The sequence below is a fragment of the Streptomyces angustmyceticus genome (assembly GCF_040701845.1).
In the GTDB taxonomy this organism is placed as follows: domain Bacteria; phylum Actinomycetota; class Actinomycetes; order Streptomycetales; family Streptomycetaceae; genus Streptomyces; species Streptomyces angustmyceticus_A.
In genome coordinates this window covers 1-56,384 of the sequence record NZ_JBFBHQ010000011.1, presented here as the reverse complement: position 1 = coordinate 56,384, position 56,384 = coordinate 1, and the positions used below count along the sequence as shown (strand labels likewise).

50 protein-coding genes (1 of these 50 running past the window's edge) are annotated in these 56,384 nt (G+C 74.3%); 26 read left to right on the top strand and 24 right to left on the bottom strand.

Features of this window, described 5'->3' with window-relative positions:
• Window positions 1-192, bottom strand: the 5' portion of a protein-coding gene (locus AB0411_RS22950; RefSeq protein WP_437042992.1) for a HelD family protein. It extends 2,004 nt beyond the left edge of the window; 192 of the gene's 2,196 nt are visible here — the first part of the coding sequence; it begins with the start codon at window positions 190-192; its stop codon lies off the left edge, out of view.
• Window positions 193-561: 369 nt separating this feature from the next.
• Between AB0411_RS22950 and AB0411_RS22945 the strand changes: the two genes are divergently transcribed.
• Window positions 562-864, top strand: a complete 303-nt coding sequence (locus AB0411_RS22945; protein ID WP_366419154.1) for a hypothetical protein — start codon at window positions 562-564, stop codon at window positions 862-864.
• Between the two features lie 218 nt (window positions 865-1,082).
• Window positions 1,083-2,294: a glycosyltransferase 87 family protein gene (locus AB0411_RS22940; protein WP_437043081.1), complete on the top strand. Its 1,212-nt coding sequence runs from the start codon at window positions 1,083-1,085 to the stop codon at window positions 2,292-2,294.
• Window positions 2,295-2,420: 126 nt separating this feature from the next.
• On the opposite strand, the gene AB0411_RS22935 is transcribed toward AB0411_RS22940, so the two are convergent.
• Window positions 2,421-4,073, bottom strand: a complete 1,653-nt coding sequence (locus AB0411_RS22935; RefSeq protein ID WP_366419153.1) for a DNA repair helicase XPB — start codon at window positions 4,071-4,073, stop codon at window positions 2,421-2,423.
• Between the two features lie 178 nt (window positions 4,074-4,251).
• A complete protein-coding gene (locus AB0411_RS22930; protein ID WP_366419152.1) occupies window positions 4,252-6,762 on the bottom strand; it encodes a helicase C-terminal domain-containing protein in 2,511 nt (836 codons plus the stop codon).
• 200 nt (window positions 6,763-6,962) lie between these two features.
• On the opposite strand from AB0411_RS22930, the gene AB0411_RS22925 reads away from it, so the two are divergent.
• Both AB0411_RS22925 and AB0411_RS22920 read left to right on the top strand, forming a co-directional pair.
• Complete coding sequence (locus AB0411_RS22925) at window positions 6,963-8,129, top strand: hypothetical protein (protein ID WP_366419151.1); 1,167 nt, start codon at window positions 6,963-6,965, stop codon at window positions 8,127-8,129.
• 59 nt (window positions 8,130-8,188) lie between these two features.
• Window positions 8,189-8,836 carry an HAD family hydrolase gene (locus tag AB0411_RS22920; protein ID WP_366419150.1) on the top strand — a complete coding sequence of 216 codons (648 nt, stop codon included), beginning with the start codon at window positions 8,189-8,191 and terminating at the stop codon, window positions 8,834-8,836.
• On the opposite strand, the gene AB0411_RS22915 is transcribed toward AB0411_RS22920, so the two are convergent.
• Window positions 8,791-8,997 (bottom strand): hypothetical protein, encoded by a 207-nt coding sequence (locus AB0411_RS22915; protein WP_366419262.1) that lies wholly within the window; start codon window positions 8,995-8,997, stop codon window positions 8,791-8,793. The genes AB0411_RS22920 and AB0411_RS22915 overlap by 46 nt on opposite strands.
• A 291-nt stretch (window positions 8,998-9,288) precedes the next feature.
• Between AB0411_RS22915 and AB0411_RS22910 the strand changes: the two genes are divergently transcribed.
• Window positions 9,289-9,672 (top strand): cold-shock protein, encoded by a 384-nt coding sequence (locus tag AB0411_RS22910; protein ID WP_018089689.1) that lies wholly within the window; start codon window positions 9,289-9,291, stop codon window positions 9,670-9,672.
• Between the two features lie 37 nt (window positions 9,673-9,709).
• Here AB0411_RS22910 and AB0411_RS22905 read toward each other — a convergent pair whose 3' ends face one another.
• From AB0411_RS22905 to AB0411_RS22890, 4 genes are all read right to left on the bottom strand, one after another.
• Window positions 9,710-10,561 (bottom strand): 1,4-dihydroxy-6-naphthoate synthase, encoded by an 852-nt coding sequence (locus tag AB0411_RS22905; protein WP_366419149.1) that lies wholly within the window; start codon window positions 10,559-10,561, stop codon window positions 9,710-9,712.
• A complete protein-coding gene (locus AB0411_RS22900; protein WP_366419148.1) occupies window positions 10,558-11,358 on the bottom strand; it encodes a futalosine hydrolase in 801 nt (266 codons plus the stop codon). Before AB0411_RS22900 ends, AB0411_RS22905 begins: the two co-directional genes overlap by 4 nt.
• A gap of 23 nt (window positions 11,359-11,381) precedes the next feature.
• The gene (locus AB0411_RS22895) at window positions 11,382-11,885 is read right to left on the bottom strand and encodes a hypothetical protein (RefSeq protein WP_366419147.1); all 504 of its coding nucleotides are present in this window, start codon (window positions 11,883-11,885) and stop codon (window positions 11,382-11,384) included.
• A 70-nt stretch (window positions 11,886-11,955) separates the two neighbouring features.
• Complete coding sequence (locus AB0411_RS22890; RefSeq protein WP_366419261.1) at window positions 11,956-13,344, bottom strand: MFS transporter; 1,389 nt, start codon at window positions 13,342-13,344, stop codon at window positions 11,956-11,958.
• A gap of 430 nt (window positions 13,345-13,774) precedes the next feature.
• Between AB0411_RS22890 and AB0411_RS22885 the strand changes: the two genes are divergently transcribed.
• Window positions 13,775-14,680, top strand: a complete 906-nt coding sequence (locus AB0411_RS22885; protein WP_366419146.1) for a DUF3027 domain-containing protein — start codon at window positions 13,775-13,777, stop codon at window positions 14,678-14,680.
• 555 nt (window positions 14,681-15,235) lie between these two features.
• A complete protein-coding gene (locus AB0411_RS22880; protein ID WP_366419145.1) occupies window positions 15,236-18,508 on the top strand; it encodes a sacsin N-terminal ATP-binding-like domain-containing protein in 3,273 nt (1,090 codons plus the stop codon).
• 76 nt (window positions 18,509-18,584) lie between these two features.
• On the opposite strand, the gene AB0411_RS22875 is transcribed toward AB0411_RS22880, so the two are convergent.
• On the bottom strand, window positions 18,585-18,800 hold the full coding sequence (locus AB0411_RS22875) for a DUF397 domain-containing protein (protein WP_366419144.1): 216 nt from the start codon (window positions 18,798-18,800) through the stop codon (window positions 18,585-18,587).
• The gene (locus AB0411_RS22870; protein WP_366419143.1) at window positions 18,784-19,623 is read right to left on the bottom strand and encodes a helix-turn-helix domain-containing protein; all 840 of its coding nucleotides are present in this window, start codon (window positions 19,621-19,623) and stop codon (window positions 18,784-18,786) included. Before AB0411_RS22870 ends, AB0411_RS22875 begins: the two co-directional genes overlap by 17 nt.
• Window positions 19,624-19,786: 163 nt before the next feature.
• Between AB0411_RS22870 and AB0411_RS22865 the strand changes: the two genes are divergently transcribed.
• On the top strand, window positions 19,787-20,215 hold the full coding sequence (locus AB0411_RS22865; protein ID WP_366419142.1) for a hypothetical protein: 429 nt from the start codon (window positions 19,787-19,789) through the stop codon (window positions 20,213-20,215).
• Here AB0411_RS22865 and AB0411_RS22860 read toward each other — a convergent pair.
• The 4 genes from AB0411_RS22860 to AB0411_RS22845 form a co-directional block, all read right to left on the bottom strand.
• Window positions 20,193-20,378: a hypothetical protein gene (locus tag AB0411_RS22860; protein WP_366419141.1), complete on the bottom strand. Its 186-nt coding sequence runs from the start codon at window positions 20,376-20,378 to the stop codon at window positions 20,193-20,195. The two genes, AB0411_RS22865 and AB0411_RS22860, sit on opposite strands and share 23 nt — an antisense overlap.
• 82 nt (window positions 20,379-20,460) lie before the next feature.
• Entirely contained in the window at window positions 20,461-20,646 is a 186-nt protein-coding gene (locus tag AB0411_RS22855; RefSeq protein WP_366419140.1) for a hypothetical protein, read from the bottom strand.
• A 144-nt stretch (window positions 20,647-20,790) separates the two neighbouring features.
• Complete coding sequence (locus AB0411_RS22850) at window positions 20,791-23,205, bottom strand: cation-translocating P-type ATPase (protein ID WP_366419139.1); 2,415 nt, start codon at window positions 23,203-23,205, stop codon at window positions 20,791-20,793.
• 91 nt (window positions 23,206-23,296) lie between these two features.
• Window positions 23,297-23,569, bottom strand: a complete 273-nt coding sequence (locus AB0411_RS22845) for a DUF2530 domain-containing protein (protein WP_366419138.1) — start codon at window positions 23,567-23,569, stop codon at window positions 23,297-23,299.
• 315 nt (window positions 23,570-23,884) lie between these two features.
• Here AB0411_RS22845 and AB0411_RS22840 point away from each other — a divergent pair, with 315 nt between their 5' ends.
• Window positions 23,885-25,357, top strand: a complete 1,473-nt coding sequence (locus AB0411_RS22840) for an NCS2 family permease (RefSeq protein WP_366419137.1) — start codon at window positions 23,885-23,887, stop codon at window positions 25,355-25,357.
• Here the strand turns inward: AB0411_RS22840 and AB0411_RS22835 are convergent.
• Window positions 25,350-25,541 carry a ribbon-helix-helix protein, CopG family gene (locus tag AB0411_RS22835; protein ID WP_086721487.1) on the bottom strand — a complete coding sequence of 64 codons (192 nt, stop codon included), beginning with the start codon at window positions 25,539-25,541 and terminating at the stop codon, window positions 25,350-25,352. The genes AB0411_RS22840 and AB0411_RS22835 overlap by 8 nt on opposite strands.
• A gap of 130 nt (window positions 25,542-25,671) precedes the next feature.
• Between AB0411_RS22835 and AB0411_RS22830 the strand changes: the two genes are divergently transcribed.
• The 3 genes from AB0411_RS22830 to thpR all read left to right on the top strand — a co-directional run bounded on the left by AB0411_RS22830 (window position 25,672) and on the right by thpR (window position 28,308).
• The gene (locus AB0411_RS22830; protein ID WP_366419136.1) at window positions 25,672-26,136 is read left to right on the top strand and encodes a MarR family winged helix-turn-helix transcriptional regulator; all 465 of its coding nucleotides are present in this window, start codon (window positions 25,672-25,674) and stop codon (window positions 26,134-26,136) included.
• Window positions 26,137-26,166: 30 nt separating this feature from the next.
• Window positions 26,167-27,597, top strand: coding sequence for an MFS transporter (locus tag AB0411_RS22825; RefSeq protein WP_366419135.1), 1,431 nt, complete (start codon window positions 26,167-26,169; stop codon window positions 27,595-27,597).
• Window positions 27,598-27,738: 141 nt separating this feature from the next.
• Window positions 27,739-28,308: an RNA 2',3'-cyclic phosphodiesterase gene (gene thpR / locus AB0411_RS22820; protein ID WP_366419134.1), complete on the top strand. Its 570-nt coding sequence runs from the start codon at window positions 27,739-27,741 to the stop codon at window positions 28,306-28,308.
• A gap of 230 nt (window positions 28,309-28,538) precedes the next feature.
• On the opposite strand, the gene AB0411_RS22815 is transcribed toward thpR, so the two are convergent.
• Window positions 28,539-29,537: an aldo/keto reductase gene (locus AB0411_RS22815; RefSeq protein ID WP_366419133.1), complete on the bottom strand. Its 999-nt coding sequence runs from the start codon at window positions 29,535-29,537 to the stop codon at window positions 28,539-28,541.
• Between the two features lie 158 nt (window positions 29,538-29,695).
• Between AB0411_RS22815 and AB0411_RS22810 the strand changes: the two genes are divergently transcribed.
• Window positions 29,696-30,274 carry a TetR/AcrR family transcriptional regulator gene (locus tag AB0411_RS22810; protein ID WP_366419132.1) on the top strand — a complete coding sequence of 193 codons (579 nt, stop codon included), beginning with the start codon at window positions 29,696-29,698 and terminating at the stop codon, window positions 30,272-30,274.
• On the opposite strand, the gene AB0411_RS22805 is transcribed toward AB0411_RS22810, so the two are convergent.
• Entirely contained in the window at window positions 30,198-30,965 is a 768-nt protein-coding gene (locus tag AB0411_RS22805; RefSeq protein ID WP_366419260.1) for a GDSL-type esterase/lipase family protein, read from the bottom strand. The two genes, AB0411_RS22810 and AB0411_RS22805, sit on opposite strands and share 77 nt — an antisense overlap.
• Window positions 30,966-31,131: 166 nt before the next feature.
• Between AB0411_RS22805 and AB0411_RS22800 the strand changes: the two genes are divergently transcribed.
• The gene (locus AB0411_RS22800; protein ID WP_366419131.1) at window positions 31,132-32,127 is read left to right on the top strand and encodes a hypothetical protein; all 996 of its coding nucleotides are present in this window, start codon (window positions 31,132-31,134) and stop codon (window positions 32,125-32,127) included.
• Between the two features lie 55 nt (window positions 32,128-32,182).
• Here the strand turns inward: AB0411_RS22800 and AB0411_RS22795 are convergent, their stop codons facing one another.
• The 3 genes from AB0411_RS22795 to AB0411_RS22785 all read right to left on the bottom strand — a co-directional run bounded on the left by AB0411_RS22795 (window position 32,183) and on the right by AB0411_RS22785 (window position 35,009).
• Window positions 32,183-32,629: a PPOX class F420-dependent oxidoreductase gene (locus tag AB0411_RS22795; protein WP_366419130.1), complete on the bottom strand. Its 447-nt coding sequence runs from the start codon at window positions 32,627-32,629 to the stop codon at window positions 32,183-32,185.
• 139 nt (window positions 32,630-32,768) lie between these two features.
• Window positions 32,769-33,887 (bottom strand): phosphoserine transaminase, encoded by a 1,119-nt coding sequence (serC, locus tag AB0411_RS22790; RefSeq protein ID WP_366419129.1) that lies wholly within the window; start codon window positions 33,885-33,887, stop codon window positions 32,769-32,771.
• A gap of 96 nt (window positions 33,888-33,983) precedes the next feature.
• Window positions 33,984-35,009 (bottom strand): helix-turn-helix transcriptional regulator, encoded by a 1,026-nt coding sequence (locus AB0411_RS22785; RefSeq protein WP_366419128.1) that lies wholly within the window; start codon window positions 35,007-35,009, stop codon window positions 33,984-33,986.
• A gap of 54 nt (window positions 35,010-35,063) precedes the next feature.
• Between AB0411_RS22785 and AB0411_RS22780 the strand changes: the two genes are divergently transcribed.
• The 3 genes from AB0411_RS22780 to AB0411_RS22770 all read left to right on the top strand — a co-directional run bounded on the left by AB0411_RS22780 (window position 35,064) and on the right by AB0411_RS22770 (window position 41,091).
• Entirely contained in the window at window positions 35,064-36,596 is a 1,533-nt protein-coding gene (locus AB0411_RS22780) for an FAD-binding oxidoreductase (RefSeq protein ID WP_366419127.1), read from the top strand.
• 115 nt (window positions 36,597-36,711) lie between these two features.
• Window positions 36,712-39,657 (top strand): FAD-binding and (Fe-S)-binding domain-containing protein, encoded by a 2,946-nt coding sequence (locus tag AB0411_RS22775; protein ID WP_366419126.1) that lies wholly within the window; start codon window positions 36,712-36,714, stop codon window positions 39,655-39,657.
• A 405-nt stretch (window positions 39,658-40,062) separates the two neighbouring features.
• On the top strand, window positions 40,063-41,091 hold the full coding sequence (locus AB0411_RS22770; RefSeq protein ID WP_366419125.1) for a LysR family transcriptional regulator: 1,029 nt from the start codon (window positions 40,063-40,065) through the stop codon (window positions 41,089-41,091).
• Between the two features lie 234 nt (window positions 41,092-41,325).
• On the opposite strand, the gene AB0411_RS22765 is transcribed toward AB0411_RS22770, so the two are convergent.
• From AB0411_RS22765 to AB0411_RS22750, 4 genes are all read right to left on the bottom strand, one after another.
• Window positions 41,326-41,808 (bottom strand): nuclear transport factor 2 family protein, encoded by a 483-nt coding sequence (locus AB0411_RS22765; RefSeq protein WP_366419124.1) that lies wholly within the window; start codon window positions 41,806-41,808, stop codon window positions 41,326-41,328.
• A gap of 209 nt (window positions 41,809-42,017) precedes the next feature.
• Window positions 42,018-42,467 carry a hypothetical protein gene (locus AB0411_RS22760; RefSeq protein ID WP_366419123.1) on the bottom strand — a complete coding sequence of 150 codons (450 nt, stop codon included), beginning with the start codon at window positions 42,465-42,467 and terminating at the stop codon, window positions 42,018-42,020.
• A gap of 102 nt (window positions 42,468-42,569) precedes the next feature.
• The gene (locus AB0411_RS22755; RefSeq protein ID WP_366419122.1) at window positions 42,570-43,187 is read right to left on the bottom strand and encodes a GPP34 family phosphoprotein; all 618 of its coding nucleotides are present in this window, start codon (window positions 43,185-43,187) and stop codon (window positions 42,570-42,572) included.
• A gap of 188 nt (window positions 43,188-43,375) precedes the next feature.
• A complete protein-coding gene (locus AB0411_RS22750; RefSeq protein WP_366419121.1) occupies window positions 43,376-44,260 on the bottom strand; it encodes a LysR family transcriptional regulator in 885 nt (294 codons plus the stop codon).
• A gap of 180 nt (window positions 44,261-44,440) precedes the next feature.
• Between AB0411_RS22750 and AB0411_RS22745 the strand changes: the two genes are divergently transcribed.
• The 9 genes from AB0411_RS22745 to AB0411_RS22705 all read left to right on the top strand — a co-directional run bounded on the left by AB0411_RS22745 (window position 44,441) and on the right by AB0411_RS22705 (window position 56,144).
• Window positions 44,441-45,328 (top strand): EamA family transporter, encoded by an 888-nt coding sequence (locus AB0411_RS22745; RefSeq protein WP_366419259.1) that lies wholly within the window; start codon window positions 44,441-44,443, stop codon window positions 45,326-45,328.
• A gap of 362 nt (window positions 45,329-45,690) precedes the next feature.
• Entirely contained in the window at window positions 45,691-46,494 is an 804-nt protein-coding gene (locus AB0411_RS22740; protein WP_366419120.1) for a TIGR03084 family metal-binding protein, read from the top strand.
• Complete coding sequence (locus AB0411_RS22735) at window positions 46,491-48,257, top strand: acyclic terpene utilization AtuA family protein (RefSeq protein ID WP_366419119.1); 1,767 nt, start codon at window positions 46,491-46,493, stop codon at window positions 48,255-48,257. Before AB0411_RS22740 ends, AB0411_RS22735 begins: the two co-directional genes overlap by 4 nt.
• Window positions 48,254-49,852 (top strand): acyl-CoA carboxylase subunit beta, encoded by a 1,599-nt coding sequence (locus tag AB0411_RS22730; RefSeq protein WP_366419118.1) that lies wholly within the window; start codon window positions 48,254-48,256, stop codon window positions 49,850-49,852. The genes AB0411_RS22735 and AB0411_RS22730 overlap by 4 nt, the downstream gene beginning before the upstream one ends.
• A 7-nt stretch (window positions 49,853-49,859) precedes the next feature.
• Window positions 49,860-51,767, top strand: coding sequence for an acetyl/propionyl/methylcrotonyl-CoA carboxylase subunit alpha (locus tag AB0411_RS22725; protein ID WP_366419117.1), 1,908 nt, complete (start codon window positions 49,860-49,862; stop codon window positions 51,765-51,767).
• 133 nt (window positions 51,768-51,900) lie between these two features.
• Window positions 51,901-53,064: an acyl-CoA dehydrogenase family protein gene (locus tag AB0411_RS22720; RefSeq protein ID WP_366419116.1), complete on the top strand. Its 1,164-nt coding sequence runs from the start codon at window positions 51,901-51,903 to the stop codon at window positions 53,062-53,064.
• Between the two features lie 88 nt (window positions 53,065-53,152).
• Window positions 53,153-54,760 (top strand): 4-coumarate--CoA ligase family protein, encoded by a 1,608-nt coding sequence (locus tag AB0411_RS22715; RefSeq protein WP_366419115.1) that lies wholly within the window; start codon window positions 53,153-53,155, stop codon window positions 54,758-54,760.
• Window positions 54,757-55,527, top strand: a complete 771-nt coding sequence (locus tag AB0411_RS22710; RefSeq protein WP_366419114.1) for an enoyl-CoA hydratase family protein — start codon at window positions 54,757-54,759, stop codon at window positions 55,525-55,527. Before AB0411_RS22715 ends, AB0411_RS22710 begins: the two co-directional genes overlap by 4 nt.
• Complete coding sequence (locus AB0411_RS22705) at window positions 55,515-56,144, top strand: TetR/AcrR family transcriptional regulator (protein WP_366419113.1); 630 nt, start codon at window positions 55,515-55,517, stop codon at window positions 56,142-56,144. Before AB0411_RS22710 ends, AB0411_RS22705 begins: the two co-directional genes overlap by 13 nt.
• Window positions 56,145-56,384: the final 240 nt, after the last annotated feature.

Sequence of the window (56,384 nt, the reverse complement as noted above, 5' to 3'; positions counted from 1 at the left end):
GGCGTCCTCGCGCATGGCGCGCAGCGCGGCCCGGGAGGCGGCCAGGTGGGCCCTTTCGCGCTGGAGGGGGTCGGGGTCCTGCCGGAGGGCGTCGGGGTGTGTGTCGGGGGCGGCCAGGTGGTGGTCGGGCGAGGGCGAGGGGCTGTCGGCGCGCGGCGCCGTCGGTGAGGGGTGGGGGGCGTGCGAGGGCACGGCGTTGCCTCCGTGGCGGGTACTTCGGCGGGCGCGCCGGGGCGAGCGGGCGCGGCGGGCCGGTGTCGGTGCGCGGCGCGGGTCGTGCGCGGCGCGGGTCAGCGGCGTGAAGCGAAGGGCCGTCCGGTTTCCGACCGGCCGGCGGCACTCCTCGGCGGGAGGCAGGCAGACGCGCGATTGTAGTCAGCGGCCCGGAAGGGCGCCAACGGATTTCCGGCGGGGTTGCGGCGGTCGTTTTGGGGCGGACGATCCCGGAGAGCGCCGTAGCCCTCCCGTAGGGGGCGGAGTGGGTCTGGAGACTGACGCCGGGGTCCAGGGATGGACCTATGGACCGATGTGCTGCAATCGCGTGAATTTCATCATGGAGACATGAGCAGCGCAGCGATTCCCCCAGGTTCCGCACACCCGGTCTCCCTCCACCCGGCCAAGGGCGCCACGGCCCTCGGCACGGACCCCGCGCGCGAAGCGGCGCCCGTCCACGAGCACCGCTACGTCGTGGGCAACGCCCTCCGCGCGATCAAGGTCTTCGCCACGGCCGCCTTCAGCGTCGCCGTCATGGGCGAGTACGCGGACGACTCCACCGACGATTCCCCGGACGACAGGGGCGGCGGATCTCCGGACGACAGAGGCGGCGGAGGCCGGCGGCGGGCGTCCGGGGAGACGGACGCCTGATCCGGCGGGCGGCGGAGCGGAGCACATCTGTGCCGACTTCCGGATGACCGGAAACCGTTACGGCTCGTCGGCCGCGATCCATTAGCGTCGCCGCCAGAGGAGCACGCAGGGCGACGGGGAGGGGACGAGGGGTGTCTGCCGCCGAGGGGACGCGGACGGGGAGACGGAGCTGGGGGCAGGGCATCGCCCGCCCCCGGGGCTTGGTGATCGCGACGGCGCTGCTCGTGGCATCGCTTGCCGGACTGTGGCTGCTCTACCAGGTCATGCCGATGCCGATGTCCGACATAGCGGTCTACCGCGCCGAGGGCCAGGCGGCCAGGGACGGCGGTGATCTCTACGGTTTCACGGTCACCAAGTGGGCTCTTCCGGCCACCTATCCGCCCTTCGCGGCCGTGCTCTTCATACCGACCACCTGGCTCTCCCTCGGCAACCTCATGATCGTGGGCGCGCTCGTCAACGCGGCCCTGCTCGCACTGCTCATCCACCTCTCCTGCAAGGCCGCCGGACTGCGCAGGGCCGCCGGCTCGGCGCCCCTCGTCCTCGCCTGCACCGCGCTCGGCCTCTGGCTGGAGCCGGTCTTCCAGACCTTCGTGTTCGGGCAGGTCAATCTCGCGCTGACCTGTCTGGTCCTGTGGGACCTCTCCCGCCCGGACGGTGCCCGGCTCAAGGGGTTCGCCACCGGCATCGCGGCGGGCATCAAGCTCACGCCCGCGCTCTTCGGCCTCTATCTCCTCGTCACCGGGCGGGTGAAGGCGGCCTGCACCGTCCTCGGCGGTTTCCTGGCCTCGGCGCTGCTGGGCTGGCTGGTGCTGCCCGACGCCAGCGTCGAGTTCTGGACGCGGCGGATGTTCGAGACGGGCCGGGTCGGCACGGCCTGGATCGTCGACAACCAGTCGCTCCAGGGCCTGATCAGCCGTGTGCTGCACACCCCCGAGCCCGGCCTGCTGTGGGCGGTGCCCGCGCTGCTGACCGCGGCGGCCGGGCTCTGCGCGGCCCGCCGGGTGTACCTGCGGCGCGGTCTGGACGGCTGGGGCGTGCTGTGCACGGCCGTCACGGCGCTGCTGGTCTCGCCGATCAGCTGGTCCCACCACTGGGTCTGGTGCGTGCCGCTGCTGGCCGCGCTCGCCGCCCGCACCCGGCGCAGGCCGTGGCGCCGGGCGCTGCTGGCGGCCGTCACCCTCGCCTTCGCCGCCCGCACGATGTGGATCATCCCGCACACCGGCGACCTCGACCTGCACTTCGCGTGGTGGCAGCAGCCGTTCGCGGCCCCGTATCCGGTGCTCGGACTCGTCCTGCTGGCCGCCGTCGTCCGGTGGACGCGGCAGCCCGCCGCCGTCCCCGGCGCCCCCCTCGTGGCGGGCGTCCCGGGCGGCCGGCTTCCGGCACAGCGCGCCGGGGAGGAACTGCCCAGCGGCTCCCGCGCCCGCTGAGCACCGGGAGCCGCGACCCGGGGAGCCGCAGGCCGGGGGCCGGGAGCCGGGCGGGGCCCTGCCGTCCGCCCGGACTCCGGCGCAGACGTCCTCGTCCGCGCGGGTCCGCGCCGTCCGACCGTCCGCTCAGACGTCCTCGTCCGCCGCCAGCAGCTCGTCCGCGTCCACGATGCGGTACGCGTAGCCCTGCTCGGCCAGGAAGCGCTGGCGGTGGGCGGCGAAGTCCTGGTCGATGGTGTCGCGCGCGACGACCGAGTAGAACCGCGCCTCGTGCCCGTCCGCCTTGGGCCGCAGCACCCGGCCCAGCCGCTGGGCCTCCTCCTGGCGCGAGCCGAAGGTGCCGGACACCTGGATCGCGACCGTGGCCTCGGGAAGGTCGATGGAGAAGTTGGCGACCTTGGAGACGACCAGCACCGAGATCTCGCCCTGCCGGAAGGCGTCGAAGAGCTTCTCGCGCTGCGCGTTGGAGGTCTCGCCCTTGATCACCGGCGCGTCCAGGTGCTCGCCCAGCTCGTCCAGCTGGTCGATGTACTGCCCGATGACCAGCGTCTGCTGGCCCTGGTGGCGGCGGACCAGCGCCTCGGTCACGTTCTGCTTGCTGGCGGTGGTCGCACAGAAGCGGTACTTCTCGTCGGTCTCGGCCGTCGCGTACGCCAGCCGCTCCGAGTCGGTGAGGTTGACCCGGACCTCGACACAGTCCGCGGGGGCGATGTACCCCTGCGCCTCGATCTCCTTCCAGGGCGCGTCGAACCGCTTGGGCCCGATGAGGGAGAACACGTCCGATTCCCGGCCGTCCTCGCGCACCAGCGTCGCGGTCAGCCCCAGCCGGCGCCGCGCCTGGAGGTCGGCGGTGAACTTGAAGACCGGGGCGGGCAGCAGGTGCACCTCGTCGTAGACGATCAGGCCCCAGTCCCGGGAGTCGAACAGCTCCAGATGCGGGTAGACGCCCTTCCGCTTGGTCGTCAGCACCTGGTACGTGGCGATGGTGACCGGCCGGATCTCCTTCCTCGTCCCGCTGTACTCGCCGATCTCCTCCTCGGTGAGCGAGGTCCGCTTGACCAGCTCGTGCTTCCACTGCCGGGCCGAGACGGTGTTCGTCACCAGGATCAGCGTGGTGGCCTTGGCCTGCGCCATCGCGCCCGCCCCGACCAGCGTCTTGCCGGCGCCGCAGGGCAGCACGACCACGCCCGAGCCGCCGTGCCAGAAGCCCTCGACCGCCTGCTGCTGGTACGGCCGCAGCGCCCAGCCGTTCTCGTCCAGCTCGATCGGGTGCGCCTCGCCGTCGACATAGCCGGCCAGGTCCTCGGCCGGCCAGCCCAGCTTGAGCAGCGTCTGCTTGATCTGCCCGCGCTCCGAGGGGTGCACCACGACGGAATCCGGGTCCAGCCGGGCCCCGACCAGCGGCTGCACCTTCTTCGAGCGCAGGATCTCCTCCAGCACCGGGCGGTCGGTGCAGGTCAGCACCAGGCCGTGCGCGGGGTGCTTGACCAGGGTGAGGCGCCCGTAGCGGGACATGGTCTCGGCGATGTCGACGAGCAGCGCGTGCGGCACGGGGTACCGCGAGAACTGCACCAGCGCGTCGACGACCTGCTCGGCGTCGTGCCCGGCGGCCCGCGCGTTCCACAGCCCGAGCGGCGTCACCCGGTAGGTGTGGATGTGCTCCGGCGCCCGCTCCAGCTCGGCGAAGGGCGCGATGGCCCGCCGGCAGGCGTCCGCCTGGTCGTGGTCCACCTCCAGCAGCAGCGTCTTGTCGCTCTGGACGATGAGGGGTCCGTTCACACGCCTCGCCTTTCGCTTCCCGGCTGTCGGCCGCCGGCACCGGCCGCGGGCCCGGGCCGTCGATCACCGGCCCACGGCCTCGGCCGCACACACGGCCAAACGTCCAGTGTGCCGCATTGCCGCGGCGATCGGCAGTGACGGCCGTCGGGGCCCGGGCGGGGCCGCGCCCGCCCGTCGCTCAGACCGAGTCGTCCGCCAGCTCCGCCACCCCCGTGATCCGGTGCAGGGGGTAGGTACGGACCTCGTCGGAGGTGTGGTCGTAGGCCGTCACGAAGCCGCCCTCGACGCGGACCGGCGCGATGACCCGCTGGCTGGCGGCGCCGTCGGCGTTGACGTAGCCGATCCACAGCGCGGAGTGGGTCAGGACCGCGGCCTGCATGGTGGCCAGCGTCTCGGCGGAGGTGGTGCGGGGGAGGGCGCCGGGGGCCGGGGCGGGGGTGTGGACGGGCTTGCGTTCGGCGGTGGCGGCGAGGTCGCCGGCGCGGATGGCACGGACCGCCGCGGTGAGGAGGGTGGCGTCGGGGGACGGCGGGCCGTCGGGCACCGGGACGGGGGCGGTGCGCGGCGGGGTGCGGTGGGTGTCGGCGCGGGCGATCAGCACGTCACCGGCGGCGGACTCGGCGGCCGGGGCGTACCCCATCGCCCGCAGGCCGTCGAGGAGTTGGTCGGGGGAGGTCTGGGCGGCGAGCACGGTCGGGGCGAGCCGGCGCAGCCGGAGGGCGGTGGCGCGCCGGTCGGCGAGGATCTCGGAGAGCAGCGCGTCGTCGTCGCAGCGGACGTACGCGGCGGCCGCGCCGATCCGCAGCCGGCCGTGCTTCCGGGCCACATCGTCGACGAGGTAGGCGAGCGGCTGGGGGACCGGGGTGCGGGAGTGCGCGGTGAGGAACTCCTGCAGCTCGGCGGCGGAGCGGCCGGCGTCCAGGGCACGGCGCACGGAGGCGGGGGTGAAGCGGTAGACCGTCGCGCCGCCCTTGGACTCGATGTCGGCGAGCACGCCGAGCGCCTCGGCGAGCGGGCGCTCCAGCGGCCCGGGGGCCACCGCCGTCAGGTCCGCCTGGAGGAGGACGTGGTCGACGGGTTCGGGCAGGAGCGGGGCGAGGAGGGCAGCGGCGCGGTGCGCCGCGGCGCCGGAGTCGGCGGGGGAGGGGGGCGCGTCGGCTGCGGTGTCGAGCAGTGCGCGGCCGTGGGCGGAGAGTGCGCCGCGGCCGGTCACGCCGAGCAACTCGGCCTCGGCCAGGCTCCCTTGGGCGAGGCGTGAGCGGAGGTCGTCGGCGGGGACGGGGGCGGCGGGGGCGGCCGGGGTCCGGCCGGCGGCCGGTGCCGGGATCTGTCCCGCTGCCGCGTCGCCGCGCAGCGGACGCTCCCACCGCAGCCGGGCCAGGACCGCCGTCGCCGGTACGGAGGCGCCGGGCGGCAGGGAGGCGAGGAGGGCGAGGGCGCGGCGGCGGACCTCGGGGGCGGGGGAGCGGTCGAGGTGCGGGCCGAGGGCGGCCAGGGCGCGGCCCTTGGCGTCGGCGGTGCCCACGACGCCCGGCGTGCGGGTCGCGGCGAGCCAGCCGGCGACGAGCACGGCCCAGCGCTCGTGGTCGGGCAGCTGCAGCCACTCCTCGGCGGCCGGGGTGGCCCCGAACCGCTCGTCGGCCTCGCCGTCGGAGGCGATCAGCCCGGCTCCGTAGGAGAGTTCGAGCCAGAAGGCGGCGAGCTGCTCGGTGGTGTCCAGGGCGGTGGCGGTCCGCTTGAGGTCGCGGACGCTCATCCCGCCGGCGCGCAGCACGGCCGGCCCGCCCAGGTCCCACTCCTTGAGCAGCTCCTCGACGGTCGCCAGCGCGGTGAACGCCTGGCTCGCGGCCGCGTTGTCCACAAGCTGTGGATCGCGTTCCGTGACGGGCACGAGCGCGGGCGGGACCGGCTCGGGGGTGTGATGGGCGCGCCCGGCGCGCAGATGGAGCGCCGCTTCCCGCGGCAGCACCACATTGCGGGCGCCCGCCGGGATCAGCAGGCCCCGGTCCAGCAGCCACCGCAGATGTGGTGCCGGGCGGTCGGTGACCCCGCCGTACGGCGGGCCCCACAGCAGCTTGTCGAGGACGGCGACGGACTCGGCGGGCGCGGTGTCCAGCAGCGCCGCCATCCGCTCGCGGTCGGTGAAGAGCCCGGTGAGCGCGGCGACCGCGGTGACCGGGTCGTGGGTGGCGGGCAGCCCGGCCGCGGCGAGGATCTCCTGCAGCCGCCCCGGCGACATGCCGGCCGCGGCTTCGGTGACGGTCGGGCCCAGGCCGGTCGGCGACGGGTGCGCGGCGCTCGGGCCGAGCAGCTCGCGGGCCGTCCGCACCAGCCGCAGCCGGTCGTCCGGGCCCCACACCAGCGCTTGCGCCCGCAGCTCCGCCACCGCCCGGGGCAGCTCGGCGGCGACCGCCGGGTCCCCGGCGTCCCCGGCCATCAGCGCGGCCAGCGTGTCGTACGGGCACGGGTCGGGCGCCACCGCCAGCGCCTCCGCGGTCTGCAGCACGAACCGGTCGAGCCGCTCCACCGCGCGGATCACCGACGCCCGCGTCCCGGCCCGGGTGGCGAGCTGGGTGACGTCGCCCGGCACCGGATTGAGCAGGTCGGGCCGTGCCCGCAGCAGCCCGGCGAGCCCGCGGTCGGTGCGGGTCCTGAGCTCCTCGGCGAGGGTGCGGGGTGTACCGGTCATTCGTCCTACGTTAGCGGGACGGGGCAGGACCGGGGAGCGAGCGCGGGCACGCCTCGGCACAGCGCCGCATCGCCACGCCCGCGCCACCCCGCCGCGGCCCCCGGCACGCCACCCCCGCCCCGACCCCGCGGCCTCCGGCCCGCCGGCCGGTCGAGGCGGTACCGTCGGGGCAGCAACCAGCGGACGCCGCAGGGGATTTCGTGGGGATCGAGAGCGATCAGCTCGTCTATGACTATCTGAGCCGGGTGGGCGACCTGGCCCAGCAGCGGGGACTGCCCGCCGCCACCCGGATGCGGCTGGTCACCGGGCTCCGGGCGGAGATAGACGGTCAGCAAGCCGATTCGGTGTCGGGGGTGAAGCGGGTCCTGGCGCGGCTGGGGACGCCGGAGGCGGTGGTCGCGGCCGCGGGCAGCGCGGACGACCGGATGCCGGGCGCGTCCTGGGGCGGCCCGGCGGCGCGGGCGCCGGAGACCGGGAGCGCCCGGGGCGCCGGGCCCTCCGTACCGCTCGGCCCGGCCCCCGCGCAGCCGGCGCGGCCCGCGGAGCCCCGCCCGTGGACCGCCGCGCGCGACAGGCTCACCGGTATGGCCCGGCGCGGCATGGCGTCCGCGCAGGGCAAGGACACCTCCCACGGCACGGTGCCCGCCCCGCGCGACGCCGGGCCTGCCCCCGCGCCGTCCGCCGGCCTGCCGCCGCACCTGGCCGGCGCGGACGAGCTGGGCGACGGTGACGCGCCCGACTGGTGGCGGGTCGAGCCGGCGCCGTTCGGGCCGGGCGAGACCGTGCCCGGGTTCGTCGGCGGGATCGAGATCCCGGAGATATGGGACCGGCCGAAGAGCGACCCGCTGTCGCTGGAGAAGGACGGCGCCGAAGCGGACGGGGCGCAGGGCGCCGGCGAGGACGGCGCGGCCCCTGCCGGGCGCCCGCTGCCGCGGCTGGTGCGCCGGGTGCTCGGGCGGCGGCGCGGTGCCGCGGCCGGCGCGGCGCCCGCGGCCGACGCCGGGGAGGCCGTGGTCGTGCCGGCGCGGGCGCCGCTCAGCCCGGTGCTGACGCTGGCCGTCCTGCTGCTGGTGGCCGGGGCGGCGCTGGGGTCGTGGCTCGCGCTGGCGGGCGGCTGGGGCCTCGCCTACGTCTCCCGGCGGCTGAGCCGGACCGAGGCCAAGATCGCGGCGCTCGGCGTGCCGGGCACCGTCGTCGGCGGTCTGGTGGTCTGGCTGTGGGGCCGCTTCGACGGGCGCTGGGGCGAGCCGATCGCGCAGGGACGGCTGGGGCAGGAGATGCTCGACGGGCTGCCGGGGGTGGTGCGGGTGGCGGCGGTCGCCTCGGCGCTGTTCCTGGTGTGGCGGATGCGGCGGGTGCCGCGGTGAGGGGGCCGGGACAGGGGCCTCCTCCGGCCGGTCCCGCCGGCGCAGGCACAATGGCGGGCATGGCTGCGCACCCCCTCACGGTCGGCTTCGACCTCGACATGACCCTGATCGACTCCCGTCCGGGCATCAAGGCCGCGTACCAGGAGCTGTCGGCCAGGACCGGCACCTTCGTCGACGCCGACCTCGCGGTGAGCCGGCTGGGGCCCCCGCTGGAGGAGGAGGTCCGCCGCTGGTTCCCCGAGGAGCGGGTGGCGGAGATCGCCGACCTCTACCGCGCGCTCTATCCCGAGTACGCGATCGCCGCGTCGCCCGCCCTGCCCGGCGCCCGCGAGGCGCTGGACGCGGTGCACGCGGCGGGCGGCCGGGCGATCGTGGTGACGGCGAAGTACCAGCCCAGCGCCGAGCTGCACCTGGCACACCTCGGCCTCGACGCGGACGCCCTCGTCGGCTCGCTGTGGGCCGAGGCCAAGGCCGAGGCGCTGCGCGCGCACCAGGCGCGGGTCTACGTCGGCGATCACACCGGCGACGTCGTGGGGGCGCGCACCGCCGGCGCGCTGTCGGTCGCGGTCGCCACCGGCCCGTGCGACGCCACGGAGCTGCGCGAGGCCGGCGCCGACGTGGTGCTCGCCGGCCTGGCGGAGTTCCCGTCCTGGCTGGCGCGCTATGTGGCGGAGGGCGCCGACGGCGGCGACGGCGCCGCTGCCTGACGGCGCCCGGCGCGGGCGGAACGGATCACTCCGGTCGCCGCGACGAGGAAGCCGAGGCCCATCAGCATGCACAGCCAGTAGAAGACGGACGGCAGCGGTTCGGTCCCGAGGAACAGCGGCGCCACCGTGGCGAGAGTGGCCACTGCGCCAACTAGGAACATGATCGCGCCGATTCGGACCAGCAGATCCCCGGCCTGGGGCGTTTCGTCAGACACCTGACCAGGGTAAGTCGGGGCCAGAAGCACCGAGGATCCACCCGGCGGCGTCTTGTCACCGGCCTTGGGACCATTAGCCTTGGTGACGGCGGGTCCTGCGGCCCGCTGCACTGCTGTCCAGCCCCTCTCCCGCTCCCGCTTCCTACGGGCGGGGGATGCTCACCCCGCAGTATCCGCAGGAGACCCGGCCCCACATTTCAACGTTTCTTTCCAACGAGTACGAGGACGAGGACAGACGTGCCTACCGGCAAGGTCAAGTGGTTCAACAGTGAGAAGGGCTTCGGCTTCCTCTCCCGCGATGACGGCGGTGACGTCTTCGTGCACTCGTCGGTGCTCCCCGACGGCGTGGCCGCGCTCAAGCCTGGCCAGCGCGTCGAATTCGGCGTCGTCGCGGGCCAGCGCGGCGATCAGGCGCTGACCGTGACGCTCCTCGACCCCGCACCCTCGGTGGCCGCGGCGCAGCGCCGCAAGCCCGATGAACTCGCCTCCATCGTCCAGGATCTGACCACCCTCCTGGAGAACGTCACCCAGCAACTGGAGCGCGGCCGGTACCCCGACAAGGTCCACGGCGCGAAGATCGCCGGCATGCTGCGCGCCGTCGCCGACCAACTGGACGTCTGAGCAGACCGGCGCGCCGGCGGCCGCACCCGGCCGTCACTCACACGAAGCGCAACGCATCACGGCCGAGGGGCGGAACGAGCCCCTCGGCCGCGGCGCGGGTGAGCAGCCCGCGCACCGCGGCATAGCCGTCCTCGCCGAGGTCGGCGGTGAACTCGTTGACGTACAGCCCGATGTGCTGGTCGGCGACCTTCGGATCCATCTCCTGGGCGTGCTCCAGGACGTAGGGCCGGGAGGCCTCCGGGTCGTCCCAGGCCATCAGCACCGAGCTGCGGATCGCCGCCGCGAGATCGCGCAACGCCCGCTCGCCCAGCGACCGCTTGGCGATGATCGCGCCGAGCGGGATCGGCAGGCCGGTGGTGAGCTCCCAGTGCTCGCCCATGTCGGCCAGGCACACCAGCCCGTAGTTCTGGTAGGTGAAGCGCGCCTCGTGGATCACCAGGCCCGCGTCGACCTTGCCGTCGCGCACGGCCGGCATGATCTCGTGGAACGGCAGCACCACGATCTCCCCGACCCCGCCCGGCACCTCGGCCGCCGCCCACAGCCGGAACAGCAGATACGCGGTGGACCGCTCGCTGGGCACCGCGACCGTCCGGCCCGCCAGGTCCGCGGCCGCGCCCTGCTCCCGGGTCAGCACCAGCGGCCCGCAGCCACGCCCCAGTGCCCCGCCGCACGGCAGCAGCGCATAGTCCCGCAGCACCCACGGCAGCACCGCGTACGACACCTTCAGCACGTCGAACTCGCCGCGTTCGGCCATGCCGTTGGTGATGTCGATGTCGGCGAAGGTGACCGCCAGCTCCGGCGCGTCCGGGACACGGCCGTGCGCCAGCGCGTCGAAGACGAAGGTGTCGTTCGGGCACGGCGAGTACGCGATGTCCAGCGGCCGGGTCACGGAGTCCTCCTCAGGGACGTGGGGTCCCCCCGCGTGAGCGAAGCCGAGCGTGGGGGAGGCTCCGGAGCCGGTCCGGTGGCGGCCGTCAGGGCTCCGGGAAGCGTACGGAAGGCGCCGGTCAGGGCGGTGAGCGCGGCACCGATGCGCCACGCGCCGCGGTCGCGCGGGCCGACGGCGTTGGAGACCGCGCGGACCTCCAGCACCGGCACCCCGTGTGCGGCGGCCGCCTCGGCGACCCCGAAGCCCTCCATCGCCTCGGCCAGCACCCCGGGGTGACGCTCGGCCAGCTCGGTGGCGCGGGCCGCGCTGCCGGTGACCGTGGAGACCGTCACGACGGTGCCGGTCGCCGCACCGGCCGCCGCGGCGACCGCCCCGACCAGCGCGGGGTCGGGGCGGTGCGCCACCGTCCCGAAGCCGAGTTCGGTGACCGGGGCGAAGCCGCCGGGGGTCTCCGCACCCAGATCGGCCGCGACGATCGCGTCCGCGACCACCACGGAGCCCAGCGGGGCGCCGGGCGGAGAGCCCTCGGGCCCGGGGGAGAAGCCGCCGCCGATCCCGGCCGAGACGACCAGGTCGTACGGCGCTCCGGCGAGCGCGGCGGCGGTCAGCGCGGTGGCCGTGCCGGCGGCCGCGGCGGCCGGGCCGACACCGGCGGCCAGCACATCGAACGCCACCGGCGCCTCCGCCGCGCGCAGCAGCGCGTACCCGCCGGGCAGGGCCGCCTCGTCGCAGGGACCCGCCGCGGCAGCCACCGCGTCGCGCTCGGCGGCCACCGCCGTGACGATCAGAACCCGCATCGAACGGCCCGCCGTCCCGGTCCTCAGTCCTTCTGCTTCAGCGTGAAGTGCCACATGGTCTTGGGACCGTCGCCGCCGCCCAGCTCCGCGACCTGGAGGGTGACGTCCTTGGAGTAGGAGGTCTGGCCGGTCTGCGGGTTCTGCTGCATGAACAGGGTGTCCGCGTCGAAGCTGCGGTACGTCTGCTTGCTGGGCTCGCGCATCACGGGACCGGCACCGATGACGATCCAGCCGGACTTGGCGACCTCCGGGTCGACGCCGACGCGGACCTTCTCACCGGGGTGGACGGTGATCGTCTTGCCGCCCTTCTTGGTGATGCAGGCGGTGACGGCCTTCTTGGAGAGGACCTTGCCGTCGCCGTCGCAGCCGGGGGTGGCCTCGGTCTGCACCGTCGTCGAACCGACGGTCACGGTCGCGAGCGACGTCGGCTTCTCGCAGGCGGAGAGGGTGAGGAGGCCCAGGGACACGGCACCGATGGCGGCAGCGGCACGGCGGCCCTTGCCCCAGGAGATCAACGCAGCGGTCATACGGGCAGGCTATCTGGCGCTCCGGCTCGCGCCACGCCCGGGTACGGCGTGCCGCATTGCCCGTCGGCGCTCAGGCCACCCGGGGGGCCGCCGTACCGCCCCGACGGGCCGTGCTCAGCAGTCCCCGCACGGCCAGCACCACGCCCAGCGCCACCAGTGCCGCGGCCACCGCCATGCCCACCGTGCCGATCAGCGGCAGCGAGATCCCGATCGCGCCGCCCACCACCCACGACATCTGCAGCGCCGTCTCGGACCGGGCGAACGCGGAGGTGCGCACCTCCTCCGGCACGTCGCGCTGGATCATCGCGTCCAGCGACAGCTTCGCCAGCGCCTGGCACAGCCCCGCGGTGGCCGCCGCCGCGGGCACCACGACCACCGCCAGCACCGGGTAGAAGACCGCCGCGAGGACCATCGCGCACAGCGCCAGCCCCAGCATCGCCGCGATGATCGGCTCCGGCCCGCGGGCCTTCAGCCAGGCGCCGACCGCCGTGCCCAGCGCGTTCCCGGTACCGGCCGCCACCACCACCAGCCCCAGCGAGGCCGCCGGGCCCAGCCCGCCCAGCGGATGCTCGCGCAGCATGAACGCCAGGAAGAACGTCAGGAACCCGGAGAGCGCCCGCAGACAGGCGTTGGCCTGGAGGCCGTGCAGCACCGACGGGCCCACCGTCCGCAGCCCCGGCTTCCGCTTCCCGCCCGCCGACCGCGCCGACGCCTCCCGGGACGTCAGCCGGGCCCGGGTCTCGCCCTTCGCCGAGTCGACCTTGTGCGGCAGCGAGAACGACAGGAACGTCCCGGCGGCGAACACCGCACACGCCCCGTACAGCGGCCAGCCCGGCCCCAGCAGTTGCAGCCCGGCCCCCGCCGGCGCCGCGACCCCGGTCGCCAGCAGCCCCGCGAGCGTCACCCGCGAATTGGCCTTGACCAGCGAGATCCGCGGGGGCAGCAGCCGCGGCACCACCGCGCTGCGGACCACGCCGTACGCCTTCGACGCCACCAGCACCCCCAGCGCCGCCGGATACAGCTGCAGCCCGCCGGTCGCCACCGCGCCCGACATCGTCAGCGCCAGCAGCGCCCGCGCCAGCATCGAGCCCGCCATCGCCGCCCGGCGGCCGTGCGGCACCCGGTCCAGCAGGGGCCCCACCACCGGCGCGAGCAGGGCGAACGGCGCCATGGTCACCGCCAGATACAGCGCCACCCGGCCCCGCGCCTGATCCGTCGGCACCGCGAAGAACACCGTCGAGGCCAGCGCGACGGTGATCATCACGTCGCCCGCGGAGTTCACCGCATGCAGTTCGATCAGCTTGCCCAGGCCCGACTCGCCCGCGCCGTGCGCATGCGTGGCGCGCCGCAGCCCCCGCGCCGCGCCGGTGAACGGCCGGCGCAGCGCACGCCCGACGGCCCGCCCCGCCCGGCGGGCCCGGTTGTCCCCGTACCCGCCGCGCGGCGAGGCGCGCGGCACCCGTGACGACTTCCCTGAGGTCCTGGACACCCTCGACACCTTCGACGCCCTTGCGGCAGCCACCTGGTCATAGTGCCCCAACTCGCCCAGCAGAGGGCACTTTCTCCACGCTGCCGCGCGAGGCGCACCGGCCCGCAGTCGCTGCCGCTGACATTTGGCCTCCCACCGAGGGGTCGTACACCGTTGAAGGGGTAGCGTGTGTAGCGCGCCACCGGCGGTCGTTCTTGGCCGCGTGCCTCCGCGCGATCCCGCAGAATGGGACGTAAGAGGTGCGCTCGACCGGAACGACCGGGCGCGGACGTCGACGCGGTCCCCTGGTCCGCTCCGCCCGCCCTGGTACCGCCGGTCGTCCGGACAGGACAAGGACAGCTCCGGCTGGCGCACTCGTGAGACGGCGTAGAAGAGAGAATCGATTCTTGTGAGTGCTGCGATGCGAAGCCGTACCCCTGACCGCCTGTGCGCCGCGGCGGTCGACCTGGCCAGGGAGGCGGCCGAGGAGGCCGCACTGCCCGGCATGGTCGGCGAGCACATCGATGCCGTCGCCGACGGAGACCGCGTCGTCACCCACCTCTTCGCCTGCAACGAACCCGGCTACCGGGGCTGGCGCTGGGCCGTGACCGTCGCCAGGGCCTCCCGCGCCAAGGTCGTCACCCTCGACGAGACCGTCCTGCTGCCCGGCCCCGACGCGCTGCTCGCACCGGAGTGGGTGCCCTGGAGCGAGCGGCTGCGCCCCGGCGACATGGGCCCCGGCGACCTGCTGCCCACCGAGGCCGACGACCTGCGCCTGGAGCCCGGCTTCAGCGGCGACGACGCCCCGCCGCCGAACTCCCCCGTCGCCGAGGGCATGGCCGCCGACGTCGCCGACTCCGAGGAAGCGGACGTCGTCCCCGGCTCGCCCGCGATCCAGCCCGCCCCCCGGCGCGGCAGCATCGCGGCCGTCGCCGAGGAACTGGGCATGCGCCGCGCCCGGGTGCTCTCCCGCTACGGCCTGCACTCCGCCGCCGACCGCTGGGAAGAGGCCTTCGGCGCCAAGACCCCCATGGCCCAGGCGGCCCCCGCCACCTGCGTCTCCTGCGGCTTCCTCACCCCGCTCCCCGGCTCCCTGGGCCAGGCCTTCGGCGTCTGCGCCAACGAGTTCGCCCCGGCCGACGGGCGGGTCGTCTCCCTCTCGTACGGGTGCGGGGCGCATTCCGAGGCCGCGGTCATGCCGAAGCCGCCGCGGCCGGCGGCGCCGGTGGTCGACGAGACCGTGGTGGAGCCGTTGTCGCTGCGGCCCGAGCAGGACGGGGGCTCGGTCGAGGAGACCGGTCCGGCCGAGGAGCTGGGCCACAGCTAGGCGCGCTGGCGCGCTGGGCCTGTGGCCCACGTGGTTTTCTGCGGCGCCGTGTCGCCTCCGGCGGGGGTGTTGTTCGGGCGGGGGCCGCTTCTGCTGTGTGGTGGGTGCCGGTGGTGGGCCTGCGGGGCCTGTGTGGTGGACTGCTTCGCTTTACGTCCACCACACAGGCCCCTCCGGCCCACCACCTCCCGCCCGGGACGGCGGCCCCCGCCCCGGTGGGGGGATGTGTCAAAGACCAGTAGCTCGGCCCGTGTCGTGGTGGGGCTGGTGCTCGGGCTTTTTGCTTTTTCCTTCCCTCACCGGGGTGGGGTCCCACAACCGGCAGGAGGGGGCGGGGCCGGAGGGGTGGGTGTTCGGACGTAAAGCGAAGCAGTCCGAACACCCACCCCGCAGGCCCCGAACCCGGCACCCACCACAAACCCGGGACCCCACCCCACAGACCCCTCCCGCCGAAGGCGGGCACACCTCCCGCCGAAGGCGGAACAGACACGGCGGCGCACCCGCAATCGTGGGGAGATACCGTCGGGCCACCGACACACGCTAGGGAGACCGACAGTGACAGCTACGTCGTGGGTGCGAGGCGCAGCCGGAGACCCGTTCGGGACGGCCCGACTGCGGCGTGGTGTGCTGGATGCCTGGGCCGCGTCGCCGGCGCGGTTCCGGGAGGACGCCAACGCCGAGGAGGACCTGGCGCTCGGCGGCTACCGGGACCGGCTCGCCGTGGAGCTGGCGCAGAACGCGGCCGACGCCTCGGCCCGCGCCGGCGTGCCGGGCCGGCTGCGGCTGACGCTGCACGCGGCCGACGGCGACGCCCCCGCCGTGCTCGTGGCGTCCAACACGGGCGCCCCGCTGGACGCCACCGGCGTCGAGTCGCTGTCGACGCTGCGCGCCTCCGCGAAGCGGGAGGCCAGTGTGTCGGCCGGTGCGGTCGGCCGGTTCGGCGTGGGCTTCGCCGCGGTGCTGTCGGTGAGCGACGAGCCGGCGCTGGTGGGCCGTACCGGCGGTGTGCGCTGGTCGCTGGCCGAGGCGCGGGCGATGGCGGAGGAGGTCGCGGCGCACAGCCCGGGGCTGGGCGGGGAGTTGCGCCGGCGCGACGGCCACGTACCGCTGCTGCGGCTGCCGCTGCCCGCGGAGGGCCAGGCCCCCGAGGGGTACGACACCGCCGTCGTGCTGCCGCTGCGGGACGTCGCGGCGCAGGATCTCGCCGAGCGGCTGCTGGACGCGGTCGACGCGGCGCTGCTGCTGACCCTGCCGGGGCTGTCCGAGGTCGTGATCGAGACCCCGGAGCACGTGCGGGAGTTGCGGCGGAGCCAGGACGGCCCCTACGTCCTGATCGAGGACAGCGAGCGGGGCGCCACCCGGTGGCGGGTGGCGGGCGACGGCGGTCCGCTGGACCCGGAGCTGCTGGCGGACCGGCCCGTCGAGGAGCGGCTGCGGCCGGCCTGGTCGGTGACCTGGGCGGTGCCGGTGGACGACGAGGGCGCACCGGCGCGGCCGGGCACCGCGGCGGTGGTGCATGCGCCGACGCCGACGGACGAGCCGCTGGGGCTGCCCGCGCTGCTGATCGCCTCGTTCCCGTTGGAGCCGACCCGCCGGCATGTCGCGCCGGGCCCGCTGACGGACTTCCTGGTGGCCCGCGCGGCCGCGGTCTACACGACGCTGCTGGGCGACTGGCAGCCGGTGTCGGTCGGCACCCTCGACCTGGTGCCGGGGCCGCTGGGCAAGGGCGGCCTGGACGGTGAGCTGCGCCGGCAGGTGCTGGAGCTGCTGCCGCGGGTGCGGTTCCTGCCGAGCGCGGGTGCGCCCGGTGGCCGGCCCGCCGAGCCGGAGGCGCCGGCGGCGGGCGAGTGGGACGAGGGCGACGCCGGTGTGGACCGCTTCGTGCTGCGCCCGGTGGACGCCGAGTTGGTGGAGGGCGCGGGCGCGGCGACGGTCGGGGTGCTGGCCGAGCTCTTCCCGAGCCTGCTGCCGGCCGGTCTCGAACGCCGCCCGGAGCTGCGGGCGCTGGGTGTGGCCCGGGTGGGGCTCGGGGAGATGGTCGACCGGCTGGCGGGCGTCGAGCGCACGCCCGGCTGGTGGTGGCGGCTCTATGACGCGCTGGCGGGCACCGACCCGGACCGGCTGAGCGGGCTGCCGGTGCCGCTGGCGGGCACGGCGGGCCAGGGGCCCGGCGGCGGCAGCGGCGCACGGACCACGATCGGGCCGCGCCAGGTGCTGCTGCCGCTGCCCGGGCCCGACGAGGACGCCGCGGCCCGGCACCGTACGCTCGCCCGGCTGGGGCTGAAGGTCGCCCACCCCGACGCGGTGCACCCGCTGCTGGAGAAGCTGGGCGCCACCCCGGCCCAGCCCCGTGCGGTCCTGACCACGCCCCAGGTGCGCGCGGCCGTCGCGAACTCGCTCGACGCGGACGAGGACGCCTACGACGTCTTCGCCGACGAGACCGAGGGCGGCGCGGGCGCCCCGCTGGGCACCGAGGAGCTGGCCGAGGCGGTTCTCGGGCTGGTCAGGGACGCCGGCCTCGCGCCGGGCGACGAGCCGTGGCTCGGGGCGCTGGCCCTGCCCGACGAGGACGGCGAGCCGGTGCCCGCCGGCGAGCTGGTGTACCCGGGCAGCGCCTTCGAGCGGGTCATCCGGGAGGGTGAAATCCCCGCCTGCGACGCCGAGTTGGCCGAACGGTGGGGCGAGCAGCCGCTGACGGCCGTGGGCGTGATGGCCGACTTCGCCCTGGTCCGGGCCACCGATGTCGTCCTCGATCCGGACGAAATGGAGCCGCGCGACGGGGACTTCGCCGAGCCGGACGACGTCGGGCTGCTGGATGCGGTCGACGTCTGGTGCGAGGACATCCTCGACGCCCTGCCGGAGACCCCCGTACCGCCGGTGGTGACCGAACTCGTGGCGGTGCGCGACCTCGACCTGGTCGACGACGACGCCTGGCCCGAGGTGCTGGCCATGCTCTCCCGTCCGCCGCTGCGCGACGCGCTGACCGCGCCGGTCCGGGTCCTGCTCCCCGACGGCACCACCGAGTCCGTCCGCCCGTACACCGCCTGGTGGCTGCGCGGACACCCGGTGCTCGACGGCCGCCGGCCCGCCGGCCTGCGCTCGGCGGGCGGCGATCCGCTGCTGGCCGGGCTGTACGAGTCCGCGGACGCGGGCGAGGTCGACACGCAGGTGCTGCGCGCGCTCGGCGTCCGCACCTCCGTCGCCGCACTCCTGGACGAGCCGGGCGGCGCCGCGGAGCTGCTGTCCCGGCTCGCCGACCCCGAGCTGCCCGTGAGCGCCGCACAACTCCACGCCGTCTACGGCCTGCTGGCCGACCTCGACCCCGACCAGGTGACGCTGCCCGACGAGCTGCGGGTCGTGCGCGACGAGGAGGTCCGGGTGGTGGACGCGGCCGACGCGGTGGTCGCCGACGCCCCGGACCTGGTGCCGCTGGCGGCCGGCCGCGCGCTGCTGCCGGTGCGCCCGGCCCGTGCCGCCGAACTGGCGGAGCTGCTCCAGGTCCGCCGCCTGAGCGAGGCGATCGGCGCCGAGGTCCGCTCCGAGGGCGTACGCCACGAGGTGCCCGAGGCCGTCCGCGTCCTGCTCGGCGCCGCCACCCCCGAGGCCTACGTCGAACACGGGGAACTCCTCGTCGACGGCCCCGACGGCCCCACCGAGCTGGACTGGCGCCGGACCCCGGACGGCACCGTGCACGCCGCGACCCTGGAGGGCGTGGCGGCCGGCTTGGCCTGGTCCGCACAGCAGTGGCCCCGTCGCTTCGAACTCGCCGCCCTCCTGGAGGACCCGGAGCGGGGCGAGGAACTGGCCCGGGCGCGCTGGTTCGACTGACGGACCGCGGACGGCCCCCGCCGCGACGGATGCGACGGGGGCCGTCCGGGCGTGCTCCGTGGTGTGTTGCGCCGGGTCAGTTGCCGAACTCGCCGCCCTTGACGGCTTCGACGAAGCCCGCCCAGCCCGCCTCGGGAAAGACGCAGGCGGGCCCGTGCGGGTTCTTGGAGTCACGGACGGGGACGGCGCCGGGGTGGCCGTCGGCCACTTCGAGGCACTCGGCTCCCTGGCCGTTGCTGTAGCTGGACTTGCGCCAGCGGGTCAGAGTGGACGCGTCAGGAATCGTCTTCATCCTCGTACTTTCTCAGGTACCCGCGAATCAGGTCGAGGGATTCCCGCTCCGGAAGCGACTTGGCGCGGGCGACGTCAAACATGTGCGTGAGTTCAAGAACCTTTGCCGGCGCCTCCACCGACTCTCCGGAAAAGAAGCTCTCTACGTATCCGACCGTGGCTCCGTTGTGAAGGGTGAGCAGGCTCAGGCTGCCACCGAGCATGGGGTGCTCTCCCTGCGTGAAGGGCAGTACCTGAGCCGCGACCTGGGAAGACGCAACTGCCGTGAGTACATGGCGGAGTTGATTGCTCATGCAGGCCGAGCCCCCGACGGGGCGTCGCAACGCTGCTTCATCCATGATTGCCCAGTAATAGGGCGCTTGCTCCTTTTCGAAGACACGCTTACGGCGCATTCGCGTGGCGACCCGCTCGTTTATCCGTTCCTCGGATTCGCCGGGAAGTGACTCGCGGAAGAGTGCGTGGGCATAGCCCTCGGTCTGCAGGAGCCCCGGGATCAGGCTGCTGCCGAATACTTGAATACGGGCCGCCTTGCTCTCGCCGTCGACAACGACCCGGCCGTAATCGGGAATCGAGGCGTCCTGCGCCATGGAAAGCAACTCGACGAAGAGGCCGTCCGTGGCGAAATGCGTGTCCAGATCCTCGGCGAGTGCCTCCGACGGCAACTGCTCGCCCCGCTCCACCCGGCTGAGGTACGTGTGCGGGTAGCCGACCTTGTCGGCGAGAGCCCGCTGGGACCGGCCGGCGGATTCCCTGAGGCGGCGCAGGCGCCGTCCGAGCACCGTGCGCGGGGTGGCCCTGCCGCCTTCCTCGTTGTTCAGCTCCATTGCTCGAACACACCTTCAACTCGCTGTCCACTCAAGGGCTTTGGTGACACCTGTGGCGTGCGCCCAGCGTATTTCGTCGGCAATGCTGAGCAAGGAAAGGAAGGCCCCCGCGACCGCGGCAACGGTCCGGGGGTGCGGTCATCAGCCCCATGAGGTCGACGACATGAATCACGTTATCGCGAAGTATTTCGAGCCTTCGCCCGGAGACGGCGACGCGGCCGGCCATTCCGGCTCCGCCCGCCTGCTGCCCTGGGCGAACGCCGACGGCAACCCCTGTTATCTGGTGGGCGACGGCACGGGGTACGTCTCCCGTATCGCCGACAGTGTCGAGTGCCTGCAGCTCGACATGGCGGACGGGCTCCTCGGGCACGCGGAGGACATGCTCGCCTGTCCGCAGGTCACGTCCCCGGAACTGCGCTTCCTCGCCCGCGGACTGACCGACGCACTGCGGGACGTACGGCGCATCGCGGAGAGTCGCGGTGCGCGGCTCCCCGCTCCGGACCAGGGCCTCGGCGAAGGCGAGGACCGAGGAGGTGCCGTCGCGGGCCCGGCCCGCCCGCGGTGCCCGCTCAGTTCGAGCGGAACCGCTTGACCAGGCTCCAGATGACGACGATCGCGGAGAGGACGAGGAGCGGCCACACCCACCAGTCGAGGGTGCCGTCGCCGGTGCTGCCGTAGTGGTTGCCGGTGTAGTGGTGGTAGTGGCGGTGCGAACTCGCCAGCACCTCGTGGGCCAGGTCCCCGTGGAAGGTCATGGGGCCGGAGCGTAGTACGGCGGCAGCGCCCGGGGTATCGGCCGGGCAGGTTCTCTTCGCGGCCTCGCGCCGGCCGGGAGGCTCACCTGGCCCGCAGTCGCTTCACGAAGAACCAGCCGACCCCGAGGACGACGCCGAGCGGGATCATCCACCAGGAGCCGAGGGAGACGCCGGAGGAGTGGGAGCCGTAGTGGCTCGTGTAGTGGCTGGTGTGGTGGTGGGAGCGCGCCAGGATCTCGACGGCGCGGGAAGCCGCGTGGAGTGTCATGCACACGGACTCTAGGGGAGGCGGGCCGGGCGTCGCGAGGCCGGGGCCGAGGGGCGGACGGGCCGGTTCCGCGGTCCCGTACGGCGGCGTGCGGCTCCGCGGTGGTGCGGCTCCGGGCCGGCGGGGCGGTGTGCCCGTCGGGGCTCAGGCGGCGAAACGCCGGGTCACCCACCGCCAGGTGATCTCCAGCAGCACCGCCGCCACCACCGCGATGCCGACGGCCGTCCACGGCATCGTCGTCCCGACCAGCCGCAGGTCGAAGAACGTCTGCAGCCAGGGGGTGGCGAGGACGGCGACGAAGCACAGGCCCATGGCCAGGACCAGGGCGATCCGCCACCAGGTGTAGGGGCGGGCGATGATCGCCAGGACCCACATGGCGGTGAGGAAGAGCGTCAGGGTGGCCGCGCTGGTCTCGGCGGGCAGGGCGCCGGGGCCGCTGTAGTAGCCGCGGGCGAGCAGGTAGGTGGTGAAGGCGGCCAGGCCCGTGATCAGGCCGGAGGGCACCGCGTAGCGCATCACCCGGCGGACGAAGTGCGGTCGCGCGCGCTCCTTGTTGGGTGCCAGGGCGAGGAAGAACGCGGGGATGCCGATGGTCAGGGTGGACAGCAGGGTCAGGTGCCGCGGCAGGTACGGGTAGGGGATCTGGCAGCAGGCCACCAGGATCGCCAGCAGGACGGAGTAGACGGTCTTGGTGAGGAAGAGGGTGGCGACGCGGGTGATGTTGCCGATGACCCGGCGGCCCTCGGCGACGACCGACGGCAGCGCCGCGAAACTGTTGTCGAGCAGGACGATCTGGGCGACGGCGCGGGTCGCCTCGGAGCCGGACCCCATCGCGACGCCGATGTCGGCGTCCTTGAGGGCGAGGACGTCGTTGACGCCGTCGCCGGTCATCGCGACGGTGTGACCGCGCGACTGCAGGGCCGCGACCATCTCGCGCTTCTGCTGCGGGGTGACCCGGCCGAAGACCGCGGCCCGTTCGACCACGCCCGCGCCCGCGTCCCGCTCACCGGGCAGTTCGCGCGCGTCCACCGGGGCGTCGGCGCCGGGCAGCCCCAGCTTGCCGGCCACCGCGCCCACCGACACCGCGTTGTCGCCGGAGATCACCTTGGCCCGGACGCCCTGCTCCGCGAAGTAGCGCAGGGTGTCGGGGGCGTCGGGGCGCAGCCGCTGCTCCAGGACGACCAGGGCCGCGGGCCGTACGCCGCGGGCGACCTCGGGGTCGTCCAGGTCCCGTGCGGCGCGGGCCAGCAGCAGGACGCGCAGGCCCTGGGCGTTGAGGCCGTCGGTCTCGGCGAGGCGGGGGTCGCCGGGAGGCAGCAGCACGTCCGGGGCGCCGAGCAGCCAGGTGGTACGTGCGCCGTCCGGGCCGTCGAGGGCGGCGCCGCTGTATTTGCGGGCGGAGGAGAACGGCAGGGCCCGGGTGCAGCGCCAGCCGCCGTCCGCCGGATACGCCTCGATGATCGCCCGGAGGGAGGCGTTGGGCCGCGAGTCGCTCGCCCCGAGCGCGCCCAGCACCTGCTTCACCCGGGTCTCGTCGCCGTCGAGGGGGCGCAGCCCGTTGACGTCCATCCCGCCCTCGGTGAGCGTGCCGGTCTTGTCCAGGCACACCACATCGACCCGGGCCAGCCCCTCGATCGCGGGCAGCTCCTGCACCAGGCACTTCTTGCGGCCGAGCCGGACCACGCCGATCGCGAAGGCGACGGAGGTGAGCAGCACCAGGCCCTCGGGGATCATGGGCACGATGCCGGCGACCATCCGGCGGACGGCCTCGTCGCCCGGCAGGCCGAGGGTGAGCAGATGGCTCAGGACGAGACCGATCGCGGTCGGGATCATCATCCAGGTCACGTACTTGAGGATCCGGCTGATGCCGCTGCGCAGCTCGGAGTGGACCAGGGTGAAGCGGCTGGCCTCCTCGGCGAGCTGGGCCGCGTACGCCTGCCGGCCGACCTTGGTGGCGGTGAAGGCGCCGCTGCCCGCGACGACGAAACTGCCGGACATCGTCGGGTCGCCCGGCTTCTTGAGGACCGGATCGGCCTCGCCGGTCAGCAGCGACTCGTCGACCTCCAGGCCGTCGCTCTCCAGCACCTCGCCGTCGACGATGACCTTGTCGCCGGGCCCGAGTTCGATGACGTCGTCGAGGACCACGGCGGAGGTGGGGATCTCGGCGGCGGCCCCGTCGCGCCGGACGGTCGGCCGGGCCTCGCCGATGACCGCCAGGCTGTCCAGGGTCTTCTTGGCACGCAGCTCCTGGATGATGCCGATGCCGGTGTTGGCGACGATGACGAAGCCGAACAGGCCGTCCTGGATCGGGCCGACGATCAGAATGATCACGAAGAGCACGCCGATGATCGCGTTGAAGCGGGTGAAGACATTGGCGCGGACGATCTCGGCGGCCGAGCGGGAGGACCGTACGGGGACGTCGTTGACCTCGCCCCGGGCGACCCGCTCCGCGACCTCGGCGGCACTCAGTCCGGGGCCGGCCGGCTCCCGGGCGGCCCGGGGGGCCGGCTCGCGGCCCGGCCCCACGGGCCCGGTCCCGGCCCTCGCCCGCTCCGTCATGCCCTCGACGTTACGGGCGGAATGCGCACTTCACTCGCTGGGCGGGCGGAGCGGAGGGGGTGTGGCGGGCGGTATCGCGGGCGGCGTGGCCTCAGGCCCGGTCGGCGGGCTGGTCGCCCGACACCGCGGAGCGCTTGATCGCGGCGTCCCGTGCCCGTACGTACCAGATGCCCACCAGCCCGAGGCCGCCGCCGGCCAGGCAGGTCCACACCCACCAGGAGTGGCCGTGGTCGGCGAACCAGCCGTAGAAGGGGAGCTGGCCGAGGAAGAGCACGAACCAGATGATGGTGCCGCCGGTGACCGTGCCGACGACGGGGCCCTCCAGAGGCGCCGGGGCCTCGCGCAGTTCGGACTTCTTCCACATGGTGGCCAGCTTACGGGGAGGGGATGCGGGGGCCGCGAGGTGGCCGGGGCCCCTGGGCGGTAGCGGCCGGGGGATGCGGTGCGTCGCCGTGGGGCGGGCCGCCGGTCCGTGCGCCGCGCCGCCCGGTCCGTGCGCCACTTGCGTCTACGCGCGGAGATAGCGATCAGTGGCTTGTTTATTCATACTGAACCTTTCTGGAGACGGCTGGTTTGGCTCGTCTATTCATCCAACCTGATCCAGTTGTTTCGTTTCTGTACGTGTTCCGGGCCTCCGGCCCCCCACGCCTGTTCAGGCCCGTCCGACTGAGGTCCCCGCATGCCCCCCTCGGCCACCACGCCGGTCGACACCCTGGAGAACCCGGGGCCGAAGCCTCCCAAGAACGGCCTCGACCGTTTCTTCAAGATCTCCGAGCGGGGGTCGACCGTCGGCCGCGAGCTCCGCGGCGGTCTGGCGACGTTCTTCGCGATGGCCTACATCATCGTGCTGAACCCGATCATCCTCGGCGCCGGAGTAGACAAGTTCGGCCATCATCTCGACAACGCCCAGTTGGTCACCGCCACCGCGCTGATGGCCGGTCTGAGCACGGTGCTGATGGGCGTCGTCGGCAACGTCCCGATCGCCATCGCCGCGGGCCTCGGCATCAACGCCGTGGTCTCCCTGCAGCTCGCGCCCAAGATGAGCTGGCCGGACGCGATGGGCATGGTCGTGCTCGCCGGTCTGGTCCTGATGATCCTGGTCGCCTCGGGCCTGCGGCAGCGGGTGATGGACGCGATCCCCAACGGGCTGCGGCGGGCCATCGCCATCGGCATCGGCCTGTTCATCTCGCTGATCGGCCTGGTCGACGCCGGCTTCGTGACGCGCAACCCGGACGCCGCGCACACCACCGTGCCGATGAGCCTGGGCCAGGGCGGGCAGCTCAAGGGCTGGCCGGTGCTGGTCTTCGTCATCGGCCTGGCGCTGATGTTCGTGCTGATCGTGCGCAAGGTCAGGGGCGCGATCCTGATCGGGATGGTCTCCATGGCCGTCGTCGCGATCGTCATCAACGCCCTCGTCGAGATCCCGGACGCGGCCTGGGGCCTGGCGGTCCCCAACGTCCCGCACAAGATCATCGACACCCCGGACTTCGGCCTGATCGGTCAGATCAGCCTCTTCGGCGGCTTCAAGGAAGTCGGCGTGCTGACCGGCTGCCTGTTCGTCTTCACCGTGCTGCTCTCCGGCTTCTTCGACGCGATGGGCACCATCATCGGCGTCGGCGAGGAGGCCGGGCTGCTGGACAACGAGACCGGCCAGCTGCCGAACATGGGCCGGATCCTCATGGTCGACGGCATCGCGGTCGCGGGCGGCGGCTTCGGCTCCGCCTCCGCCAACACCTGCTTCGTGGAGTCCACGGCCGGCGTCGGCGAGGGCGCCCGCACCGGGCTCGCGAACCTGATGACCGGCGGCCTCTTCCTGCTCGCGCTGGTCTTCACGCCGCTGGCGACCGTCGTCCCCTCGCAGGCCGCGACGCCCGCGCTGCTGGTCGTCGGCTTCCTGATCATGGCCTCGAACGTGCGGGACATCGACTGGGGCGACTTCACCATCGGCATCCCGGCGTTCCTGACGATGGTCTCGATGCCGTTCACCTACAGCATCACCAACGGCATCGGCATCGGCGTCCTGGCCTTCATCCTGCTGCGCGCGGCGACCGGCCGGATCAAGGAGGTCCCCTGGCTGCTGAGCGCGGTCGGCTTCTGCTTCCTGGTCTACTTCCTGCTCGACCCGATCGAGCAGGTGCTGGGGGTCAAGTAGCCGGCCAGCGGATCCCCAGCTTCTCCGTCTCGTCGACGGAGGACTGGAACCGCTCGTCGAAGTCCTCGCGGATGAGCGTCCGGACCACATAGTCCTGGACGCTCATTCCGCGTTTTGCGGCGTGCTGCCGAATGCGCTCCAGCAGCTCCCCGTCCACGCGCAGGCTGAGCACTCGCGATCCCATGCGGACACCGTCCCGTCCGTGCACGGTCAGGCGCGTCACTTTCGGCCGCGTCCTCACTCATATGGGTGATTGCCGGCAGGCGGCACCCCTTGGCTTTCCTTAGAAAGGGTAATGAGTTATGCTAAAGACCATGCCGGAACTGTCCCGCCCCCTGCCCGAAGGCCGGGAGGTGTCCTCAGACGACGCGGCCGCGGTGAACGCTCTGCGGTCCGCCGTGATGCGCCTGTCGCGCCGACTCAAGCACCAGCGGGTCGACGAATCGCTGAGCCCCACCGAGATGTCGGTGCTCGGCACCCTGTTCCGCTGCGGCAGTGCCACCCCCGGCGAGCTGGCCCGCAAGGAGCATGTGCAGCCGCCGTCGATGACCCGCATCGTGGCCATGCTGGAGGCCAAGGGACTGGTCCGGCTCGAACCGCACCCCGACGACCGCCGCCAGAAGGTCGTCACGCAGACCGAACAGGCCGAGGCGATGCTCGAGGAGAGCCGCCGCAAGCGCAACGCCTGGCTCGCCGAGCTGGCCTCCGGGCTGGACGAGGACGAGTGGGCGAAGGTGCGGGCCGCCGCGCCCGTGCTGGAGAAGCTCGCACAGTTGTAGAACCCCCGAGGCCGAGGAGGCGAACCCACTTTGAGTACGGGATCCGGAGCACACTCCGCCCCCGCACCGAACTCCCACGACGACACGGTTTCCGACGACGCGACCGCGACCGCCCCGGGCACCGCCCCGGCGCTCGCCGCAGGCCCCGCCGCCACACCGCGCAAGGGCACGTTCAGCTCGCTCCGTATACGTAACTACCGCCTCTTCGCCACCGGCCAGATGGTGTCCAACACGGGCACCTGGATGCAGCGCATCGCCCAGGACTGGCTGGTGCTGAGCCTCACCGGCTCGTCCGCCGCGGTCGGCATCACCACCGCGCTGCAGTTCCTGCCGATGCTGCTCTTCGGGCTCTACGGCGGCGTCATCGCCGACCGCTTCGCCAAGCGCAAGCTGCTCCTGTTCACCCAGTCCGCCATGGGTCTGACCGGCCTCGCCCTCGCCGTGCTCACGCTCAGCGGCCAGGTGCAGGTCTGGCACGTCTACCTGGTCGCCTTCGTCCTCGGCCTGGTCACCGTCCTCGACAACCCCTCCCGGCAGGCCTTCGTCTCCGAGATGGTCGGCCAGGACGAGCTGCGCAACGCCGTCAGCCTCAACTCCGCCAACTTCCAGTCCGCGCGGCTGATCGGGCCCGCCGTCGCCGGTGTCCTGATCACGGCCTTCGGCAGCGGCTGGGCCTTCCTGCTCAACGGCCTGTCCTTCATCGCCCCCGTCGCCGGCCTGCTGATGATGCGGACCGCGGAACTCCACCCGGTCGACCGGGTCCCGCGCAGCAAGGGCCAACTGCGGGAGGGGCTGCGCTACGTGTCGGGGCGCCCCGACCTGATCTGGCCGATCGTCCTGGTCGGGTTCATCGGGACCTTCGGCTTCAACTTCCCGATCTGGCTGACCGCGTTCGTCTACCACGTCTACCACCAGGGCGCCGGCACCTACTCGCTGTTCAACGGGCTGATGGCGGCCGGTTCGCTGATCGGCGCGCTGCTCGCGGCCCGCCGGGCCGGCTCCCGGCTGCGGCTGCTGGTCGGCGCGGCGGTCGTCTTCGGCGCGCTGGAGATCGCGGCCGCGCTCGCCCCGTCGTTCTGGGTCTTCGCCGCGCTCCTCGCCCCGATCGGCATGGTCGGCCTGACGATCAACGTCACCGCCAATTCGAGCATCCAGATGGCGACCGACCCGCTGATGCGGGGCCGGGTGATGAGCCTGTTCATGATGGTCTTCGTGGGCGGCACCCCGCTGGGCGCACCGGTGGTCGGCTGGGTCACCGACGCCTTCGGCCCCCGGATCGGCTTCCTGACGGGCGGCCTGGTCTCCATGGCGGCCGCGGTCGTCATCGGCCTGATCCTCGCCCGGGTGGGCGGCCTGCGCCTCCAGATCGACCTGCGCCGCGGCCGCCGGCATGTCGCCTTCGTGCCCCGGACACCCGCAACGGCTTCGTCCGTGGAGAAGGACCTGGCCCCGGCGGCGTAACGGGGCGGAGGGTGCCCCGGCCCTCTCCGGCGTGGTCCGACGGGACCCGGCCGGCCCGGCTCGCGACCGGCCGGGCCGGGTTTCGGGTCGCTTCCGGGCCCGGTCCGCCGTACGGCACGGGCCCTGCGCCACACTGACCGCATGAGACTCTTCGCCGCCGTCCTGCCGCCCGCTCCCGCGATCGAGGAACTGGCCGTCGAGGTGGCGCGGTTGCAGCAGCTCCCGGCCGCCGGGCGGCTGCGGTGGACCGGCCGGGAGAGCTGGCACTTCACCCTTGCCTTCTACGGCGAGGTGCCCGAGGAGATCGTCCCCGGACTGCGGGAGCGGCTGGGCCGCGCGGCCGGCCGCCGCGACCCCTACGAGCTGCGGATCGCCGGCGGCGGCCGCTTCTCGGACCGGGTGGTGTGGGCCGGGGCCGGGGGCGACCGGCCCGCCATGCGCACCCTCGCGGGCGCGGCGGAGGCGGCGGCCCGGCGGGCCGGTGTGGCCATGGACGAGGAGCACCGCCCGTACACCCCCCACCTCACCCTCGCCCGCAACCGCGTCCCCGGCCTGGATCTGCGCCCGTACGCGGCCGCCCTCAAGGACTTCGCCGGCGCTCCCTGGACGGTCGGCTCCCTCGCCCTGGTGTGCAGCCATCCGCCCGTCCCCGGGGCGGCGGGGGCCCAGCCCCGCTACGAAACGGTGGGCACCTGGCCCCTGGGCCGCTGACCGGCCGGTCGGGCCCCGCGGCCGGTCGGGCCCCGGGCCGCTGACAAGCGTGGAGCCGCCCCGGTTACGCTCAAGGGGTGGACCCCAAAACCCGTAACCGGATCATGTCCGGCCTGCTCGCCGTCCTGCTCATCGTCGTGGTCGTGGCGTCGGCGCTGCACTGAGCGATGCCGTGGCCGCCGCCGAGCGCCCGGCGGCCGGCCCGACCGGCTGCCGGGCGCTCACGCCGTTCACCAGGCGAAGGCCTCCGGGCTCGGGCCGGGGCCGGGGAAGATCTCGTCGAGCGAGGCGAGGAGATCGTCCGGAAGGGTCAGCTCGACGGCGCGCAGCGCGGAGGCGAGCTGGTCCGTCGTGCGGGGGCCGACGATCGGGCCGGTGACGCCGGGACGGGTCAGGAGCCAGGCCAGCGCGACCTCGCCGGGCTCCAGGCCGTGCTTGCCGAGCAGGTCCTCGTAGGACTCGATCCGGGCCCGGATCGCGGAGTTGGCGAGGGCGTCGGCCGAGCGGCCGACGACCGAGCGGCCCGCGCCGCCCTCGCGCTCCTTGCGCAGCGCCCCGCCCAGCAGCCCGCCGTGCAGCGGGGACCACGGGATGACGCCCAGGCCGTAGCCCTGGGCGGCCGGGATGACCTCCATCTCGGCGCGCCGCTCGGCGAGGTTGTAGAGGCACTGCTCGCTGACCAGGCCCAGCGAACCGCGGCGGGCGGCCGCCTCGTTGGCGCGGGCGATGTGCCAGCCGGCGTGGTTGGACGAGCCGGCGTAGAGGATCTTGCCCTGCTGGACGAGGACGTCGATGGCCTGCCAGATCTCGTCCCAGGGCGTGTCCCGGTCGACGTGGTGGAACTGGTAGATGTCGATGTAGTCGGTGCCCAGCCGCTTGAGGCTGGCGTCCACCGAGCGCCGGATGTTGAGCGCGGAGAGCTTGTCGTGGTTGGGCCAGACCTTGCCGCCTTCCGGCGCCATGTTGGCGTACACCTTGGTGCCGAGCACGGTCTTGTCCCGCCGGCCGCCGCCCTTGGCGAACCAACTGCCGACGATCTCCTCGGTACGGCCCTTGTCGGCCCCGAAACCGTAGACATTGGCGGTGTCGAAGAAGTTGACGCCCGCGCCCTGCGCCGCGTCCATGATGGTGTGGCTGTCGGCCTCGTCGGTCTGGGGCCCGAAGTTCATCGTCCCGAGGACGAGTCGGCTGACCTTGAGTCCGGTGCGTCCGAGCTGCGTGTACTTCATGGTGGTCCAGCCAACGCCTTGGAGTGCTCTCGAAGCAAGGACCCGTCGCGGGTGGCGGACACCGCCGTCCTAGGGTGGGCGGTTGTCCCCGCCCGGGGTCCGAGGGCCCGGGGGTCCGCACGCCGCCCAGAGTTCCCGCACCGTCAGGAGTCCGCCCGATGGCCAGGCCCCGTGACCCCCGCCGCCGTACCGAGATCCTCGACGCGGCCATCGAGCACCTGGCCGAGACGGGGATCGCCAACCTCTCGCTGCGTCCGCTGGCCCGGGCGCTCGGGCACAGCACCCGGGTGCTCACCCATCACTTCGCGGACAAGGACGCCCTGATCACGGCCGTGCTGGAGCGGCTGGACGAGATCCAGCACGGGCAACTGCGGGCCACCGAGGGCTGGGACGACACCTCGCGCGGCCTCGGCGCGGTGGTGCGGGACGCCTGGCGGCACCACCTGGCGCCGGAGAACCTCGGCGCGACGCGCCTCGTCCACGAGATCGAGGGGCTGGCGGCGGCCGGGCGGCTCGGCGGGCGGGTCCCCAAGTTCCTCGCGGACCGCGCCGACTTCGTCGCCGCCGCCCTCCGGGCCCGCGGCCTGGCCCCCGACACGGCGCGGGTCCACGCCACCTTCCTGAACAGCGCCTACGCGGGCCTGCGGGCCGACGTGCTGGTCACCGGAGACCGTGTGCGTACGGAGGCGGCGCTTGCGGAGCTGTGTGCGCTCGCGGACTCGTGGACGCGTGCCTGACGCGGTCCCCGTGCGGCCCGGTGGCCCCGTACGGGCCCCCGACGCCCCAGGCCTGGTGCATCGCGTCGGCGAACGCCCCGGCGAGCAACCGCTCGCCCCGCTCCGAGGGATGGGTGCCGTCGTAGGTCGCGCTGCCGGTCTCCCAGCCGCGGGGCTCGGAGGCCAGCAGCAGCGGTGAGCCGGGGGCGGAGAGGTCGGCGACGGCCTTGGCCAGCAGTTCGTTGAAGCGCTCGCACTCCGCGCCGAACGCGGCGTCCGCCGCCGCCCGCACATTGGGTATCACCGGCATCAGCACCGCCCGGATGTGCGGCGCCGCCTCCCGGGCCCGCGCCATGAACTCCCGGACGTTCTCCGCGGTCTGCTCGGCGTTGGTGTAGAAGCCGAGGTCTATCAGCCCGAGCGAGACCAGCAGGGTGTCGGCCTCGTACCGGCGCACCATGTCGCCGATCAGCGGCGCCATGTGCAGCCAGCCCTCGCCCCAGCCGGCGAGGTGGCACCGGGCCTCCTCGGGGAAGCGGGGGTCGGCGTAGGCGGTGGAGGAGGGGGCGCCGGTGGCGGGTTCGTGGAGCGTGTGGCGCGGACCGACGATGCGGTACGGGCCGTCGGACGTCGCGTCCAGGTGCTGCCACATGCGGTAGCGCCAGGTGAAATCGCCGGTGCTCCCAATGGTCATCGAGTCACCGACGAACATGATCCTCATCCGGCCATGATGGCCGAGACCCCCTACTGCCCGGTACGTGACGCTGGACACGCCCCCGGACCGCGGCGGCGCCCGGCCCGGTCAACACGGTGCGGGCGCGGCGCCCGGGGCGGCGGCCGCGCCCGCGCACGGCGGCCCGGGATGGCAGTCTGTGCCCATGCGTTCGCTTCTGTGCGCGGCCGGTGCCGCGGGAATCCTGTGGACGGCGGCCGTGGTCCCCGCCGCCGCCGACGAGCCCGACGGCTTCACCATCGGCGACTTGCGGATCACCGAGTCCAGCGGCCTGGCCGCCAGCCGTGCGCACCCCGGCATCTACTGGACCCACAACGACAGCGACGACGGGCCCTACGTCTACGCCGTCGACGGCCGCTCCGGCCGGACGGTCGCCCGGATCACGCTGCGCGGCATCGGCACGCCCCGCGACGTCGAGGCGATCTCCCTCGGCCCGGACGGCAACCTCTACGTGGGCGACATCGGCGACAACCTCGGCGGCAGCTGGAACCACGTCTGGATCTACCGCTTCCCCGAGCCGAAGAAGCTGCGCGACGCGACGGTGACGGCGACTCAGTTCGACGTGAAGTACGCGGACGGGCCGCGCGACGCCGAAGCGCTGATGGTGCATCCCCGAACGGGCCGGGTCTACATCGCCAGCAAGAAGCAGGACGGCGGCGGCGCCGTCTACGAGGGCCCGCAGCGGCTCACCACCGCCGGCACCAACGTCTTCCGCAAGGTCGCGCCGGTCGACCTGTGGGTGACCGACGGGGCGTTCTCCCCCGACGGCAGCCGGCTGGTGCTGCGCAGCTACTTCGGCGCCCGGATCTACCGCTGGCAGGACGGCCGCCCGAAGGACCTCGGCAGTGTGGGCGTGCCGGTCCAGCAGCAGGGCGAATCGGTCACCTTCACCCCCGACGGCCGCACCCTGATGTACGGCTCGGAGGGCGGCGACAGCGAGGTGAAGCCGGTCGGCCTGAGCGGCGGCCAGCTGCCGGACTCGGCCGAGGACGACCCGGCGAACGGCGACGGCTCCAACGGCGGGGGCAAGGACGGGAGTTCGGGGTCGGACCTGGACCCCGGCTTCATCAAGGGCGCGATGGTCTTCGCGCTCGCCACGGCGCTGGTCGTCGGACTGCGCAGGCTGCTGCGGCGGCGGTAGGGGCGGGGGAGCGGCGGGAGGCGCCGGTGAGCGGCGGCCCCTGGGTCCCGGGCCCCTAGATCCCGAGGCCCGAGTCCTCCTCGGTCCGCTCGGCGGCCGCCCCCTCCTCGGTCAGCCGCAGTTCGTAGTGCAGCGTCCGCTCCTTCTTCAGCCGGTGCGCCCACGGCACCAGCAGCCCGTGGAGCAGCGGGTACTTCCGGGTCAGCGACCGCTCGGCGCGCCGGTACTCCCGGGTCCGCGGGTCCAGCAGCCGTGCCCGTGCGCGGACGACGGGCCCGGTGGGCCGGCCCCGCCAGGTGGCGGCGCAGAACTCCACTTCCGGGAAGTTCCGCATCCGCTTGGCCTTCCCGGCGCTGCCGTAGGTGCGGATGTAGGCGTGGTCGCCGTCGACGGCGATGTTGACCGGCGTGCCGACGCCGGTGCCGTCCCGCTTGTACGTGGTCAGCAGGACCGCCCCCTGCCGTTCGAAGGGGGCGAGGCCGGAGCTCGGGGGATACGTCATGGCTCCCATACAGGCACATCCGGCCCGTTTCGTCATGCCGCGGTGCGTCCGTTCGGGCGGCGGGCCGTCCGGGCCCCGTGACGCCACAGGCCCCGGCGGTCGCCCGCCGGGGCCTGTGGTGGTGCCGGTGCGCCGGGCGTTACAGCTTGCCGATCACATGGTCGATGCAGGCCGTCAGGGCCTCGACGTCCGCCGGGTCGATCGCCGGGAACATCGCGATCCGCAGCTGGTTGCGGCCGAGCTTGCGGTACGGCTCGGTGTCGACGATGCCGTTGGCGCGCAGGGCCTTGGCCACGGCCGCGGCGTCGATGCCCTCGTCGAAGTCGATGGTGCCGATGACCTGCGAGCGCTTGGCCGGGTCGGTGACGAACGGGGTGGCGTACTTGGCGTCCTCGGCCCAGCCGTACAGGGTGCGCGAGGAGGTGGCGGTGCGGCGGACCGCCCAGTCCAGGCCGCCCTGGCCGTTGATCCACTCCAGCTGCTCGTTGAGCAGGAAGAGGGTGGACAGCGCGGGGGTGTTGTACGTCTGGTTCTTCAGGGAGTTGTCGATCGCCGTGGGCAGCGAGAAGAACTCCGGGATGTGGCGGCCGGAGGCGTGGACGGCGCGGGCGCGCTCCAGGGCGGCGGGGGAGAAGGCCGCCAGCCACAGCCCGCCGTCGGAGGCGAACGACTTCTGCGGGGCGAAGTAGTAGACATCGGTCTCGGTGATGTCCACGGGCAGGCCGCCGGCGCCGGAGGTGGCGTCGACCAGCACCAGCGCGCCGTCGTCGGCGCCCGCGACCCGCTTGATGGGGGCGGCCACACCGGTCGAGGTCTCGTTGTGGGTGAAGCCGTAGACGTCCACGCCCGCCTCCGCGACCGGGTCCGGGTGGTCGCCCGGGTCGGCGGAGAGGACGGTGGGCTCGTCCAGCCACGGCGCCAGCTTGGCGGCCTTGGCGAACTTCGAGGAGAACTCGCCGAAGCTGAGGTGCTGGGACTTGCGCTCGATCAGGCCGTGCGTCGCGATGTCCCAGAACGCGGTGGAGCCGCCGTTGCCGAGCACGACCTCGTAGCCCTCGGGGAGCTGGAAGAGGTCGCGTACGCCGTCGCGCACCTTGCCGACCAGGTTCTTGACCGGGGCCTGGCGGTGGGACGTGCCGAGAAGGGAGCTACCGGTGGCGGCGAGGGCGCCGAGCGCCTCCGTACGCACCTTGGAGGGGCCCGCGCCGAAGCGTCCGTCGGCGGGCTTGATGTCAGCGGGAATCTGGATATCAGCCACGGGGGAAGCCTAATCCGTCGCGCTGCGGGCTCCGGCGACACGTCCAGCGGATGAGATGCCCGGTGCCCGTACGGTGGACGGTTGCGGAGCGGGGCGTTACCCGGTGGTGGGGCGGTCGTCCGCGTAGACGGCGGTGAGGGCGGCGGCGGCCTCGGCCATCACCCGGCGGGCCTCGGGCGGGTCGAGCACTTCGAGGGAGTCGCCGAACTGGAGCAGTTGGCGGACCGCGCCGATGACGGGGTAGGCCAGCTCGATGACGGCCCAGTCGTCTCCCGGGCGGGCGCCGTCCCCGGAACCCTCGGCCTCCTCCGGGTCCCTGGCGTCACCCGTACGGGGCGGTCCGGTCAGCGCCCCGCCCAGGATGCGCACCGCGAGGTCGAGCCGGTCGCGGCGGATCCTGGCGACCACCCTGACCCGCGCGGGCCGGTCCTCCACCTGGCGCCGCAACTGCTGCCAGACCCCGGCGAGCTCCGCTCCCGCGCGGCGCCGTACGGGGGCGTCGGTGAGGGTCGCCGACGCGACCCGGTCGGCGCGGAACAGCTGCGGTCTGCCGCGCCGGTCCGCGACGAGGTACCAGGTGCCCGCCTTGGCGACCAGCCCGTAGGGGTCGACGGTGTAGGTCCGCAGCCGGGTCTCGCCGCTGTGGCGGTAGCGGATGCGCAGCCGCCGGTCGGTGAAGACGGCGGTGTGGAGTTCGTCGAGGTCGACGGCGGGGCGCGGGCCGCTCAGCCACTTGTCGGGGTCGACCAGGATGCGGCTGCCGGCCAGCTCGGCGGCCGGGCGGTGCGGGGCGGGCAGCGCCGCCATCACCTTGCGCAGCGCCGAGCCGAGCGCCTCGTCCAGGCCGAGGGCGGTGTGGGCGCCCTGCGCGGCCAGGATGAACAGGGCGCGCGCCTCGTCGGCGGTCATGCCCGTGACGTCCGTACGGAAGCCGGGCAGCAGCGCGATGCCGCCGTGCCGGCCGCGCTCGGCGTAGACCGGCACGCCGGACGCCGACAGCGACTCGACGTCGCGGTAGACGGTGCGGGTCGAGACCTCCAGCCGCTCGGCGAGTTCGCCCGCCGTGACCCGGCCGCGGGTCTGGAGCAGCAGGAGGATCGAGAGCAGCCGGTCCGCTTTCACACGCGCCTTTATATATGACGGCAGGTGTCAGGTTATCGCGGCACCGTGCGCCCCATGGAGAGCAACGACCCCGCACCCGCCCACCCTGCCCCCGCCCTCGACCCCGCCGCGCTCCCGGCCCTGGTCCGGGAGTCCCGGGGCCCCGTCCTCGTCCCCGGCGACGACGGCTACGACGCCGAACGGTCCGGATTCCAGCGGGCGTACCGGCACCGGCCGGCCGTGCTCGTCGGCGCCCGGTGCGCCGGGGACGTCGTCGCCGCGGTGCGCTTCGCCCGTGCCCAGGGGCTGCCGGTCGCCGTCCAGGCCACCGGGCACGGGCTGTCCGCGGCCACCGACGGCGGGCTGCTGATCAGTACGCGGCGGATGGCCGGGGTGCGGGTGGACCCGGCGGCGGGCACCGCGCGGGTCGGGGCGGGTGCCGTCTGGGGGCAGGTCGTCGAGGCGGCGGCCCCGTACGGGCTGGCGCCGCTCAACGGCTCCTCCCCGGGCGTCGGCGTCGTCGGGTACACCCTCGGCGGCGGCATCGGGGTGCTGGCCCGTACGTACGGCTTCGCCGCCGACCAGGTGCGGTCCGTCGACCTGGTCACCGCCGGCGCCCGGCGGCTGACCGTCACCGCGGAGCGCGACCCCGGGCTGTTCGGGGCGCTGCTCGACGGCGGCCACGGCCTGGGGGTGGTGACCGCGATGGAGTTCGGACTGCTGCCGGTGGCCCGGCTGTACGGCGGGCAGCTGGTGTTCGGCGGCGAGCAGATCGACGCGGCACTGGCGGCGTATCTGCGCTGGACCGAGACCGTCCCGGACGAGCTGACCTCGTCGCTCGCGCTGATCGCGTACCCGGACCTGCCGCAGCTGCCCGCGCCGCTGCGCGGCCGCTACCTCGCGCAGATCCGGATCGCCTCTACGGGCAGCGCCGCGGAGGGCGAGCGGCTGGTGGCGCCGCTGCGGGCGGTGGGGCCGCGGGTGAGCGACGACCTGCGTGAGATGCCGTACGCCGCGTCCCACACCATCCACCGGGACCCGAGCGATCCGCATGCCTACGACGGGGACAACGCGCTGCTCAGCGGGCTGGACGCGGCCGCGCTGCGGCGGGTGGCCGCGCTGACCGGGCCGGCGGCGCCGGCGATGTGCGTGGTCCAGCTCAACCATCTCGGGGGCGCGCCGGCGCGGCGGGGCGGACCGGGCGGCGGGGCCGGGGCCGCCGGCCACCGCGGCGCCCGGTTCGCGCTGCGGCTGCTGTCGCCGCTGCCCGCAGACGGGGCGGGCGGGGAGGCGGGGGACGGGCCCGAGGCCGCCCTCGCGGCCGTACGGGCGCTGCACGCCGAGGCACTGGCGGCCGTCGCGCCCTGGCGGATCGGCCGGAGCGTGAACTTCCTCTTCGGCCCGCACGGGGCACGGCCGGACGCCGCGGAGGTGGCCCGCAGCGTGCGCGACGCCGACGCGCACCGGCGGCTGGCCCGGCTCAAGGACCGCCACGACCCGGAGAACGTCTTCCGCTTCCACCCGGCCGGGGCCGCCGTCGCCGGGGCCGTCGCGACCGACCGGACACCGGCCGCCACCACGCCCGCCACCAGCGCCTCCGCGAACTGACGGCCCCGCGGCCCCGTGCCTTCGGCCGCCCGTGCCCCGTCCTTCCCGGCCGCCGCACCCAACTCACCGGCCTGCCGATGCCCCATGAAGGCGCCCCAGTGGGCAGGCTGGAGACATGGCTGATCGCACGGAGACGGAGAAGCGGAACCTGGCGGAGGAGTTGGCGGCCGCGGTACGGGGGGAGGTCTCGTTCGCCGCGGCCGACCGGGCACTGATGACGATGGACGCGTCCAACTACCGGCGGGTGCCCACAGCGGTGGTCGCGCCCCGGGACGCCGAGGACGTCGCGGCGGCGCTGCGGGTGTGCCGGGACCACGGGGTGCCGGTGGTGCCGCGCGGCGCCGGCACCAGTATCGCCGGGCAGGCGACGGGCGTCGGCGTGGTGCTGGACTTCACCCGGCACATGCGGCGCATCGTGTCGCTGGACGCGGCCGCCCGCACCGCTGTCGTCCAGCCCGGCGTCATCCTCGACGACCTGCGGGCGGCGGCCGGGAAGCACGGACTGACCTTCGGCCCCGACCCCTCCACCCACAGCCGCTGCACCCTCGGCGGCATGATCGGCAACAACTCCTGCGGCTCGCACTCGGTGGCCTGGGGCACCACCGCCGACAGCGTCCGCGAACTGGAGCTGCTGACGTACGGCGGCGAGCAGGTGCGGGCCGGCCGCGGCACGGGCCCCACCGGCGCCCCGACCGGACTGCCCCCGCGCCTGCGGGACGGCGTCAAGGCCCTGGTCGACGGGGAGTTGGCGCTGCTGCGCACCGGCTACCCCGACCTCCCCCGCCGGATCTCCGGCTACGCCCTGGACGCGCTGCTGCCGGAGGCGGGCACCGACCTCGCCCGCGCCCTCACCGGCAGCGAGGGCACCCTCGGCGTGCTGACCGAGGCGACCGTGCGGCTGGTGGAGACCCCGGCGGCGCGGGCCCTCGCCGTCCTCGGCTACCCCGACGAGGGCGCGGCGGTCGAGGCCGCGCACACCCTGTTGCCGCACCGGCCGATGACCGTCGAGGGGATGGCCGCCGACCTCGTGGGCAGCGCCGCCGGGCTGCCCAAGGGCGGCGCCTGGCTGTTCGTCGAGATGGGCGGCGCGAGCCCCGGCGAGGCGACGGCCCGGGCCGAGGCGCTCTGCCGGGCGGCGGCCGCGGACGGCGCCACCGACCACGCCCTCGTCACCGACCCGGCCGGCCAGCGCGCCCTGTGGCGGATCCGCGAGGACGCCTCCGGTGCCGCGAGCCGGTTGCCCGACGATGGGGGCACCGCCCGCGCGAGCGGAGCCGAGCGTGGGGGAGAGGCCTGGCCCGGCTGGGAGGACTGCGCGGTCCCGCCCGCCCGGCTCGGCCCGTATCTGCGCGACTTCCGCGCCCTGCTGGCCCAGCACGGCCTGCGCGGCACGCCCTACGGTCACTTCGGCGACGGCTGCATCCATGTCCGTATCGACTTCGACCTGCTGACCGGGCCCGGCATCCGCCGCTTCCGGGAGTTCTCCTACGACCTGGGCGAACTGGTGGTCGCGCACGGCGGCTCGCTCTCCGGCGAGCACGGCGACGGCCAGGCCCGCGCCGAACTGCTCCCGAAGATGTACGGCCCGGAACTCGTCGGACTCTTCGAGCGGTTCAAGTCGCTGTGGGACCCGGCGGCCGGCCTCAACCCGGGGATGCTGGTCCGCCCCGCCCGGCTCGACGAGAACCTCCGCTTCGAGCTGCTGCCCAAGCGCCCGGTCCCGGTCGAGTTCGGCTACCCGCACGACGACGGGGACTTCTCCGCGGCCGTACGGCGCTGCGTCGGCGTCGCCAAGTGCCGCAACGCCGCGACCGGTCCGGGCTCGGCGGACGTCATGTGCCCGTCCTTCCGCGCCACCGGCGAGGAGCGGCACTCCACCCGCGGCCGGGCCCGCCTGCTGCACGAGATGCTGGCCGGCGAGGTGATCACGGACGGCTGGCAGTCGCCGGAGGTCCATGAGGCCCTCGACCTGTGCCTGTCCTGCAAGGGCTGCCGCAGCGACTGCCCCGTAGGGGTCGACATGGCCACGTACAAGGCGGAGTTCCTGCACCACCACTACGAGGGCCGGCGCCGCCCCGCCGCGCACTACTCGATGGGCCGCCTGCCCCAGTGGCTGCACGCCGCGGCCCCCGCCGCCCCCGCCCTCAACGTCCTCGCCCGCACGCCGCTGGCCGCCGTCGGCAAACGCCTCGGCGGGATCGCGCCCGAGCGCCCGATCCCCCGCCTGGCCACCGAGACCTTCACCCGCTGGTGGTGGCGCCGCCGCAAGACGGCGGCCCCCGGGGCCCCGGCCGGCCGCACGGTCGTCCTGTGGCCCGACACCTTCACCAACCACCTCTCCCCGGAGGTCGGCCGGTCCGCCGTACGCGTCCTGGAGGACGCCGGACTGCGCCCCCTGCTGCCGCCCACCGCACCCCTGCGCCCGGCCGGGGCCGTCGCACTGCCGCGCCGCCACCGCCCCCTGTGCTGCGGCCTGACCTACGTCTCCACCGGCCAGCTCGACCGGGCCCGTGCCGTGATGCGCCGCACGGTCGACACCCTCGACCCGCTGCTCCGAGGCGGCCGCCCCCTGGTCGTCCTCGAACCGAGCTGCGCCGCCGCCCTGCGCACGGACCTGCCGGAACTCCTCTCCGACGACCCACGGGCCGCCCGGCTCGCCGACTCCGTACGGACCTTCGCCCAGGCACTGGAGGAGCTCGCCCCCGACTGGCGCCCCCCGCGCCTCGACCGCCCGGTCGCCGGCCAGACCCACTGCCACCAGCACGCCGTCCTCGGCGACGCGGCCGAGCAACGCCTGCGCGAACGCGCCGGTCTCACCGGCTCGTTGAGCGGCGGATGCTGTGGCCTGGCCGGCAACTTCGGCTTCGAGCGGGGCCATTACGACATCTCGGTGGCCTGCGCCGAGGACCAACTCCTGCCCGCCGTCCGGGAGTCCCCCGACGGGGCGGAGATCCTCGCGGACGGCTTCTCCTGCCGGACCCAGCTCGCCCAGCTCGGCGACCGGCCGGGGCGGCATCTGGCGGAGGTGCTGGCGGAGGCGCTGGGGGAGGAGGACGCCTGAGGTGAGGGTGAGATGACGGGGGCCGTCCTGCAAGGGCGACACGGAGCAGACGGCTGCTGGAGGTGGCCCGCCCGACGGCTGCTGGCGGCGCGGGGCGCAGCTGAGCGGATCCGCCGGCTGCTCGATGCCGGGGACGGAGCGGAGCGGCTCTCCCCTGTTGAGCCGCTCCGGCCGTCTCCTCCGGCGGGGCGGACGGTCCGTCGTCACGGGTTGCTCGCCGCAACCGGGGGCCAGTTCGCCAACGGCGCCGCACCGGCAGCCGCTCCCCGTCCCCCATGGGCCGCGCCCCGGCTCAGCGCCGGGCCCCCGGTTCCGCTCCCGCGGCCTCTCGATCCTGCGGCACCGTGGCCTCCGGCGGAACCCTGATCCTGATGAGGGTTCACGGCTGATTGATAACGTCCTCGCATGACGGAGCACGGTCGGGGCGCGGATGACCGGGGCGCAGGCGAGCCAGGAGCAGAGCCCCCGGGTGCCGGTGCCCCGGGGGCACCCGGACACGCCGACACTCCGTGGACGGCCTCCCGGCAAGCCCCGAGTGTCCAGCAGCTGGAGACCTTCCTGATCCTGGCGGAGGAGCTGCACTTCGGCCGGGCAGCGGCGCGGCTGTTCGTGACGCAGCCTGCCCTGAGCCGTCAACTGCGGTCGCTCGAAGAGCGGTTGGGCGTCGTGCTGCTGCAGCGATCCCGGCGTCATGTCGAGATCACCCCGGCGGGAGCGGCGCTGTTGCCCAAGGCCCGCGCCGCGGTGGAGGCGATGGCCGGGCTCTGCCGAGCCGCCCGGTCCCACGCCCGGCAGATCGAGGGCCGGCTGGTGATCGGTTCCATCGGCGCCGAGGCCGCGATGCCGTACACCCGGGCCGTCCTCGACGAGTTGCACGCCTGCCATCCGCGGCTGCGTACCAGCGTCCGCGGCCTCGATCTTGCGACCCACTTCGGCGCACTGGAGCGGGGCGAGGTCGATGTGCTGTTCCTGCGTCCGCCGGTGCCGCCCGGCATCGAAACGCTGACCCTGACCACCGAACCCCGGGTGGCATGCCTCCCGGCCGACGACCCCCTGGCCGGCCGGGACGAGGTGACGCTGGCCGAGCTGTCCGGGCGCCCCGTCGTGGACGTCCCGCCTCAATGCCCCCGGCTGTGGTGGCGCTTCTGGGCGGCCGACCCACGTCCGGACGGCTCTCCCGTGCGGTACGGGCCGGTGGTTCCCGACATGGAGGCGCTGCTGCTCGCCGTCTCCCAGGGCCACGCCATGGCCTTCCTCCCCGCCGCCGCCCGCCACTTCTTCCCACGGCCCGGGATCAGCTACGTCGCGGTACCGGACCTGCCCCCGGGCACCGCGGCCCTCGCCTGGACGGCAAGAAACCGCACCCTGCCCACGGTCGCCGCCATCCGCCGCGCCGCCGCGACGGTCCTGCGGAACGCGCCGGCGAATCCGTGAGGGCCCTGGGTGTCCGGGCGCGCGACAGCGCAAGGTTCCCGAGCGCCTGCCGGATGAGCGCCCGCGCCTTCGCGCCGTACACGTACACGGCCATGCTGCGGAGCTGCTCGAACGCTCGCAGATACAGGGCGATTCCGGCGTGCTGACCGGATCGACGCGACCTTCGAGGAGCCGAAGGAGGCGGCGGACGTGCCCGCTGCGGTAGCACGCCCCGTAGGACGTGAAGGCAGCCGCCTAGTCGCCCGTCGCGAACGCCCGGAGGGTGTCCTCGCCGGTGGTCCACCACACGCCCAGCCGTTGGCGGGTCAGGCGCCAGCCGGCGGTGTGGCGGGCGAACTCCCAGGTGTAGGGGCCGCCCATGGCGTAGGGCGAGGAGGCCGCGCCGGGACCGGCGACGCCCACGAACCACATGTAGCCGACGCCGGTCGCCCGGTCGCCCCGGACCTCGAAGTCCATGTTGAGGATGTGGTGCTGCATGCTGGCGTACGGCGCTTCGGCCGCCTCGACCTTGGCCAGGATCGCCTCCCGGCCGTGGATCCGCTCCCACGGGCCGAACTCCAGGACCGCGTCCTGGTCCCAGCAGTCGATCCAGGTGCGCCAGTCCTTGCGGTCCAGCGCCCGCCAGCCGTGGATCAGCAGCGCGCGCAGGGACTCCTTGTCCTCCAGGCGCCGCAGGCGTCGTGCGAAGTCGTCGTCGTTACCGGGGGAGACGGACACGGTTGCTCCTCTGCGAGGGGGATCACGAACGCCGGCGCCGGCCGGCGACGGGATCGTCCGCGCCGGCGGCGGCGCCGGGTGCGGCAACTCTGTTCCGCCGGCGGCGGCGCAACCAGGGCGGACCGTGGCCGGGTGCCGCACACCCAGGGAGCAAAAGCACCGGACCGGTCGGCCGCTGTCGTCGGCGGCCGGCAGCCGGTGCCCGGCCGTCAGCCGGTCCGCCGGGCCGCGGAGAAGTACGCGCGGGAGGCCGGGAGGAGCAGCAGGGCCGCGATCGCGGCGGTGCACAGTTCGGGGAGGTAGCGGTGGACGGCCGCGAGGCCGAGCCCGTCCATGTTCATGTCGGTGAGCAGGAACGCCAGGTAGAGGGCGCCCAGGGCGATCAGCGCCAGCCGCGCCCAGTTGCGGCCCTGCCGCATCCGGAAGGCGCACAGGAGCATGCCCGTGCCGAGCACCACGAGGACACCGGCGGACACCGCGGCCTGCTGCACCGCCCCCGCCCATCCCGACCGCTCGCGCAGTTCCTGGAACCCGGTGGGCGGGAGGAAGAAGGTCTCCAGCAGCCAGCCGCCGGCGTCGATCAGGACGACGAGGAACGACAGCCGGAAGGCGATCTCCACCGCGTGCGGGGGCCGGCGGCCCGCCCTGGCTCGGAACATCAACTCCACCTCTCCTGCGGGTGCGTCTGCGCGGACCAAGACGGCGTACGGTGCGCGGAGGTTGCGCCCCCCGGGGCCGCGGCGGTCACCGGGACGGGGCGGTCACCAGCCGTCGTAGCCCCGCCAGACGTTGCTGAACGCCTCCTCGTCCAGGGCCCGCCGCTGGCGTTCGAACTCCAGCTCCCGCACCGCGGTGTCGACGGCGGCGAGCACGGTGGCCACCGCGTCGTCGGACACCTCCGGGGGGCCGGCGGGCCGCTCGCCGCCGATGCCCAGCGACGCCCCGAGCGCGGCGAGGACGGGCTCGCCCGCGGCCCAGCGATCCACCGCGGCGCGGCGGGCGGGCGAATCGGCCGGCTTCAACTCACCGGCCCGGAAGCGCTTCCAGCGCCCGCCGCCCTGCCGGGTGAGCTGCCCCTCCGCCTCCAGGGCGGCCAGGTAGGCGGCGGCCAGGCCGCGGCCCCTGCGCCACAGCCAGTCCTCGGCCGACTCGTACGGCGGTTGCTGGTCGAGGGAGGACGCGGCCTCGTCCATGAGGCGGTCGGCCACGGCGGGCCGGAAGCCCGGGACGAGGCGGTCGCCGTCCAGGCCGACGGCGCCCGCCTCGCGGAGGTCGACCAGCTCGGCCCCCGCGAGCGCGAGCGAGAGCTCGCCCTGCGCGGGAGCGCGGTCGGGCGTCTCGTCCAGGGCGACGAACAACAGGTCCCGCGGTGTGGTCATGAAGGACTCCACGTCAGGGCATCAGGAGCGATGCGGCGCTGAGCACCTGGCCCGGCATCCGGCGGGACGCCGAGGGGCACCGGGCGGGCGGCTGCGCCCGCCGGTGAGTGCTCCCTGCTACGAGCTTATGGAGCGGGGACGGCGCCTGCATCCCACGCCGGGCCCGGCCCGCCCGGGGAGCGCCCGCCTCAGCCCCCGTCCGGCGCCGCCCGGCCCGCCGTCCTCCCGATGACCTCGTGGGCCAGCCTGATCAGGTCGGGGACGCGCGGATGGCCGGGGCCGTCGCGCCGGGCGATGACGACCGGGACCGGGGGCGCGTCGGACAGCGGGACGTACGCCATGGACGGGTGCGGGTGCATCTCGGCGGTGGCGGAGGTGGTGACGCCCACCGCGCGGCCGCCGGTGATGGCGGCCAGCCAGTCGTCGGTGTTGCCGATGGTGATCGTCGAGGCGGGGCGGGCCGCGGCGGGCCACAGGTCGAGGGTGGTGGTGCCGGAGACGGTGTTGAGAGCGATGGTGCGGTCGGTCAGCTCGGTGAGGGAGAGGGCGGTGCGGTGGGCCAGCGGGTCGTCGGCGGGGAGGCCGGCGACCCGGGGCTCGGTGGTGAGCTGCTCGGTGATCAGACCGGGGACGCGGACCTCGCCGCGCAGCAGGGCGGCGTCCACATCGCCGCGGGCGAGGCCGGCCGTGCGGTCGTCGATGCGGAGGAGTTCGAGCGGGGTCTGCGGGTGCTCCTCGTGCCAGCGGCGCAGCAGGGCGGTGGTGTCCGTACCGGCGGCCGACCAGGCGTGGCCCAGGCGCAGCGGCCAGGCGGTGTGGGGGGCGGAGCCGAGTGCCCGGTCGAAGGCGGTCACCGCGACGGCGGCCCGGTCGCGGAAGGCGAGGCCGTCGGGGGTGAGCGCGAGGTGGTGGGTGGAGCGGTCGACGAGGCGCAGGCCCAGCTCCTGTTCCAGCTGGCGCAGGGTGCGGGAGACGGCCGGCTGGGTCAGGTGCAGGCGCTCGGCGGCGCGGGTGATGCTGAGGGTGTCGGCGATGGCGAGAAAGCAGCGGAAATGACGCAGCTCGATGCTCATGCGCGGGGAGCATAACAACAAGGGAAAACGCATTTCACGGACCGGAAGAACCCCCCGTAGCGTGGTGGCGTGAATGCATCGCCCGAGAACCCCGATGGCCCTGCGCCGACCCCTGCCGTGCCCACCCTCCCCGCCGGTGACGGCGAGATACCGCATCCCGTACCGGCCTCGCCCGAGGTGCTGACGGCGGAGGCGCAGGCGGGGACCGCCGGGGCGGCGGGCGCCCGCGGGCGGCTGGGGTCGGTGGCGCTGGTCATCGGCGGCATCGTCTCGCTGCAGTTCGGCTCGTCGGTGGCGGTGCTGCTCTTCCCGCGGGCCGGTGCGCTGGGTGTGGTGACCCTCCGGCTGGTCGTCGCCTCGCTGGTGCTGCTGGTCGTCTGCCGTCCCAAGCTGCGCGGCTACACACGGGGCGACTGGGTCACGGTGCTCGCCTTCGGCGTCGCCCTGGCCGGTATGAACTCGCTGTTCTACCAGGCGATCGACCGCATCCCGCTGGGCGCCGCGGTCACCTTGGAGTTCCTGGGGCCGCTGATCCTGTCGGTGGCGACCTCCCGCAGGCTGCTGAGCCTGGTGTGGGCGGCGCTGGCGCTGGGCGGTGTGGTGCTGCTGGGGCGCGAGGGCTTCGACGGGCTCAACCTCACCGGTGCCGCGTTCGCGCTGGCCGCCGGCGGTCTGTGGGCCGCCTACATCCTGCTCTCCGCCCGTACGGGGGCGCGTTTCCCGCGGGCCGACGGGCTGGCGGTGGCGATGACCGTCGCGGCGCTGCTCAGCCTGCCGTTCGGCATCGTCAGCGCGGGCACCGCCCTGCTCGACCCGGTCACCGTGGGCCTGGGCGCCGCGGTCGCCCTGATGTCGTCCGTCATGCCCTACACCCTGGAACTGCTCGCCCTGCGCAAGCTCCCGGCCTCCGGCTTCGCCGTGATGATGAGCCTGGAGCCGGCCGTCGCGGCCACCGCCGGCTTCCTCGTGCTGCACCAGGCGCTGGGCTGGGCCGAGGTGGTGGCGATCGGGCTGGTCGTGATCGCGAGTGTGGGGGCGGTGCGCAGCGCGGGGTCCGGCACGCACTGACCGCGGCCGGCTCACCGCGGCACGGGGGCGGGCCCCCGCCGTCGGGGTATCCGGGACGTTCACCGAGGGGCTCGGCGCCATGGCACCGAGCCCCTCGCCATGTCTCCGGGCACCGGTACGGCACCGGCCGCGGCCTCGTGGACGCACAGGACACCGGCCGAGGCGTTCCCGACGCGGCGGTCAACGGCACCGGGCGAACAGAAAATCATGCAGGCGTGCTTGATTGTTTCTGTCGGCGCTGCCACGCTCGAGGCGCACCCGCACCACACCGCACCGACCGGCCGCCGCCTTCCGCCGCGGCCGTCGCCGCATGCCAACACGCCCTGCTGCCACGGCAGTCGGGTCGATGAGGGGAGTGTCGCGTGTCCGATCCCGGCGCCGTACTGGCCGATCTCAGGGCGGAGAGCGAGGAGTTGGACGCGCTGGTCGCCGGGTTGCCCGCGGAGCGCTGGGCCGCCCCGACACCGGCCGAGGGCTGGACCGTCACCCACCAGATCGCCCACCTCGCCTGGACCGACCGGCAGGCGCTGCTCTCCGCCACCGACCCGGAAGGGTTCGCGCGGGCCGCGGAGGCGGCGCTCGCCGCGCCGCTGACCTTCGTCGACGAGGCCGCCGAGGCGGGGGCGAAGGTGCCGCCCGCCGAGCTGCTCGCCGGCTGGCGGGCCGGCCGCGAGGAGCTGCTGCGGGCGCTCGCCGACCGCCCGACGGGCGAGAAGCTGCCCTGGTACGGCCCGCCGATGAGCGTGGCGTCGATGGCCACCGCGCGGCTGATGGAGACCTGGGCGCACGGGCAGGACGTCGCCGACGCGCTGGGGGTCGTCCGGCGCCCCACCGCCCGGCTGCGGCACATCGCCAGGATCGGGGTGCGGACCCGCGACTTCGCCCACCTGACGCACCGACTCACCCCGCCCGGCGAGGAGTTCCGGGTCGAGCTGCGGGCTCCGGACGGCACGGTGTGGGAGTACGGGCCGCCGGACGCCGGCCAGCGGGTGACCGGGGACGCGCTGGAGTTCTGCCTGCTGGTGACCCAGCGGGCGCACCGCGCCGACCTGCCGTCCCTGCGGGCCGAAGGGCCGGACGCCCAGCGCTGGCTGGAGATCGCCCAGGCCTTCGCCGGCCCGCCGGGCAAGGGCCGGGAGCCGTCCGGGAAGGGCGGCGGCGCATGAGCGGCCACCGCCCCGCCGACGATGCGGGCCGCGCGCCGCACCCGGCGCCCGTACGTCCGGTCGGCGCCGACCCCGCCCTCCTCCGCGTCGGCAATGCCTCCGGCTTCTACGGCGACCGCTTCGACGCGCTGCGCGAGATGCTCACCGGCGGACCCCTCGACGTGCTGACCGGCGACTACCTCGCCGAGCTGACCATGCTGATCCTCGGCCGGGAACGGCTGAAGGACCCCGCGCGCGGCTACGCCAGGACCTTCCTGCGGCAGTTGGAGGACGGGCTCGGCCTGGCCGTCGAGCGGGGGGTGCGCCTCGTCGCCAACGCGGGCGGACTGAATCCGGCCGGACTCGCCGACGCCGTGCGCGAGTTGGCGGACACGGTCGGGGTGCCCGTCCGCGTGGCCCATGTCGAGGGCGACGACCTGCTGGCGCGCGGGGGGTGGGGCGACGGCGTGCTGACCGCCAACGCCTACCTGGGCGGCGGGGGGATCGCGGCGTGCCTGCGGGCCGGTGCCGATGTGGTGGTGACCGGACGGGTCACCGATGCCGCGCTGGTCAGCGGCGCGGCCCAGGCGCACTTCGGCTGGCGGCCCGAGGACCTCGACCAGCTGGCCGGGGCGGTGGCCGCCGGGCACGTCCTCGAATGCGGCACCCAGGCCACCGGCGGCAACTACTCCTTCTTCGGCGACCACGACCTGCTGCGGCCCGGCTTCCCGCTCGCCGAGATCGCCGCCGACGGCAGCTCGGTGATCACCAAGCACCCGGGGTCCGGCGGCGCCGTCACCACCGGCACGGTCACCGCCCAACTGCTGTACGAGACGGCCGGCGCCCGCTACGCCGGGCCCGATGTGACGGCGCGGCTGGACACCGTGCGGCTGGCGCAGGAGGGGCCGGACCGGGTCCGGATCGACGGGGTGCGCGGCGAGGCGCCGCCGCCGTCCCTCAAGACCGGGCTGACCCGCCTCGGCGGCTGGCGCAACGAGGTCACCTTCGTCCTGACCGGGCTGGACGTGACGGCCAAGGCCGTACTGGTCCGCCGGCAGATGGAAGCGGCCTTCGCCACGACGGGCAACCGCCCGGCCGAGGTGCGCTGGACGCTGGCCCGCACCGACCACGACGACGCGGAGGTCCAGGAGGAGGCGAGCGCACTGCTGCGGCTGGTGGTGCGCGATCCCGACCAGGACGCGGTGGGGCGGGTGGTCAGCGGCGCCGCGGTCGAACTGGCACTGGCCAGCTACCCCGGCTTCCACGTCACCGCGCCGCCCGGCAAGGGCACCCCGTACGGGGTCTTCGAGGCGGTGGCGGTGGACGCGCCCGAGGTGCCGCACGTGGCCGTACTGCCGGACGGCACCCGGGAAAGCATCCCCCCGGCCCCCCGGACACGGGGGCTCGCCCGGCTGCCCGACGCGCCGCTGCCCGAGCCGCTGCCCGCCGGGCCCACCCGGCGCGGGCCGCTCGGCCGGGTCGCCGGCGCCCGCAGCGGCGACAAGGGCGGCTCGGCGAACGTCGGGGTGTGGGCCCGCAGCGACCGGGCCTGGCGGTGGCTGGCGCACGAACTGACCGTCGAGCGGTTCAGGGAACTGCTGCCGGAGACCGCCGACCTGCCCGTCGACCGGCACGTACTGCCGAATCTGCGCGCGCTCAACTTCGTCGTCGACGGGCTGCTCGGCGAGGGCGTCGCGGCCCGGGCCCGGTTCGATCCGCAGGCCAAGGCCGTGGGGGAGTGGCTGCGTTCGCGGCACATGGACATACCGGAGGTGTTGTGGTGACCGTGCTCGCAACCGGGCTCGACCCGGCGGGTGCCGAGTACGCGGAGCGTCGTGCGGCGATGCTCACGAAGCTCGCGGAGGTCGAGGCCGAACACGCCAAGGCGACCGCCGGCGGCGGGGAGAAGTACGTCGCCCGGCACCGGGGGCGCGGCAAGCTGCTCGCCCGGGAGCGGATCGAGCTGCTCCTCGACCCCGATACGCCGTTCCTGGAGCTGTCGCCGCTCGCGGCCTGGGGCAGCGACCACCAGGTCGGCGCCTCGCTGGTCACCGGCATCGGCACGGTCGCGGGCGTGGAGTGCCTGATCACCGCCAACGACCCGACGGTGCGCGGCGGCGCCAGCAACCCCTGGTCGCTGAAGAAGGCGCTGCGGGCCAACGAGATCGCCTTCGCCAACCGGCTGCCGCTGATCTCCCTCGTCGAGTCCGGCGGCGCCGACCTGCCCAGCCAGAAGGAGATCTTCATCCCGGGCGGGGCGCTGTTCAAGGACCTCACCCGGCTGTCCGCGGCCGGCATCCCGACCCTCGCCGTGGTCTTCGGCAACTCGACCGCGGGCGGCGCGTACGTCCCCGGGATGTCCGACCACGTGATCATGGTCAAGGAGCGCGCGAAGGTGTTCCTGGGCGGCCCGCCGCTGGTGAAGATGGCGACCGGCGAGGAGAGCGACGACGAGTCGCTGGGCGGCGCCGAGATGCACGCCCGCACCTCCGGGCTCGCGGACTACTTCGCCGTGGACGAGCCGGACGCGCTGCGCCAGGCCCGGCGGGTGGTCGCCCGCCTCAACTGGCGCAAGACGCAGCCCGATCCGGGCCCGGCGGCGCCGCCGGAGTACGACGAGGAGGAGCTGCTCGGCATCGTCCCCGGCGACCTCAAGGCGCCGTTCGACCCGCGCGAGGTCATCGCCCGGATCGTCGACGGCTCCGACTTCGACGAGTTCAAGCCGCTCTACGGGCCGAGCCTGACCACCGGCTGGGCCGCACTGCACGGCTACCCGGTCGGCATCCTCGCCAACGCCCAGGGCGTGCTCTTCAGCGAGGAGTCCCAGAAGGCCGCCCAGTTCATCCAGCTGGCCAACCAACGCGACATCCCCCTGCTCTTCCTCCACAACACCACCGGCTACATGGTCGGCAAGGAGTACGAGCAGGGCGGCATCATCAAACACGGCGCGATGATGATCAACGCGGTGTCGAACTCGAAGGTCCCGCACCTCTCCGTCCTGATGGGCGCCTCCTACGGCGCCGGCCACTACGGCATGTGCGGCCGCGCCTTCGACCCCCGCTTCCTGTTCGCCTGGCCGAGCGCCAAGTCCGCCGTCATGGGACCGCAGCAGCTCGCCGGGGTGCTCTCGATCGTCGCCCGCGCCTCCGCCGCGGCCAAGGGGCAGCCCTACGACGACGAGGCGGACGCCGGGCTGCGCGCGATGGTCGAGCAGCAGATCGAGTCGGAGTCGCTGCCGATGTTCCTGTCGGGGCGGCTCTACGACGACGGCGTCATCGACCCGCGCGACACCCGAACCGTCCTCGGCCTGTGTCTGTCCGCCCTCCACAACGCCCCGGTCGAGGGCGCACGGGGCGGCTTCGGCGTCTTCCGGATGTGAGGCAGAAGTGATCCGTTCCGTACTCGTCGCCAACCGCGGCGAAATAGCCCGGCGGGTCTTCCGCACGTGCCGTGAGCTGGGCATCGCCACCGTCGCCGTGCACTCCGACGCGGATGCCGGCGCCCCGCACGTCCGCGAGGCGGACACCGCCGTACGGCTGCCGGGCGACGCCCCCGCCGACACCTATCTGCGCGGCGACCTGCTGGTGCGGGCCGCGCGGGCCGCGGGCGCCGACGCCGTCCACCCCGGCTACGGCTTCCTCTCCGAGAGCGCCGCCTTCGCCGCCGCCGTGGCCGACGCGGGCCTGGCCTGGATCGGCCCGCCGCCCGCCGCCATCGAGGCCATGGCGTCCAAGACGCGGGCCAAGGAGCTGATGGCCGGGGCCGGGGTGCCGCTGCTCGCCCCCGTCGACCCCGCGGCGGCCACCGAGGCCGATCTGCCGCTGCTGGTGAAGGCGGCGGCGGGCGGCGGCGGCCGCGGGATGCGCCTGGTCACCGAACTCGCCGCGCTGGACGAGGAGCTGACCGCGGCGAAGGCCGAGGCGGCGGCCGCGTTCGGCGACGGGGAGGTGTTCGTCGAGCCGTATGTCGTGGGCGGCCGCCATGTCGAGGTGCAGATCCTCGCCGACGCGCACGGAACGGTGTGGACGCTCGGCACCCGCGACTGCTCCCTCCAGCGCCGCCACCAGAAGGTCATCGAGGAGGCCCCGGCCCCCGCGCTCTCCGAGGACCTGCGCACCACCTTGCACCGGGCCGCGGAACAGGCCGCCCGCGCCATCGGCTACCGCGGCGCCGGCACCGTGGAGTTCCTGGTCTCCGCGGACGGGCGGGCCTGCTTCCTGGAGATGAACACCCGCCTCCAGGTCGAGCACCCGGTCACCGAGGCGGTGCACGGCCTCGACCTGGTCGCCCTCCAGCTGAGCATCGCCGAGGGCCGCCCCCTGGAGGCCGCACCGCCGCGGCCGCACGGGCACGCCGTGGAGGCGCGGCTGTACGCGGAGGACCCGGCGGCCGGCTGGCAGCCGCAGACCGGCACCCTGCACCGGCTGGAGGTGCCCGACGGCGTCCGCCTGGACTCCGGGGTGACCGACGGCGACACCATCGGCGTCCACTACGACCCGATGCTCGCCAAGGTCATCGCCTGGGCCCCGAGCCGCGACGAGGCCGTACGGAAACTGGCCGGCGCCCTGGAGCGGGCCCGTATCCACGGCCCGGTCACCAACCGCGACCTGCTCGTACGGTCCCTGCGCCACCCCGAGTTCACCGACCCCGGCGCCCTGGACACCGGCTTCTACGACCGCAACCTCCCCGCCCTGACCGCACCCGGCGACGGCGACGCGGCCCTCTTCGCGCTCGCCGCGGCCCTCGCCGACGCCCACGGCCGCTCCCGCTTCGGCGGCTTCCGCAACGTCCCCTCCGCACCGCAGGTCAAGACCTACGCCTGCGCCGGCACCGAGCACGAGATCCGCTACCGCCTCGACCGCCACGGCCTGTCGGCCGAGGGCTTCCCCGGCGTCCGGCTCCTCGCCCTGGGACCGGACGAGGTGGTGCTCGACGTCGACGGACTCCGGCGCCGCTTCACGGTCGCCCGCTACGGCGACCGCGTCCACGTCGACGCACCCGGCGGGCACACCACCGGCTCCTGCGCCCTGACCGTCCTGCCCCGCTTCCCCGACCCCACCGCCCGCACGGAACCCGGCTCCCTGCTCGCCCCCATGCCCGGCACGGTCGTACGGATCGCGGACGGCCTCACCGAGGGCGACCACGTGGAGGCGGGCCGGCCCCTCCTCTGGCTGGAGGCGATGAAGATGGAACACAAGATCACCGCCCCGTCCCCCGGCACCCTCACCACCCTCCCCGTACGCCCCGGCCAACAAGTCGAGGTGGGCACCCTCCTGGCCGTCGTCACGGACTGACACCCCGACGGCCACCCCCGCGCACGCACCGTCCTCCCACCGGGGCGGACCCGGGCCCACCCCGACCACCCGTCACCGCCGAAGGACGGAACTCGGCAAGGCACCCGCACCGACGACCCCCGAGGAGACCCCCATGCCCATCCCGACACTCGAATCCGAGGAACACCGCGCCCTCCGCGCGGCCGTCGCCGCGCTCGGCAGCCGCTACGGCCGCGAGTACGTCACCCGTGTCGCGGCCGAGGGCACGCACACCGACGAACTCTGGGCGGAGGCCGCCAAGCTCGGCTACCTCGGCGTCAACCTCCCCGAGGAGTACGGCGGCGGAGGCGGCGGCATCGTCGAACTCTCCCTCGTACTGGAGGAGCTGGGGGCGGCCGGCTGCCCGCTGCTGATGATGGTCGTCTCGCCCGCCATCTGCGGCACGGTCCTCGCCCGTTTCGGCACCGAGGAGCAGAAGCGGACCTGGCTGCCCGGCCTGGCCGACGGCTCCCGCAAGATGGCCTTCGGCATCACCGAGCCGGACGCAGGCTCCAACTCGCACCGGATCACGACCACCGCCCGCAAGGACGGCGACGAGTGGGTGCTCAACGGCCGCAAGGTGTTCATCTCCGGCGTCGACATCGCCGACGCCACCCTGATCGTGGGCCGCACCGAGGACGCCAGGACCGGTCGCCTCAAGCCCTGCCTGTTCATCGTGCCGCGCGAGACCCCCGGCTTCGGCCGCAGCCCGATCGCGATGGAACTGGCCGCCCCGGAGAAGCAGTTCGAGCTGACCCTGGACGAGGTGCGGCTGCCCGCCGAGGCGCTGGTCGGCGACGAGGACGCCGGACTCCTCCAGCTGTTCGCCGGGCTCAACCCGGAGCGGATCATGACCGCCGCGTTCGCCCTGGGCATGGGCCGCTACGCCCTGGGCCGGGCCGTCGACTATGCCCGTACCCGCCAGGTGTGGAAGGAGCCCATCGGCGCCCACCAGGCCCTCGCCCACCCGCTCGCCCAGGCCCATATCGAGCTGGAACTCGCCCGGTTGATGATGCAGAAGGCGGCCCACCTCTACGACGCGGGCGACGACATGGGCGCGGGGGAGGCCGCCAACATGGCCAAGTACGCGGCGGCCGAGGCCGCGGTCCACGCCGTCGACCAGGCGGTGCACACCCTCGGCGGCAACGGCCTCACCCAGGAGTACGGCCTCGCCTCGCTGATCACCGCGGCCCGGGTGGCGAGGATCGCGCCGGTCAGCCGCGAGATGATCCTCAACTTTGTCTCGCACCAGTCCCTGGGACTGCCCAAGTCGTACTGAACACGCCATGCTGCCCGTGCCGGCCGGCGCCCGCCCGGCCGGCACCGCACCGCCCCGCCGCACCCACCGTCGAAGGGAAGGCCCCGGCATGGTGTCCCACGCGCCCCGCGCATCCCACGTGTTCCGCAGCGAGTACCCCGACGTCGCGCCCGTCGAGCTGCCGATCCACGAGGCCGTCCTCGGACGGGCGGCCGAGTACGGCGACCGGCCCGCCCTGATCGACGGCCTCGACGGCACCGCCCTCGGCTACGACCGGCTGGACCACTTCAGCCGCCGGCTCGCGGCCGCCCTCGCGGCGTCCGGGGTCCGCAAGGGCGAGGTGCTCGCCCTGCACAGCCCGAACAGCGTGCTCTTCCCCGTCGTCTTCTACGCCGCCTCGCGCTGCGGAGCGGCCGTCACCACCGTCCATCCGCTGGCCACCGAGGGCGAGTTCGCCAAGCAGCTGGCGGACTCCGGGGCCCGCTGGATCGTGACCGCAGCGGCGCTGCTGGACACCGCCCGCGCCGCGGCGCGGCAGGCCGGCGGCATCGCCGAGATCCTCGTCTGCGACCGGGCCGAGGGCCACCGCTCGGTCCAGGACCTCTTCGCCTGCACCGATCCCGAGCCGTTCGTCGCCCTCGACCCGGCCGACGACCTGGCCGCCCTGCCCTACTCCTCCGGGACCACCGGCACCCCCAAGGGCGTGATGCTCACCCACCGCAGCATCGCCACCAACCTCGCCCAACTCACCCCGCTGGTCTCCAGCGGCCCGGACGACCGGGTGCTGGCGGTGCTCCCCTTCTTCCACATCTACGGGCTGACCGCCCTGATGAACGCCCCCCTGCGCAACGGCGCCACCGTCGTCGTGCTGCCCCGCTTCGACCTGCGGCAGTTCCTCACCGCGATCGAGAAGCACCGCATCACCGCCGTCTACGTGGCACCCCCGATCGTCCTCGCCCTCGCCAAACACCCCCTGGTCGCCGACTACGACCTGTCCTGTCTGCGGTACCTGGTCTCCGCCGCCGCGCCCCTGGACGCCGAGCTGGCGGCGGCCTGCTCCCGGCGGCTCGGCCTGCCGCCGGTCCTGCAGGCGTACGGCATGACCGAGCTGTCACCGGGCACGCACTGCGTCCCCCTCGACGCACCGAACCCGCCGCCCGGCGCCGTCGGCAAGCTGATCCCCAACACCGAGATGCGCCTGGTGTCCCTGGAGACCGGCGAGGACGTGCCGCCGGGGCAGAGCGGCGAGATCCTCATCCGCGGCCCGCAGGTCATGAAGGGCTACCTCGGGCGGCCCGCGGAGACCGACGCGATGATCGACCCCGAGGGCTGGCTGCACACCGGCGACATCGGGCGGGCGGACGACGACGGCTGGCTGTACGTGGTCGACCGCGTCAAGGAGTTGATCAAATACAAGGGCTACCAGGTCGCCCCCGCCGACCTCGAGGCGCTGCTGCTCGCGCACGACGCCATCGCCGACGCGGCGGTCATCGGCGTCACCGACGCGGACGGCAACGAGGTGCCCAAGGCGTTCGTGGTCCGGCAGCGGGGGGCCCGCCTGAACGAGGACGAGGTCATCGCGTACGTTGCCGGGCAGGTCGCCCCGTACAAGAAAGTGCGCCGCGTGGAATTCCTGGAGAGCGTGCCGCGCGCCACCACCGGAAAGATCCTGCGGCGCGAACTGCGCGCCAGGGAAAGGAGCTCGACGCCCCGATGACCGACGCACCCGCCACGACCCTGGTCCCGCGCTCCCACGAGCACGGCATCACCACCCTCACCCTGGACTCCCCGCACAACCGCAACGCCCTCTCCACCCGCCTGGTCGCCGAACTCGGCCGGGCCCTCGCCGACGCCGCCGCCGACGACGCCACCCGCGCCGTCGTGCTCACCCACACCGGCGGCACGTTCTGCGCCGGCGCGGACCTTTCCGAGGCCACCGCGGGCGCGGCGAAGGACGGACCGCTGGGCCTGGCCCGGCTGCTGCGCAGCATCGTGGCGCTGCCCAAACCGGTCGTCGCCCGGGTCACCGGGCACGTCCGGGCCGGCGGCCTGGGCCTGCTCGGCGCCTGCGACATCTCCGTGGCCGGACCGGCCACCACCTTCGCCTTCACCGAGGCCCGCCTCGGCCTCGCCCCCGCCGTCATCTCCCTGCCGCTGCTGCCCCGGCTCGACCCGCGCGCCGCGGGCCGCTACTACCTGACCGGCGAGAAGTTCGGCGCGGCGGAGGCGGCCAGGATCGGCCTGGTCACGCTCGCGGCCGACGACGTCGACACCGGCCTCGCGCCCGTACTGGACGGCCTGCGCAAAGGTTCCCCCCAGGGCCTGGCCGCGTCGAAGGCGCTGGTCACCGCCGACGTGCTGGCCGCCTTCGACCGCGACACCGAGGCGCTGGCCGAACAGTCCGCGCGGCTCTTCGGCTCCGCCGAGGCCCGCGAGGGCATGACCGCCTTCCTGGAACGGCGGGCCCCCGCATGGGCGCGCTGACCCCCGCCCGCGGCCCCAAACAGCCCCAGCAGGAACGCAGCCGCGCCACCCGCCTCAAGCTGTTGGAGGCCGCCGTCTCCTGCCTCGCCGAGCACGGCTGGAGCGGCAGCACGGTCTCCGTGGTCGCCGAACGGGCAGGCGTCTCGCGGGGCGCCGCCCAGCACCACTTCCGCACCCGCGAGGACCTCTTCACCGCGGCCGTCGAACACGTCGCCGAAAAGCGGCAGGGCGCGGTCAGGGCCGTCGCCCGCAACCTGCCCCCGGCCGGCTCCGTCGCCCGCACCTGGATCATCGTCGAGGAACTCGTCGGCCTCTACACCGGCCCGCTGTTCCGCGCCGCCCTGCACCTGTGGGTCGCCGCCTCCGACGAGGAACAACTCCGCGACCGCGTCACCGCCCTGGAAGCCAAGGTCGGCCGCGAGGCGCATCGCACCGCGGTCGCCCTCCTCGAAGCGGACGAGGCCGTGCCCGGCGTGCGCGAGACGGTGCAGGGGCTGCTCGACATGGCCCGGGGCCTGGGCCTCGCCAATCTCCTCACGGACGACACGGCCCGCCGCGACCGGGTGGTCGCGCAGTGGTCCAAGCTGATCGACGCGGCGTTGTCGGCGGGCGTTTAGGGGGCGGCCCACGTTTTTGGCTTTTCCGCCGTGGTGGTTGCTCGCCGTTTGTCGCCCGCTGCGCGGTGCGCTCGCCATTGCGCCTGGCCGGTCCGCTGCGCTTTGCTTGCCGCCCACGTTTTTGGCTTTCTCGCCGTTGCGCCTGGCGGCGGGCGGTGCCGCTGCGCGGGGCTGTCGGGTGCCGGTGACGGGCCTGCGCGGGTGGGTGTCCGGACTGCTTCGCTTTACGTCCGGACACCC

Coding starts and splice junctions, on each gene's coding strand:
- AB0411_RS22945 (WP_366419154.1), top strand. CDS start 562: ATGAGCAGCGCAGCGATTCCCCCAGGTTCCGCACACCCGGTCTCCCTC.
- AB0411_RS22930 (WP_366419152.1), bottom strand. CDS start 6,762: ATGACCGGTACACCCCGCACCCTCGCCGAGGAGCTCAGGACCCGCACC.
- AB0411_RS22920 (WP_366419150.1), top strand. CDS start 8,189: ATGGCTGCGCACCCCCTCACGGTCGGCTTCGACCTCGACATGACCCTG.
- AB0411_RS22915 (WP_366419262.1), bottom strand. CDS start 8,997: ATGTTCCTAGTTGGCGCAGTGGCCACTCTCGCCACGGTGGCGCCGCTG.
- AB0411_RS22900 (WP_366419148.1), bottom strand. CDS start 11,358: ATGCGGGTTCTGATCGTCACGGCGGTGGCCGCCGAGCGCGACGCGGTG.
- AB0411_RS22895 (WP_366419147.1), bottom strand. CDS start 11,885: ATGACCGCTGCGTTGATCTCCTGGGGCAAGGGCCGCCGTGCCGCTGCC.
- AB0411_RS22885 (WP_366419146.1), top strand. CDS start 13,775: ATGCGAAGCCGTACCCCTGACCGCCTGTGCGCCGCGGCGGTCGACCTG.
- AB0411_RS22875 (WP_366419144.1), bottom strand. CDS start 18,800: ATGAAGACGATTCCTGACGCGTCCACTCTGACCCGCTGGCGCAAGTCC.
- AB0411_RS22870 (WP_366419143.1), bottom strand. CDS start 19,623: ATGGAGCTGAACAACGAGGAAGGCGGCAGGGCCACCCCGCGCACGGTG.
- AB0411_RS22865 (WP_366419142.1), top strand. CDS start 19,787: ATGAATCACGTTATCGCGAAGTATTTCGAGCCTTCGCCCGGAGACGGC.
- AB0411_RS22860 (WP_366419141.1), bottom strand. CDS start 20,378: ATGACCTTCCACGGGGACCTGGCCCACGAGGTGCTGGCGAGTTCGCAC.
- AB0411_RS22855 (WP_366419140.1), bottom strand. CDS start 20,646: ATGACACTCCACGCGGCTTCCCGCGCCGTCGAGATCCTGGCGCGCTCC.
- AB0411_RS22850 (WP_366419139.1), bottom strand. CDS start 23,205: ATGACGGAGCGGGCGAGGGCCGGGACCGGGCCCGTGGGGCCGGGCCGC.
- AB0411_RS22845 (WP_366419138.1), bottom strand. CDS start 23,569: ATGTGGAAGAAGTCCGAACTGCGCGAGGCCCCGGCGCCTCTGGAGGGC.
- AB0411_RS22840 (WP_366419137.1), top strand. CDS start 23,885: ATGCCCCCCTCGGCCACCACGCCGGTCGACACCCTGGAGAACCCGGGG.
- AB0411_RS22835 (WP_086721487.1), bottom strand. CDS start 25,541: ATGGGATCGCGAGTGCTCAGCCTGCGCGTGGACGGGGAGCTGCTGGAG.
- AB0411_RS22830 (WP_366419136.1), top strand. CDS start 25,672: ATGCCGGAACTGTCCCGCCCCCTGCCCGAAGGCCGGGAGGTGTCCTCA.
- thpR (WP_366419134.1), top strand. CDS start 27,739: ATGAGACTCTTCGCCGCCGTCCTGCCGCCCGCTCCCGCGATCGAGGAA.
- AB0411_RS22815 (WP_366419133.1), bottom strand. CDS start 29,537: ATGAAGTACACGCAGCTCGGACGCACCGGACTCAAGGTCAGCCGACTC.
- AB0411_RS22810 (WP_366419132.1), top strand. CDS start 29,696: ATGGCCAGGCCCCGTGACCCCCGCCGCCGTACCGAGATCCTCGACGCG.
- AB0411_RS22805 (WP_366419260.1), bottom strand. CDS start 30,965: ATGTTCGTCGGTGACTCGATGACCATTGGGAGCACCGGCGATTTCACC.
- AB0411_RS22800 (WP_366419131.1), top strand. CDS start 31,132: ATGCGTTCGCTTCTGTGCGCGGCCGGTGCCGCGGGAATCCTGTGGACG.
- AB0411_RS22795 (WP_366419130.1), bottom strand. CDS start 32,629: ATGACGTATCCCCCGAGCTCCGGCCTCGCCCCCTTCGAACGGCAGGGG.
- AB0411_RS22780 (WP_366419127.1), top strand. CDS start 35,064: ATGGAGAGCAACGACCCCGCACCCGCCCACCCTGCCCCCGCCCTCGAC.
- AB0411_RS22775 (WP_366419126.1), top strand. CDS start 36,712: ATGGCTGATCGCACGGAGACGGAGAAGCGGAACCTGGCGGAGGAGTTG.
- AB0411_RS22770 (WP_366419125.1), top strand. CDS start 40,063: ATGACGGAGCACGGTCGGGGCGCGGATGACCGGGGCGCAGGCGAGCCA.
- AB0411_RS22760 (WP_366419123.1), bottom strand. CDS start 42,467: ATGTTCCGAGCCAGGGCGGGCCGCCGGCCCCCGCACGCGGTGGAGATC.
- AB0411_RS22755 (WP_366419122.1), bottom strand. CDS start 43,187: ATGACCACACCGCGGGACCTGTTGTTCGTCGCCCTGGACGAGACGCCC.
- AB0411_RS22750 (WP_366419121.1), bottom strand. CDS start 44,260: ATGAGCATCGAGCTGCGTCATTTCCGCTGCTTTCTCGCCATCGCCGAC.
- AB0411_RS22735 (WP_366419119.1), top strand. CDS start 46,491: ATGAGCGGCCACCGCCCCGCCGACGATGCGGGCCGCGCGCCGCACCCG.
- AB0411_RS22720 (WP_366419116.1), top strand. CDS start 51,901: ATGCCCATCCCGACACTCGAATCCGAGGAACACCGCGCCCTCCGCGCG.
- AB0411_RS22715 (WP_366419115.1), top strand. CDS start 53,153: ATGGTGTCCCACGCGCCCCGCGCATCCCACGTGTTCCGCAGCGAGTAC.
- AB0411_RS22710 (WP_366419114.1), top strand. CDS start 54,757: ATGACCGACGCACCCGCCACGACCCTGGTCCCGCGCTCCCACGAGCAC.
- AB0411_RS22705 (WP_366419113.1), top strand. CDS start 55,515: ATGGGCGCGCTGACCCCCGCCCGCGGCCCCAAACAGCCCCAGCAGGAA.